General features: G+C 29.8%; 56 protein-coding genes, 1 pseudogene and 1 riboswitch (2 of these 58 only partly in view). Of the genes and pseudogenes, 41 read left to right on the top strand and 16 right to left on the bottom strand.

Features of this window, described 5'->3' with window-relative positions:
- The 5 genes in view from L8X50_RS00875 to sstT are tightly spaced (at most 9 nt apart) and all read right to left on the bottom strand, a layout consistent with a single transcriptional unit that may run on beyond the window.
- On the bottom strand, positions 1 to 1,228 hold the 5' portion of the coding sequence (locus tag L8X50_RS00875; RefSeq protein WP_263659034.1) for an ATP-dependent helicase. It extends 836 nt beyond the left edge of the window; only the first 1,228 of its 2,064 coding nucleotides appear in the window; it begins with the start codon at positions 1,226 to 1,228; the stop codon falls past the left edge of the window.
- The gene (locus L8X50_RS00870) at positions 1,225 to 1,671 is read right to left on the bottom strand and encodes a hypothetical protein (protein ID WP_133318700.1); all 447 of its coding nucleotides are present in this window, start codon (positions 1,669 to 1,671) and stop codon (positions 1,225 to 1,227) included. Before L8X50_RS00870 ends, L8X50_RS00875 begins: the two co-directional genes overlap by 4 nt.
- Positions 1,664 to 3,385, bottom strand: coding sequence for a M3 family oligoendopeptidase (locus L8X50_RS00865; protein ID WP_263660134.1), 1,722 nt, complete (start codon positions 3,383 to 3,385; stop codon positions 1,664 to 1,666). The genes L8X50_RS00870 and L8X50_RS00865 overlap by 8 nt, the downstream gene beginning before the upstream one ends.
- Positions 3,386 to 3,389: 4 nt before the next feature.
- Positions 3,390 to 4,268, bottom strand: a complete 879-nt coding sequence (locus L8X50_RS00860) for an aspartate carbamoyltransferase catalytic subunit (RefSeq protein ID WP_263660133.1) — start codon at positions 4,266 to 4,268, stop codon at positions 3,390 to 3,392.
- Between the two features lie 9 nt (positions 4,269 to 4,277).
- Positions 4,278 to 5,504, bottom strand: coding sequence for a serine/threonine transporter SstT (gene sstT, locus L8X50_RS00855; protein ID WP_263660132.1), 1,227 nt, complete (start codon positions 5,502 to 5,504; stop codon positions 4,278 to 4,280).
- A 147-nt stretch (positions 5,505 to 5,651) separates the two neighbouring features.
- Here sstT and metK point away from each other — a divergent pair, with 147 nt between their 5' ends.
- Entirely contained in the window at positions 5,652 to 6,845 is a 1,194-nt protein-coding gene (gene metK, locus L8X50_RS00850) for a methionine adenosyltransferase (RefSeq protein WP_133318704.1), read from the top strand.
- 10 nt (positions 6,846 to 6,855) lie between these two features.
- Here the strand turns inward: metK and L8X50_RS00845 are convergent, their stop codons facing one another.
- Positions 6,856 to 8,178: an apolipoprotein N-acyltransferase gene (locus L8X50_RS00845; RefSeq protein ID WP_263660131.1), complete on the bottom strand. Its 1,323-nt coding sequence runs from the start codon at positions 8,176 to 8,178 to the stop codon at positions 6,856 to 6,858.
- Between L8X50_RS00845 and yajC the strand changes: the two genes are divergently transcribed.
- From yajC to hpf, 13 genes are all read left to right on the top strand, one after another.
- Entirely contained in the window at positions 8,148 to 8,423 is a 276-nt protein-coding gene (gene yajC / locus L8X50_RS00840; protein WP_039618686.1) for a preprotein translocase subunit YajC, read from the top strand. The genes L8X50_RS00845 and yajC overlap by 31 nt on opposite strands.
- The gene (gene secD / locus L8X50_RS00835; RefSeq protein ID WP_087689307.1) at positions 8,416 to 9,996 is read left to right on the top strand and encodes a protein translocase subunit SecD; all 1,581 of its coding nucleotides are present in this window, start codon (positions 8,416 to 8,418) and stop codon (positions 9,994 to 9,996) included. Before yajC ends, secD begins: the two co-directional genes overlap by 8 nt.
- Positions 9,996 to 10,967 carry a protein translocase subunit SecF gene (secF, locus tag L8X50_RS00830; RefSeq protein WP_220566868.1) on the top strand — a complete coding sequence of 324 codons (972 nt, stop codon included), beginning with the start codon at positions 9,996 to 9,998 and terminating at the stop codon, positions 10,965 to 10,967. Before secD ends, secF begins: the two co-directional genes overlap by 1 nt.
- 2 nt (positions 10,968 to 10,969) lie before the next feature.
- On the top strand, positions 10,970 to 11,311 hold the full coding sequence (locus tag L8X50_RS00825) for a DUF6394 family protein (RefSeq protein WP_133318707.1): 342 nt from the start codon (positions 10,970 to 10,972) through the stop codon (positions 11,309 to 11,311).
- Between the two features lie 8 nt (positions 11,312 to 11,319).
- Positions 11,320 to 13,749 (top strand): leucine--tRNA ligase, encoded by a 2,430-nt coding sequence (leuS, locus tag L8X50_RS00820; RefSeq protein ID WP_263660130.1) that lies wholly within the window; start codon positions 11,320 to 11,322, stop codon positions 13,747 to 13,749.
- Positions 13,746 to 14,243: an LPS assembly lipoprotein LptE gene (gene lptE / locus L8X50_RS00815; RefSeq protein WP_133318709.1), complete on the top strand. Its 498-nt coding sequence runs from the start codon at positions 13,746 to 13,748 to the stop codon at positions 14,241 to 14,243. Before leuS ends, lptE begins: the two co-directional genes overlap by 4 nt.
- A complete protein-coding gene (locus L8X50_RS00810) occupies positions 14,244 to 15,611 on the top strand; it encodes a hypothetical protein (RefSeq protein ID WP_263660129.1) in 1,368 nt (455 codons plus the stop codon).
- Between the two features lies 1 nt (position 15,612).
- On the top strand, positions 15,613 to 16,782 hold the full coding sequence (locus tag L8X50_RS00805) for a Mur ligase family protein (RefSeq protein WP_263660128.1): 1,170 nt from the start codon (positions 15,613 to 15,615) through the stop codon (positions 16,780 to 16,782).
- Positions 16,769 to 17,680: a M23 family metallopeptidase gene (locus tag L8X50_RS00800; protein WP_243705623.1), complete on the top strand. Its 912-nt coding sequence runs from the start codon at positions 16,769 to 16,771 to the stop codon at positions 17,678 to 17,680. The genes L8X50_RS00805 and L8X50_RS00800 overlap by 14 nt, the downstream gene beginning before the upstream one ends.
- Positions 17,608 to 18,012: a bactofilin family protein gene (locus L8X50_RS00795; protein WP_263660127.1), complete on the top strand. Its 405-nt coding sequence runs from the start codon at positions 17,608 to 17,610 to the stop codon at positions 18,010 to 18,012. The genes L8X50_RS00800 and L8X50_RS00795 overlap by 73 nt, the downstream gene beginning before the upstream one ends.
- A complete protein-coding gene (locus L8X50_RS00790; protein ID WP_263660126.1) occupies positions 18,002 to 20,941 on the top strand; it encodes a DEAD/DEAH box helicase in 2,940 nt (979 codons plus the stop codon). The genes L8X50_RS00795 and L8X50_RS00790 overlap by 11 nt, the downstream gene beginning before the upstream one ends.
- Entirely contained in the window at positions 20,938 to 21,618 is a 681-nt protein-coding gene (locus tag L8X50_RS00785; RefSeq protein WP_263660125.1) for an endonuclease III domain-containing protein, read from the top strand. Before L8X50_RS00790 ends, L8X50_RS00785 begins: the two co-directional genes overlap by 4 nt.
- A gap of 79 nt (positions 21,619 to 21,697) precedes the next feature.
- A complete protein-coding gene (hpf, locus tag L8X50_RS00780; protein WP_220566860.1) occupies positions 21,698 to 22,216 on the top strand; it encodes a ribosome hibernation-promoting factor, HPF/YfiA family in 519 nt (172 codons plus the stop codon).
- 35 nt (positions 22,217 to 22,251) lie between these two features.
- Here the strand turns inward: hpf and L8X50_RS00775 are convergent, their stop codons facing one another.
- Positions 22,252 to 24,795 carry a hypothetical protein gene (locus tag L8X50_RS00775; RefSeq protein ID WP_263660124.1) on the bottom strand — a complete coding sequence of 848 codons (2,544 nt, stop codon included), beginning with the start codon at positions 24,793 to 24,795 and terminating at the stop codon, positions 22,252 to 22,254.
- A 162-nt stretch (positions 24,796 to 24,957) separates the two neighbouring features.
- Here L8X50_RS00775 and groES point away from each other — a divergent pair, with 162 nt between their 5' ends.
- The 3 genes from groES to L8X50_RS00760 all read left to right on the top strand — a co-directional run bounded on the left by groES (position 24,958) and on the right by L8X50_RS00760 (position 27,558).
- Positions 24,958 to 25,218 (top strand): co-chaperone GroES, encoded by a 261-nt coding sequence (gene groES, locus L8X50_RS00770; protein ID WP_039626536.1) that lies wholly within the window; start codon positions 24,958 to 24,960, stop codon positions 25,216 to 25,218.
- Between the two features lie 13 nt (positions 25,219 to 25,231).
- Positions 25,232 to 26,869 (top strand): chaperonin GroEL, encoded by a 1,638-nt coding sequence (groL, locus tag L8X50_RS00765; protein ID WP_070256698.1) that lies wholly within the window; start codon positions 25,232 to 25,234, stop codon positions 26,867 to 26,869.
- A gap of 119 nt (positions 26,870 to 26,988) precedes the next feature.
- Positions 26,989 to 27,558, top strand: a complete 570-nt coding sequence (locus tag L8X50_RS00760; RefSeq protein WP_263660123.1) for an NUDIX domain-containing protein — start codon at positions 26,989 to 26,991, stop codon at positions 27,556 to 27,558.
- A gap of 12 nt (positions 27,559 to 27,570) precedes the next feature.
- On the opposite strand, the gene L8X50_RS08295 is transcribed toward L8X50_RS00760, so the two are convergent.
- The 5 genes and pseudogenes from L8X50_RS08295 to rpmB form a co-directional block, all read right to left on the bottom strand.
- Positions 27,571 to 27,918, bottom strand: coding sequence for a CZB domain-containing protein (locus L8X50_RS08295; protein WP_404842196.1), 348 nt, complete (start codon positions 27,916 to 27,918; stop codon positions 27,571 to 27,573).
- Between the two features lie 99 nt (positions 27,919 to 28,017).
- A pseudogene (locus L8X50_RS08290) lies at positions 28,018 to 28,302 on the bottom strand (methyl-accepting chemotaxis protein); the annotation flags it as partial.
- 431 nt (positions 28,303 to 28,733) lie between these two features.
- Entirely contained in the window at positions 28,734 to 28,949 is a 216-nt protein-coding gene (locus tag L8X50_RS00750; RefSeq protein WP_133318720.1) for a YdcH family protein, read from the bottom strand.
- A 51-nt stretch (positions 28,950 to 29,000) separates the two neighbouring features.
- Positions 29,001 to 30,128: a potassium channel family protein gene (locus tag L8X50_RS00745; protein ID WP_220566855.1), complete on the bottom strand. Its 1,128-nt coding sequence runs from the start codon at positions 30,126 to 30,128 to the stop codon at positions 29,001 to 29,003.
- A 25-nt stretch (positions 30,129 to 30,153) separates the two neighbouring features.
- Positions 30,154 to 30,348: a 50S ribosomal protein L28 gene (gene rpmB / locus L8X50_RS00740; protein WP_012661734.1), complete on the bottom strand. Its 195-nt coding sequence runs from the start codon at positions 30,346 to 30,348 to the stop codon at positions 30,154 to 30,156.
- A 142-nt stretch (positions 30,349 to 30,490) separates the two neighbouring features.
- Between rpmB and rpe the strand changes: the two genes are divergently transcribed.
- The 3 genes from rpe (at position 30,491) to thiC (ending at position 33,378) form a co-directional block, all read left to right on the top strand.
- A complete protein-coding gene (gene rpe / locus L8X50_RS00735; RefSeq protein ID WP_220566854.1) occupies positions 30,491 to 31,138 on the top strand; it encodes a ribulose-phosphate 3-epimerase in 648 nt (215 codons plus the stop codon).
- The gene (locus tag L8X50_RS00730; protein WP_263659047.1) at positions 31,135 to 31,899 is read left to right on the top strand and encodes a 3'-5' exonuclease; all 765 of its coding nucleotides are present in this window, start codon (positions 31,135 to 31,137) and stop codon (positions 31,897 to 31,899) included. Before rpe ends, L8X50_RS00730 begins: the two co-directional genes overlap by 4 nt.
- Positions 31,900 to 31,931: 32 nt before the next feature.
- Positions 31,932 to 32,036: riboswitch (TPP riboswitch) on the top strand.
- Positions 32,037 to 32,079: 43 nt separating this feature from the next.
- Positions 32,080 to 33,378: a phosphomethylpyrimidine synthase ThiC gene (gene thiC / locus L8X50_RS00725; RefSeq protein WP_263660121.1), complete on the top strand. Its 1,299-nt coding sequence runs from the start codon at positions 32,080 to 32,082 to the stop codon at positions 33,376 to 33,378.
- A 27-nt stretch (positions 33,379 to 33,405) separates the two neighbouring features.
- Here thiC and L8X50_RS00720 read toward each other — a convergent pair whose 3' ends face one another.
- Together L8X50_RS00720 and nrfH are read right to left on the bottom strand one after the other, a co-directional pair.
- Positions 33,406 to 35,223 carry an ammonia-forming cytochrome c nitrite reductase subunit c552 gene (locus L8X50_RS00720; protein ID WP_263660119.1) on the bottom strand — a complete coding sequence of 606 codons (1,818 nt, stop codon included), beginning with the start codon at positions 35,221 to 35,223 and terminating at the stop codon, positions 33,406 to 33,408.
- 16 nt (positions 35,224 to 35,239) lie between these two features.
- Entirely contained in the window at positions 35,240 to 35,734 is a 495-nt protein-coding gene (gene nrfH, locus L8X50_RS00715; RefSeq protein WP_263660118.1) for a cytochrome c nitrite reductase small subunit, read from the bottom strand.
- Positions 35,735 to 35,961: 227 nt separating this feature from the next.
- Between nrfH and L8X50_RS00710 the strand changes: the two genes are divergently transcribed.
- Entirely contained in the window at positions 35,962 to 38,055 is a 2,094-nt protein-coding gene (locus tag L8X50_RS00710) for an RNA degradosome polyphosphate kinase (RefSeq protein ID WP_220566850.1), read from the top strand.
- 21 nt (positions 38,056 to 38,076) lie between these two features.
- Here the strand turns inward: L8X50_RS00710 and rpoD are convergent, their stop codons facing one another.
- Entirely contained in the window at positions 38,077 to 39,954 is a 1,878-nt protein-coding gene (gene rpoD / locus L8X50_RS00705; protein WP_133318727.1) for an RNA polymerase sigma factor RpoD, read from the bottom strand.
- A gap of 134 nt (positions 39,955 to 40,088) precedes the next feature.
- On the opposite strand from rpoD, the gene L8X50_RS00700 reads away from it, so the two are divergent.
- The 14 genes from L8X50_RS00700 to purU all read left to right on the top strand — a co-directional run bounded on the left by L8X50_RS00700 (position 40,089) and on the right by purU (position 51,947).
- A complete protein-coding gene (locus tag L8X50_RS00700) occupies positions 40,089 to 40,901 on the top strand; it encodes a flagellar hook-basal body protein (protein ID WP_133318728.1) in 813 nt (270 codons plus the stop codon).
- Positions 40,902 to 40,917: 16 nt separating this feature from the next.
- Positions 40,918 to 41,712, top strand: a complete 795-nt coding sequence (gene flgG, locus L8X50_RS00695; protein ID WP_133318729.1) for a flagellar basal-body rod protein FlgG — start codon at positions 40,918 to 40,920, stop codon at positions 41,710 to 41,712.
- Positions 41,713 to 41,880: 168 nt separating this feature from the next.
- Complete coding sequence (gene napA, locus L8X50_RS00690) at positions 41,881 to 44,655, top strand: periplasmic nitrate reductase subunit alpha (protein WP_133318730.1); 2,775 nt, start codon at positions 41,881 to 41,883, stop codon at positions 44,653 to 44,655.
- A gap of 2 nt (positions 44,656 to 44,657) precedes the next feature.
- Positions 44,658 to 45,407: a ferredoxin-type protein NapG gene (napG, locus tag L8X50_RS00685; RefSeq protein ID WP_133318731.1), complete on the top strand. Its 750-nt coding sequence runs from the start codon at positions 44,658 to 44,660 to the stop codon at positions 45,405 to 45,407.
- The gene (gene napH / locus L8X50_RS00680; RefSeq protein WP_133318732.1) at positions 45,404 to 46,195 is read left to right on the top strand and encodes a quinol dehydrogenase ferredoxin subunit NapH; all 792 of its coding nucleotides are present in this window, start codon (positions 45,404 to 45,406) and stop codon (positions 46,193 to 46,195) included. Before napG ends, napH begins: the two co-directional genes overlap by 4 nt.
- Positions 46,185 to 46,703 (top strand): nitrate reductase cytochrome c-type subunit, encoded by a 519-nt coding sequence (locus L8X50_RS00675; protein WP_133318733.1) that lies wholly within the window; start codon positions 46,185 to 46,187, stop codon positions 46,701 to 46,703. Before napH ends, L8X50_RS00675 begins: the two co-directional genes overlap by 11 nt.
- A gap of 4 nt (positions 46,704 to 46,707) precedes the next feature.
- Positions 46,708 to 47,634, top strand: a complete 927-nt coding sequence (locus tag L8X50_RS00670) for a WD40 repeat domain-containing protein (protein WP_263660117.1) — start codon at positions 46,708 to 46,710, stop codon at positions 47,632 to 47,634.
- Positions 47,621 to 47,956, top strand: coding sequence for a chaperone NapD (locus tag L8X50_RS00665; RefSeq protein ID WP_133318735.1), 336 nt, complete (start codon positions 47,621 to 47,623; stop codon positions 47,954 to 47,956). The genes L8X50_RS00670 and L8X50_RS00665 overlap by 14 nt, the downstream gene beginning before the upstream one ends.
- 2 nt (positions 47,957 to 47,958) lie before the next feature.
- Positions 47,959 to 48,126, top strand: coding sequence for a hypothetical protein (locus L8X50_RS00660; RefSeq protein WP_087699327.1), 168 nt, complete (start codon positions 47,959 to 47,961; stop codon positions 48,124 to 48,126).
- Positions 48,127 to 48,128: 2 nt separating this feature from the next.
- Complete coding sequence (locus L8X50_RS00655) at positions 48,129 to 49,301, top strand: MFS transporter (RefSeq protein WP_263659053.1); 1,173 nt, start codon at positions 48,129 to 48,131, stop codon at positions 49,299 to 49,301.
- 61 nt (positions 49,302 to 49,362) lie between these two features.
- Entirely contained in the window at positions 49,363 to 49,611 is a 249-nt protein-coding gene (locus L8X50_RS00650) for a hypothetical protein (protein WP_087691144.1), read from the top strand.
- Complete coding sequence (gene ciaD / locus L8X50_RS00645) at positions 49,608 to 50,045, top strand: effector protein CiaD (protein WP_263660116.1); 438 nt, start codon at positions 49,608 to 49,610, stop codon at positions 50,043 to 50,045. Before L8X50_RS00650 ends, ciaD begins: the two co-directional genes overlap by 4 nt.
- Positions 50,014 to 51,117: a CCA tRNA nucleotidyltransferase gene (locus tag L8X50_RS00640; protein WP_263660115.1), complete on the top strand. Its 1,104-nt coding sequence runs from the start codon at positions 50,014 to 50,016 to the stop codon at positions 51,115 to 51,117. Before ciaD ends, L8X50_RS00640 begins: the two co-directional genes overlap by 32 nt.
- 2 nt (positions 51,118 to 51,119) lie before the next feature.
- A complete protein-coding gene (gene purU / locus L8X50_RS00635; protein WP_133318739.1) occupies positions 51,120 to 51,947 on the top strand; it encodes a formyltetrahydrofolate deformylase in 828 nt (275 codons plus the stop codon).
- Between the two features lie 24 nt (positions 51,948 to 51,971).
- On the opposite strand, the gene glnA is transcribed toward purU, so the two are convergent.
- Complete coding sequence (gene glnA, locus L8X50_RS00630; protein WP_263660114.1) at positions 51,972 to 53,402, bottom strand: type I glutamate--ammonia ligase; 1,431 nt, start codon at positions 53,400 to 53,402, stop codon at positions 51,972 to 51,974.
- Between the two features lie 215 nt (positions 53,403 to 53,617).
- Between glnA and L8X50_RS00625 the strand changes: the two genes are divergently transcribed.
- The 6 genes in view from L8X50_RS00625 to L8X50_RS00600 are tightly spaced (at most 9 nt apart) and all read left to right on the top strand, a layout consistent with a single transcriptional unit that may run on beyond the window.
- On the top strand, positions 53,618 to 54,325 hold the full coding sequence (locus L8X50_RS00625; protein WP_263659057.1) for a protein phosphatase CheZ: 708 nt from the start codon (positions 53,618 to 53,620) through the stop codon (positions 54,323 to 54,325).
- Positions 54,322 to 55,578, top strand: coding sequence for a peptidase U32 family protein (locus L8X50_RS00620; protein WP_263660113.1), 1,257 nt, complete (start codon positions 54,322 to 54,324; stop codon positions 55,576 to 55,578). Before L8X50_RS00625 ends, L8X50_RS00620 begins: the two co-directional genes overlap by 4 nt.
- On the top strand, positions 55,575 to 56,069 hold the full coding sequence (purE, locus tag L8X50_RS00615) for a 5-(carboxyamino)imidazole ribonucleotide mutase (protein WP_133318743.1): 495 nt from the start codon (positions 55,575 to 55,577) through the stop codon (positions 56,067 to 56,069). Before L8X50_RS00620 ends, purE begins: the two co-directional genes overlap by 4 nt.
- 9 nt (positions 56,070 to 56,078) lie before the next feature.
- Complete coding sequence (locus L8X50_RS00610) at positions 56,079 to 56,585, top strand: DUF3972 domain-containing protein (RefSeq protein ID WP_220566839.1); 507 nt, start codon at positions 56,079 to 56,081, stop codon at positions 56,583 to 56,585.
- Positions 56,582 to 57,442: a glycine--tRNA ligase subunit alpha gene (glyQ, locus tag L8X50_RS00605; protein ID WP_258107574.1), complete on the top strand. Its 861-nt coding sequence runs from the start codon at positions 56,582 to 56,584 to the stop codon at positions 57,440 to 57,442. Before L8X50_RS00610 ends, glyQ begins: the two co-directional genes overlap by 4 nt.
- Positions 57,432 to 57,671 carry the 5' portion of a Nif3-like dinuclear metal center hexameric protein gene (locus tag L8X50_RS00600; protein ID WP_263660112.1) on the top strand. It continues 486 nt past the right edge of the window, so only the first 240 of its 726 coding nucleotides appear in the window; its start codon is at positions 57,432 to 57,434; the stop codon falls past the right edge of the window. Before glyQ ends, L8X50_RS00600 begins: the two co-directional genes overlap by 11 nt.

The raw sequence follows: 57,671 nt of genomic DNA, 5'->3' as shown, positions 1-57,671 counted from the left end.
TGCGTTTAAAAGAATAATCATCATTTAAATTTGAAAGCAATCTTAAATAAGAAATAATATCTTTAATTTCAGCTCTTTCATAAAAACGAATTCCACTTAGCAATTTAAAAGGAATTTTTTCTTTGCTAAAAGCTTCTTCAAGAGCACGAGATAGGGCATTTACTCTATAAAGTATGGCTATTTCACTAGGATTAATCCCTGAGTTTAAAAGTTTTGAAACTTCTCTTGCAACCTTAAAACTTTCAATTTTTTCATCATCATTTTGTAAAATTGTAATTTCTTCGCCCTCATCTTTAGTACAAATCAAAGTTTTTCCTAGTCTTTTTCTATTATGCTCTATAAGCTCATTTGCAGCTTGCAAAATAGCGCTAGTTGAGCGATAATTTTGCTCTAGTTTTACTAATTTTACATTGTTAAATTGTTCTTTGAAATTTAAGATATTTTCTATTTTAGCTCCACGCCAACCATAAATACTTTGATCATCATCACCCACCACGCAAATGTTTTCATGAGACACGCAAAGTTTTTTTAGAATTTGATATTGCAAGGCATTAGTATCTTGATACTCATCTACTGTTATATAAGTATATTTTTGACTTTGCTCTTGTGCAAATTGTTCATCTTCTAAAATTTTATTAGTTAGCATGAGTAAATCATCAAAATCCATGAAATTATTTTGGATTAAAAAATGCTCATATTGCTCATATAAATGAATGATTTCTTCGTAATTTTTGTTTTTTTCATCTTTTAAAAATTCTAATTCTTTGCGTATTTCTTGAGCGCTTTTGCTTTGATTTTTAAAATTTGAAATATAAGCACCTATGCTTGCTAAAGAGCTTTGCAAATTTTCGCTAGCTAAATCTTTTAGTATTTTCTTTTTATCATCTGTATCAATAATGACAAAATTATTTGCTCTATTAATTCTTTCGCTATAAAGTCTTAAAAATAACAAACCAAATTTATGAAAAGTACATAAAAGGGGATTATGTAAATTTTGATCTTGTAAAAGTGCTAAGGCTCTTGTTTTCATTACATTAGCAGCTTTGTTTGTAAAGGTTAGTGTGAGGGTATTTTGCGCAGGAATACCTACATGATCGATTAAATAAGCAAGTCTAGTGGTAATGGTTTTAGTCTTTCCACTACCTGCGCCTGCTAGTATCAGCATAGCTCCATCAATATGCATGATAGCTTCTTTCTGGCTATCATTTAAACCTTCAAAAAAACTCATTTTTTAAATAAATCTTTATTGTTAGGATTATTTAAAAAAGCATTCATAGATTTTTCTTTTAACTTTTGATCATTTTGCTTTTTAAAATAGTTTGAAAAATTGACAAAAATGATATTATCTTCAACTTGAATTTGAGTAATTGCACCTAAATCCACTTTTACAAAGGTTGCAAAATCATCAGGTCCAAAACCTGCGTGAAATTCTATATGCTCATTTGTTAAAACTATGGATTTAAAAGTATAACCACCAAGTGCAAAAAGACAATAAGGATTTTTACTTACTACATCTAATTCTGGTGGTAAAGGAGGTTCGAGTGTAACAAATTTAGTATTTACAATGATATTAAACTCAATATCTTCTTGGATTAAAATTTGCAAACATTCATAAATGCTTTTTTGCATTAAAGTTATAAAATTTTTATTATTTAAAATTTTATCAATCATTACTTAGCCTTAAAAATTCATCTACTAGTATTCTAACTTGCTCTAAGCCTATATTCCAAAATTCATCACTTTCTATATCAAAGCCAAACATAGCTACAAGTTCTTTTGGACTTTTACTTCCCCCACTACTTAAAAACTCAATATAAATTGAGGTAAAATTAGAGCATTTACCACTTTTATATAGACCATAGAGTGCTAAAACTAAAAGTTGTGCATAAGCATAAGCATAGCAGTAAAATGGAGAGTGTATAAAATGTGGTATATAAGAATACCAAAGGCCATAGTTTTTGGTTAAAACTACACTATCTTGAAACATTTTTCTTGATTCTTCAAGCCAAATTTCACTTAGTTCTTGAGCGCTTAGTTCTTCTTTTTTAGCATGAAATCTGCGTTCAAAAGTAGTAAAATTAATCTGTCTATAAAGAGTAGCAAAAATATCTTCGATTTTTGCTGCATATAAAGATAAAAGCTCCTCTTTGTCTAAATTTTCTTTAATGTAATCAAAAATCAACATTTCTGCAAACACTGAAGCAGTTTCTGCTGTAGTTAGAGGTGTATCTTGATTTAAAAAACTTACTTTATAAGAAAGTTTTTGATGTATAGTGTGGCCTAGCTCATGAGCTAGGGTAAAAAGATCGCGTCTTTGGTTGGTATAGTTTAAAAGTATGAAAGGATGGCTTAGCGGCGTGCTTGAGTGAGAAAATGCTCCACTTTGTTTAAATTCTTTAGGATAAACATCGATCCAATTATTCTCAAAAGCTTCTTTTGCTATCATATAAAAATCTTTAGAAAATTTTTCAAAGGCTTTTAAAACGATATCCTTTCCTTGATTAAAATCAACTTGCATTTCTTTTCCAATAGGCGCATAACGATCATAATCTTTTAGCTTTTTATACCCTAGAATTTTTTTCTTTGCATTATAAAATTTAGAAACAATATCAAAGCTATTCTCGCTAGCGCTAATAAGTGCATCAACACTTTTTTTAGAAATTTGATTTCTTATGTGTCTTGGAGTTTCAGGACTTTCATAGGCTCTTAACTCACAAATGCTAGCAAGTTCACTTTTAATCATATTAAAAATATATACTAAAAGCTTGTTTTGTTTTTTTAAGGTTTTACTAAAGCATTTTGAAGCTTTTTTTCTAATGCTTCTATCTTTATCATAAAGCTTGCTTAGAATTTCTTCCTCACTTAATTTTTGTCCTTCAAAATTAAATTTTAAAGCACTAAAGGTTTCATCAAATAATCTTGCAAATGCATTTGAACCTGTACTTGATAGAGTTAGGATAACTCTTTCTTCTTTTTTAGAAAGATTGTGTTTTTTGTGTTTGATAAGATTATTTAAATAAAACTCATAATCTTTGCAAAATGTGATGAAAGTTTTGCTTTTTTCTTCTTTTAATTCGCAAAATTCAAGTTCAAAAAATAAAAGATTTTCTTCTATTTTTTTACTTAAATTTTCATATTTTGCATAAAAGGCACCTTTGGTAGTATCTTGAGCAAAATTTAAATACACATAAGTTAGTATGTGAGAAAGTTTTAAGATTAATTCTTCATAGTTTTTTAAAGCTTGCAAGAATTGCTCATTGCTTAAACTATGAAGATTATTTTCATATTGTTTTTTAAATTCACAAGCTTCATCTTGGGTTTTTTGTAAAAAAAGATCTAATTCTTGCTCATCTTTAAATAATATACTTAAGTTCCAATTTTGCATGATTTTAGCTTTCTAAAATGAGTTTTTTTAATACAGCCATTCTAATGGCAACACCATTTTTAACTTGAGTTAAAACCTTACATCTTTTATCAGCCATTACTTCATCACTAATATCGATATTTCTATGTACAGGACCAGGATGTAAGATAATGAGATTTTTATCTTTTATTAAATCTTTGCTAATACAAAAATCATTTGCATAATCTTTAAGCGATGCATAGGTTGGAATATTGTGTCTTTCAGTTTGTGTTCTAAGACTCATGATAATATCTACATCATCAATAACTTCTTTTAGTTTATTTGTTTTTTTAATAGGATAATTTGGCATAAAATGAGGTGGGGCTACTAGGGTAATGTCTATACCAAAACGAGGTAATAATTCTAAATTTGAAGCAGCAACGCGTGAGTTTTTAATATCTCCTACTATGGCTATTTTTTTATCTTTGACATTATAATCAAAATGCTCCATTATAGTAAAAAGATCAAGTAAAGCTTGGGTAGGATGAGCGTGTTTACCATCACCTCCATTAACTATAGGACAATGAGTATAATTTGCTAAAGTATGAGGTACACCTGAGTTTTTGTGTCTAACTACAATAGCACTTGGTGCCATTGCATCTAAATTCGCAGCAGTATCAAAAAGTGTTTCACCTTTGCTTGAACTACTTCTTGAAACATCTAATTTTAAAACTTTAGCACCTAGTCTTCTTGCGGCTGTTTCAAAGCTTGATTGAGTGCGTGTTGAATTTTCAAAGAAAATTGTTGTAACACTTTTTCCTTCTAAAAATGTACGCGGTTTTTCATCCAAAAATTCTTTTGCTTCTTTAAATAAAGCCAAGATTTCATCATTGTTAAAATCTTTTGTAGTAATTAAATGCCTCATAAGTCCTCCTTAAATTTTTAAATTAAGCTCATTATCTGAACAAATAGCACTAAATAAAACATCTGTTGAGCTATTTAATGCAGTTTCAACACTATCTTGGATAACCCCTATGATAAAACCAACCGCAACTACTTGCATAGCTATGTCATAATCAATATTAAACAAAGAGCAAGCAAGTGGTATAAGTAAGAGTGAACCCCCAGCAACCCCGCTAGCTCCACAAGCTGCAAATGCAGCTAAAACACTCAAAAGTATAGCTTGTAAAAAATTTATTTCAATACCTACTGTGTGAGCTGCTGCAAGACTTAATATAGCAATAGTTACAGCTGCTCCTGCCATATTAATCGTAGCACCTAGTGGAATAGAAATGCTATATAGGTTATTATTGATATTTAATTTGGAGCAAAGTGCCATATTTACAGGAATATTTGCTGCAGAACTTCTTGTAAAAAATGCAAAAACAGCACTATGTTTTAAACAAATAAAAATCAAAGGATAAGGATTTTTCTTTGTATAAGCAAAGACAATTAAAGCATTAATCACAAAAGCTACAAAAAACATAGTCAAAACTAAAATTATTAATAATTTAATATAACTAAAAAGTCCTGCTGCTCCTGTTTGAGCAACTGAATTAGCCACAAGTCCAAAAATTCCAAAAGGAGCAAGCTTGACTATAAATTTAACGATTTTTAATACACCCTCGTTTATATCAGTAAAAAGTTGTTTTGCATCATTAGAGCAATGTCTTAGAGCAAAACCTCCACCAATAGCCCAAGCTAATATGCTTAAATAATTTCCTGAAGATAAGGCATGGATCGGATTGTCTACTACTTGAAAAAGTAAGGTTTTAAATACTTCGCCTATATGCGCAGGGCTTGTAGTGGAAGCTTTTTCAATATCGGTTAATACTAATTCTACAGGAAAGATAAAACTTATACTAACTGCGCTTAAAGAAGCTAAAAAGGTTCCAAAAATATACAAGAAAATAATGTGTTTTATTTTCTCACTTCCATGATTAAATTCTTTTGTGCAAATGGTTGTTAAAATTAAAATAAAAACTAAAATTGGCGCTATAGCTTTTAATGCACCTGTAAATAAAGCACCAAAAATATTTGCAAAAATAGCTAAATCTTTAGAAAAAATACCTACTAAAATTCCTAAAACAATACCTATGCAAATTTGTAAAATAAGATTTCCATCTTTATAGCGTTTGATTGCATAAGAAAATAAACTCATTTCTTACCTTTTTTTGTAGTGATAAATTTAAATTTATTCTAGCAAAGTAAAGCTTAAATAAGCTTTTTGATTTTTAAGTTAGCTTATGTTATTATATTTTAGAAAATTTTTAATTTAACGAAAAAGATGATGCAAGGAATATAAAATATGTATTTATTTACTTCTGAAGTTGTTAGTGCAGGACATCCTGATAAATGTGCTGATATTATAGCTGATTCTATAGTTGATGCCTTTTTAACTCATGATAAAGACTCAAGGGTTGCTAGTGAGGTTTTTGTAGCAGGAAATAAAGTAGTAATTGGTGGTGAGATTAAATCAAAATATAAACTAGAAAAACAAGATTATGAAAATATTGTAAAAAAAGCTCTAGCAGATATTGGTTACAATGGAAATCCGCATTTTAGCAAAAAACAATGTTTGCACCCTGATGATTTAGATGTAATGGTATTTTTAAATGAGCAAAGTCCTGATATCAATCAAGGTGTTGATCAAGAAGATGGAGAGATTGGAGCAGGTGATCAAGGTATAATGTTTGGTTTTGCAAGCAATGAAGCAAAAGAATATATGCCAGCAGCTATTTCTTATGCTAGAATGCTTTGTGATAAAGTATATGAGTTTGCAAAAAACAATCCTGATAAACTTGGAGTAGATATTAAAACTCAAGTTACAATTGATTATGCAAATAAAGAAAATTTTGAAAATTGCAAACCTCAAAGTATCCATACTATTGTAGTTTCAGCTCCTTGTGTTGAAAGTATGAAAATAGAAGATTTAAGAGCTTTGGTGATGGATTTGATTTTGGATTCAAATTTACCAAAAGAGCTTTTTTGCCCAGAAAAAACAAGAATTTTAATCAACCCAACGGGAAAATATGTAAATCACAGCTCATTACATGATAGTGGTTTAACAGGAAGAAAGCTTATAGTAGATAGCTTTGGTGGCTATGCTCCAATAGGAGGTGGTGCACAATCTTCTAAAGACTATACTAAGGTTGATAGAAGCGGACTTTATGCTGCAAGATGGCTTGCTAAAAATATTGTAGCAGCAGGGCTTGCTAAAAAATGTATAGTACAACTTTCTTATGCTATAGGTGTGGCTAAACCAACTTCTGTAAGTGTGGATTGCATGGGAACAAATACAAGATTAAATGATGATATTTTAAGTGATTTTGTGATGAAAACTTTCCCATTAACTCCAAATTGGATTAAAAATAAATTCAATCTTGATAAACCAAGTAAAGATACTTTCATGTATGCTGATGTAGCTGCTCGTGGTCAAGTGGGTCAAGCTGATTATCCTTGGGAAAAATTAGACGCACTTGATGAATTTAAGGCATTATAAAATGAAGCTTTTAAGCTTCATTTTGCTTTAAAAGTTTTTCTTTTATCTTTAAAATCAATATCTCTTTTGGCTTAATTACCGCATTTTCTTTTCCATTAACTGCATGATATATGCTTACATTATAATTATTTGCATAAAAACGCATTAGAAAATTTTGTAATTTATACTCACTTGAAAAATTAAACCAAGCATTGTTTGAAATAGCGATGATGATTTTTGAGTGTTTGTAAAGTTTTTCTTTTGTAGCTTCAAAGCAGATAGCATTAGTGATGAGCTGATTATTTAGAGTGTATTGATTTAATTCTTTTCCTTTTGAAAATTCATCAATATTTAAAAGATATTTTTTAAAAAAGTTTTTAAATATAGGAATTTCTTCTCCAAAAGGTACAAGATAATGTTTGTTAAAAACTTGTATGTTGCCATTGTCAAATACATAAGTACTATTGTATAGATGATTAGGTGTAGTGCTTATAGCACCTGTGATGATGATGATTTGTTTTGATAAATCTTTTAAGGCTTGTAAATAACTTGGTGCTTTATTTAATGCAAAAGCAAAAGCAGTTTCAGGAAAAATAATTGCTTCTTTACCTTCTTTTATAGTCTTGTTGATTTGATAAAATATATCTTTAGAATGAGTTTGTAAATTTTCTTGTATGAATTTTTGATCTTGGGAGATATTAGTTTGGATTAATTTATAGTCTAAATTTAGCGTTTGCGATTGTTTTTGATTATATTGAGCACCGATTAGAATAAGGATTAGAATAATTGCTATTTTATAATATCTTGAAATATATTTTTCATAATAAAAATAAGCAATCAAAAACATAGCTATAATACCTTGGTAACTTGCATCAAAGATTCCATATACACTTAAAACACCCCAATTTAGCCAATCAAAGCCAAAAGGATGAATAAAACAAAGTAAAAAAATTCCACAAAGTCTTAAAAAATCATATTTAAGAAAAAAACATATAAAAAACAAAAATCCATAAATTAATCCAATTAAGATAATTTCTAAAGGAATTAAATAAGCTAAATTAAAATAAATTGATGATAAACCTATCCACCAAAACCATAAAATTCCTATAAAAAAACCGGTGTAAAAATATCCTGCTTTACTTTTGTTTCTTAGTAATAAAATTAAACCATATATGCTTAAAAACGGTGAGATAAATTCGAAAAGTAAATTTTCAAAAAAAGAAAAATAAATAAAATTTGACAATAAAAGTGCAGAAAAAAAGGCTTTTATTATTTTAAAAGTGGTAGAATTAGAATTTATGAACTTAAAAAAAAGGGGAAGAAATGGCAGAAAACGGAAATATTTGGACTTCATTGTTGCCTCTCATTGTGCTTTTTGCGATTTTTTATTTTTTGGTTATTAGACCACAACAAAAACAAGCAAAAGACCATAAGTTGATGGTTTCATCTTTAGAAAAAGGAGATAAAATCATCACAAATGGTGGGATAATTTGCGAGGTGGTAAAACCAGAAGAGGATTTTATCAAAGTTAAGCTTAATGATGAAAATGTAGTTGTAAAAATTTCTAGAGATTTTATAGCAAAGAAAATTGATGCGTAGTGGAAAAATTACTTATAGAAGTATTATTTTCTTTGTAGTTTTTCTTATAGGGCTTGTTTTTTCTATACCTTCTTTTATGCAAACCCAAAGTGGTGCTAAGATTAACCTAGGACTTGATTTGCAAGGCGGTTTGCATATGTTATTAGGTGTAGAAGTAGAAGAGGCGGTTAAGTCAAAGGTTAAATCCATAGCCTCTTCTCTTAGCTATTCTATCAATAAAGAAGATATTATTGTTGATAAAATCAAAGTAAATGATACTAGTATTGAATTTAGTTTATTAGATGAAAATGATGTAGCTAAGGTTGATTTGTTATTAAAAGACATTAAAGGCTTGGCTGTCACACATGAAAATTTACACTACACACTTTCTTTAACCCAAGAAGAAATCAAACTAACTCATGAACAAGCTATTTTACAAGCTGTAGAAACTATTAGAAATAGACTTGATCAATTTGGTCTTGCAGAGCCAAATGTAGCAAGATCAGGTGAGGATAAAATTTTAGTCGAACTTCCAGGTATTAAAACTGCTGCAGATGAGGCTAGAGCTAGAGAGCTTATCGCAAAAGCTGCACATTTACAATTAATGGAAGTAGATGATGTTAGAATGGATCAGGTAAATAATCTTACTCCAGCTCAAGCTGCTGAATATGGAGATTTAATTTTTGAAGATGCAAAAAATCCTCAAATTAAATATCTAGTAAAATCTATACCTATTCTTGATGGTTCTATGCTAACAGACGCAAAAGTGGGTTTTGCGCAAAGTAATAATCTTCCTGTGATTAATTTCACCTTAAATTCGGAAGGTGCTAAAAAATTTGGAGACTATACAGGAAATAATGTAGGCAAACGCTTAGCTATAGTTTTAGATAATAAAGTATATTCAGCTCCAAGAATTAATGAAAGAATAGGTGGAGGTAGTGGTCAAATTAGTGGTAGTTTTACCGTTGAAGAAGCTCATGATGTGGCCATTGCTTTAAGAAGTGGGGCACTTTTAGCACCGGTTAAAATGCTTGAAAAAAGAAGTGTTGGACCATCTTTGGGTGCTGATAGTATTAAAATGAGTATGATAGCCCTAGCAGGTGCTTCTATATTAGTTATTGCATTTATGGTGATGTATTATGGTATAGCAGGAATTTTTGCTAATATTGCTTTAGTGGCAAATATTTTAGTGATTATTGCTGTAATGGCTATGTTTGGTGCAACCTTAACTTTACCTGGTATGGCAGGACTTGTGCTTACTGTAGGTATGGCAGTAGATTCTAATGTTATTATTAATGAAAGAATTAGGGAGTTATTGCGAGAAGGTGCTAGCATAAGGCAAAGTGTTGAAAATGGCTATAAGCATGCAATGAGTGCGATTTTAGATTCTAACATTACTTCGCTTATTACTTCAGTGGTACTTTATGCTTATGGAACAGGTGCGGTAAAAGGTTTTGCGGTGACTTTAAGCATTGGAATCTTAGTTTCAATGATTACTTCTATTGTTGGAACTCATGGTATGTTTGAAATGTTTATGAACCGTATGGAAAAAAGCAATAACACAAGATTATGGTTTGGATATAGGAGACCTTAATGCAATTTTTTAGTCAAAAACATATTTATGATTTTATGAGAATGAGATTTGCAGCCATCTCTTTGTCTTTTATTTTATTTTTTGGTTCTATTTTTATCCTTTTTACTAAGGGTTTGAATTTTGGTATTGATTTTACCGGTGGAACTTTGGTACAGCTTCAATATGAGCAAAAAGCACCCTTGGCTGAAATTCGTAAAGCTTTATCTATAAATGAAAATTTAAAAGGAGCTAGTGTTACCGAATTTGGTAGTGCTAATGAAGTTATTATTCGCTTTTCAGGAAGTAGCGATAGCTTGGGAAGTGATATTGGAGTAAGTATTGCAAATTTGTTAAAAGATACAGGTAAATTTGAAGTGCGCCGCGTGGATGTAGTAGGTCCAAAAGTAGGAGATGAACTGCGTAACAAAGGTCTTATGGCGGTTGGAATTTCTTTGATTGCTATTTTGATTTATTTGGCAGTGAGATTTGAATGGCGTTTTGCTATGGCTTCTATTGTGTGTGAAATTCATGATATAGTCATTACTTTAGGCGCTATTGCATTATTTGAAATAGATGTAAATTTAGATATTTTGGCGGCTGTTTTAACTGTGCTTGGATATTCTTTAAATGATACGATTATTATTTTTGATAGGATTAGAGAAGGTGTTAAAACAAGTAAAAATTCAAAACTTGATTTAATTATTAATGAATCAGTTTCTGCAACTTTATCAAGAACTACTTTAACAACAGGTTTAACTTTAATCACTGTTGTAGTGCTTTATTTCTTTGGTGGATCTATGATAGAAGGTTTTGCTCTAACTATGATAGTGGGTATTGTGGCAGGTACTGCAAGTTCTATATTTGTAGCAAGTCCAGCACTTTTATGGTTTAAATTTAGTGTTACGCAGTATCGTCAAAAAGAATTAGAAAAAGTAAAGAAAAAACAAGAAAAAGAGAAATTAAGAGCGATGTATGAAAAAGGAACGGTGTAAAAATGAATTGGGGTAAGGTTATTTATATCTTTTTTGCTCTAATGAGCTTAACTACAACCGCAGGATTTTTATATGATCAAAATGAAGTTGCATTATTTATTGCAGCTTGTGTGAATTTAATTTCTACTTTATTGAAAATCGGAGTTAGAAATTTCTTAGCAGCTGAATTATTTGCTAGTTCTTTAGTGGCTGATTTGCATTTAATTCCAGCTTTTGCTTTAATACAAATTAATCCAGAGGCTAATGTTATGGTTTATACTTTAGCAATTGGTGCTTTGATAGCTAATATCTTTTCAATGATTTTAGTTATAGTTGATTCAGTAAAAAGTCAAGAAGAAAATTAGGAGTTAAAATGGCATATGAGGCAGGTAAAATAGAAAAAAAATGGCAAAAAATTTGGCAAGAAAAAGAATATTTTGAGCCAAAAGATGATTTTTCTTTACCAAAAAAATACATTTTATCTATGTTTCCATATCCAAGTGGTAGAATTCATATGGGACATGTGAGAAACTATAGCATAGGTGATGCTATGGCTAGATATTATAGAAAAAAAGGTTTTAATGTCTTACATCCTATAGGTTTTGATAGTTTTGGTATGCCTGCTGAAAATGCTGCGATAAAACACGGTATTCATCCTAAGAAATGGACTTATGAAAATATTGATTATATGCAAAATGAACTTGCTTCTTTGGGCTTTTCCTTTTCTAAAAAAAGAATGTTTGCTACTTCTGATCCTTTATATACTAAATTTGAGCAAGAATTTTTTATCAAAATGTATGAAAAAGGACTTGTTTATACTAAAGAAGCTGAAGTTAATTGGTGTGAGAATGATAAAACAGTCTTAGCAAATGAGCAAGTTGAAGATGGCAAATGTTGGCGTTGTGGACATGAAGTCATTAGAAAAAAAATGCCAGGATATTATGTAAAAATCACTGCTTATGCAGATGAATTATTGCAAGATCTTAAAAAATTAGAAGGAAAATGGCCAAGTCAAGTTCTAACTATGCAAGAAAATTGGATAGGTAAAAGCACAGGGCTTAGTTTTGATTTTGATATAGAAGAAAATGATAAAATCAGTGCAAAAAAGATCAATGTTTTTACAACAAGAGCTGAGACTATTTATGGAGTGTCTTATATTGCTTTAGCACCTGATCATGAAATAGTAAACGAATTAATTGATAAAAAATTACTAGATCAAGATACTATCATAAAAATTCAAAATATACAAAATCAAACACCCCGCCAAAGACAAGCTGCACCAAAAGAAGGATATTTTTTAAATCTTCATGTAATCCATCCACTAAGTAAAGAAAAAATTCCTTTATGGGTAGCTAATTTTGTTTTAAGTGATTATGGTAGTGGGGCTGTTATGAGTGTGCCTGCTCATGATGAAAGAGATTATGAGTTTGCAAAAACTTATAATTTAGCTATAAAAAAAGTAATTTATAAAGATGAAAATGACGCACAATGCTACACTTTAAAAGAAGGTGTTTTAACTAATAGTGGCGAATTTGATCAATTAGAATGTAATGATGCTAGAGAAAAAATTAGTTTAAAAATTGAATCTTTGGGTATTGGTAAAAAGGTTACCAATTTTAAAATTCGTGATTGGGGTGTTTCTAGACAAAGATATTGGGGTGCTCCTATACCAATGATTAAGTGTAATTCTTGTGGCATAGTTCCTCAAAAAATAGAAAATTTACCTATTACCTTGCCTGAAGATGTGATTATAAATGGAGAGGGAAATCCACTTGATAAGCATGAAATATGGAAAGAGTGCATTTGTCCAAAATGTGGTAAAAAAGCACAAAAAGAAAGCGATACTTTAGATACTTTCTTTGAAAGTTCTTGGTATTTTGCGCGTTTTGCAAGTGATGATAAAACATGGCAAGAAAAAGCGGTAGATGAAAAAAGTGTTAATTATTGGATGAATGTTGATGAATATATTGGCGGGATTGAACATGCGATATTGCATTTACTCTATGCTAGATTTTTCCAAAAAGCACTTAGAGATTTGGGTTATTTAAAAGATGATGAGCCTTTTAATAGACTTTTAACTCAAGGAATGGTCACTAAAGATGGTGCTAAGATGAGTAAATCTAAGGGCAATGTAGTTGATCCTGATTATATTATAGAAAAATATGGAGCAGATAGTGCAAGATTGTTTATATTGTTTGCTGCACCACCTGCTAAGGAACTTGAATGGAACGATAGTGCGCTAGAGGGTGCATTTAAATTTATCAATAGGCTTTATGAAAAGGCTATGAGTTTAGAATGTGGAAAATTACAAGAAATTGATCATCAAGGTTTAAATAAAGAAGAAAAATATGCTAGATTAAAAGTATATGAAGCTTTGAAAAAATCTTTTGAAGTTTATGAAGAAAGTTTTGCCTTTAATACCTTAATAGCTGCATGTATGGAAGCTTTAAATGCCTTAAATGCTATAAATCATAAAGAAGTTTTAAAAGAAGCTTTTTGTATTATTTTAAATATTTTAGAGCCTATTATCCCTCATGTTTGTTTTGAGCTTAGCGAGCATTTGTTTAAATGTGAAAATTTTAAAGTATTAAAAATAAAAGAAGAAGTTTTTGTAAAAGATAGTTTTAATATAGCTATTAGTGTTAATGGTAAAAAAAGAGCACAGATTGAAATAAATTCAGAAGCTAAAGAAGATGAGATTTTAGCTTTGGCTAAAGAAAATGTTGCAAAATGGCTAGAAGGAAAAACCATTGTAAAAGAAATTTATATTGATAAGAAATTGGTAAATTTGGTGGTTAAATGAAAAAATATTTAATATCTTTTTTTGCTTTTTTTATTATATCTTGTGGATATATCCCATCATCTCAAATGGCAAGTAGGGTTTTGGGTGAAAATGTATTTTTGAAAATCAATATTAGTAAACAAGATCCCGAAAATAGTGTTTATATAACAGATATTTTAAGAGAAGCTATGCTTAATAAGCTTGGCAGAAAAGTCACAGATGAACATAATGCAGATAGTTCTATTATAGTTACGATGAAAAAGTTAGAATTTCATCCTATGGTGTATGATAGAAATGGTTATGTAGTTAATTATAAAGCAGAGCTTTACTTGGAATTTCTTATGCGTTATAAAAATGGTAAAGAAGAAGTTGTAAATACCAAGGGAAGTTATAATTTTGATATTAATCCAAATTCTATTATTAGCGATCAAGCTAGATTTGAAGCAATTAAAAATGCATCAAGTGAAGCTTTTGATGAATTTGTTTCTATCATAGCTATTAGGGGTTATAAATAAATGGCAAGTCATATCAATGAGATTGCAAAAGAAACATTGATAAAATTAAAAGAGCGTAAGTTGCATCCAACTCCTGAAAATTATAGTGAGGTATTTGAAGAATGTGCTAAAAAAGCGGGAGTGATGAGTTTTAATAAAGCAAGGATAGAAAAATATACTAATCTTTTAGATGATATTTATAAGCAAGAGCTAAAAGGAAAAAGCATTCGAACTATTGATGAGTTTTTGATGTTTTTAGTTTCTAGGCTTAATAGGCAAGTAAGTAGAAAATATGAAGATGTTTATGCTTTGCTTGATTTGATTGTGCATCAGCTTAGTATTAGCAAAGATAAAAAAATCAAAGAACTAGCAAAAATTACTCAACACAGATTATCTCAAGCTATGGATTTAGAAACCATATATCTTTTAAGGGCTAAATGGAGAGAGCTTGAAAAATCTTATGAGGATTATGAGCTTTTAAAAAAATTAGAAGAATTTAATATTCGAGCGTTTTTGGATTTTCACACTTTAGTTGAAAAACTCATTGTTATGTTAAAGGAGAGATCTTATGAGAAGCAGGCTGAACTTTTACTAGCTTCTTTGGAGTCTTTGTTTGGAGTAAGTAAAGAGCTTGAGCAGTTTAAACAAAATTTAAAAGAAAATCCTAAATTAATTGCCAGGAAAGAATTTGCACATGAGTATTATTTAATGTTGCAAAAAAAAGAAGCAACAGATAAATATTATATACAAAAAAACCTTTCTTTTTTTAATCAGCACTTAGAAAGCTTAAATGAAATGGTATCAAAGCTTTATGATAACAGCCAAGAAGATGTGAAATTTATTAATGCTTTAACTAAAGATGAAAATGGTAATGTTCAAATTAATTTTGATACACTAAAAGATAAACTTTTGTATGCAAACGAGCAAATAGCGCAAATTAAAACTCAAATTCAAGCTACAAGTGACGATGAGCAAAGAGAGCAGTGGAGTCTTGCTCAAGAACTTAAAAAACTTGATGAAAACTATAAGCTTTATGCTGTTAATTATGCATTATGTTTTTTTAAAATTAATAATATAGAGCATGTTATTAATGTTTATGGTGTTGATAGTTTTAAGGCAATTAGTGGAAAGTTTAAAAAGATACTTAAAGATTTATGTAAAGATATGGGTGAAATTTGGATTTTAGATGAAAGTTCTTATTTGGTTATACTTCCAGGTAAAAATTTAGAAAGTGCTCAGATTTTTATAGAAAAAGCCTTAAAGCTTATAGATGATTATAAATTCATTTATAAAGAAGAAGTAGTTAAACTTATTTTATCATCTTCTTGCATAGAAAAAAAAGAATTTCCAGATGGTGATATTTTAAAAGAATTAATCCAAAAAGCTTAGCATGAAATTTCAACAAACACTTTCACAAAAAACTATGTATGTGCAGAAAATTAGTAGATTTTTTATGTTTAGTATGTATGAGAAGTATAAAAAATTTATTCCAAAAACTAAAAATATCCAAATTATTGGCACTAATGGCAAAGGAAGTACGGGTAGATTTTTAGCGCTTTTACTTTTAGAGCAAGGATATAAAGTAGGTCATTATACAAGTCCACATATTTTTGAATTTAATGAAAGATTTTGGTTAAATGGCAAAATTGCAAGCAATGAACTTTTAGAAAAAGCGCATGAAAAACTAGAAAGTGTTTTTTTGGAAGATGTAAAAAAACTTAGTTATTTTGAATACGCTACTTTTTTAGCTTTTTTTATTTTTAAAGATTGTGATTATGTGATTTTAGAAGCCGGAGTAGGTGGGGAGTATGATGCGACAAGTGTTTTTGAAATAAATTTTAGTATTTTTACTAAAATAGGATTTGATCATCAAGATTTATTAGGTAAAAATTTAGAAGAAATAGCAAGAACAAAATTAAAAGCCATAAGTGCCAAAGCTTTAATTAATCATAAGCAAGAAGCAAAAGTATTAAATTTGGCTCAAAAAATAGCAAATTTAAAACGAGCTAGTTTAAGTATCAGTTTGCTAGAAAAAAATAATTTTATTTATCCTTATGTACAAGAATATATTCAAAAATATAATTTTGCAACTTTTTTAAAAGATAATCTTTTTTTAGCTTTAGAAGCTTTTTCTAAAATTTGTGCTAAAAATGAAAAAGAATTAATTCAAAGTATCAAAAATCTACCAAAACTTGATTTAAAAGGAAGGTGTGAGCAAATAAGTCAAAATATTTTTATTGATGTAGGACATAATGAAATGGCGGCTTTAGCTTTAGTTGAAATTTTCAAGGAAAAAAAAGTTCATTTAGTTTATAATTGCTTTTTAGATAAAGATTCTTATAAAATTTTAAAGGTTTTAAAACCTATAATAAAAATAGTTGAAATTTATGATTATGAAAGTAAAGATAGATCTTTGGCGGGTTCTGTTTTGCTAGAAAATTTAGAAAAATTAGATATTGTTTATCAAAAATTTGAACAAATAAAAAAAGATGAGTTATATTTAGTTTTTGGTTCTTTTGTATTGGTAGAAAAATTTTTAAGAGGCTATAATGAAAGATAAATTTACGCTAACTATTACAGATGTAAATGGTTCTAGACATTTTTTATTAAGTCAGATTATAAAAAAAGTAATAATTTATTTTACTACTTTTGTTTTTGTTGTTATAGTTTTAGGTGCTTTATATATTAATTATCTAGCAGATAAGCGTTCAGAGCTTTTAAAAGAACAAGAAATATTATCTTCAAAGAATACTAAATTGTTTTCTCAAAATGAGAGTATGCAAAAAAGTTTAGAAGAAAAAACAGCCTTATATGATGAACTCCAAACCCAACTTGCAGATATTGAGGATAATTTAGGCTTAAAACAAGATGAAAGTTTAGATATACCAGAAAGATTAGAAAAAGTCAAACTTACTAATGATCAAGCTTATTTATTTTTAACACAAATTCCAAATGGTCATGTGATAGAAGATAATGGAGTCACAGGTAATTTCGGATGGCGCCATCATCCTATATTAAATAAAAAAGAATTTCATCCAGGTATTGATTTAAGAGCAGCTTTAAAAACTCCTATTTATGCGCCTGCAAATGGAGTGGTTGAATACGCTGCATATAGCAATAATGGTTATGGTTACTCAGTGATTTTGATCCATAATTTTGGTTTTAAAACGGTTTATGCACATATGACGCGTCAGGATGTTGTCAAAGCAGGGCAATTTGTAAAAAAAGGTGATTTGTTGGGTTATACGGGAAATACAGGTCTTTCTACGGGCCCGCATTTGCATTATGAGGTTAGATTTATTAATAAACTTTTAGATCCTAAGATTTTTATAGATTTAAACCGAAAAAACTATGAACAAATTTTTGAAAAAGAAAGGAGAGTGCCATGGCAATCTTTAATAAAGGCTCTATTGCTGCAGTATCCGAAACTACAGTCATTTCAAACGGAGCAAAAATAGAAGGAAAATTTTATTTTGATTCTATGCTTCATTTAGATGGAGAAATTACAGGAGTAATTAATTCTTCTAATGTGATAGTGATAGGTAAAAGTGGTGTTTTAAAAGGACAAGTTAAGGCAAGTAAAATAGTAATCAATGGAGTTTTTGAGGGAGAAATGCAAGTTGATTCTTTAGAAATTTTATCCGGCGGTGTGCTTAATGGTAATATCATAGTTAAACAATTAAGTATTGAAAATGGTGGGAAATTTAACGGAAGTAGTAAAATAATTGAAAAAGAAGAAGAGCTTGCAACTATTGATGTGAGTATAGAAAATTCAGAAAATGCAAGCTAAATTATATGAATATTTATTAAGTAATAAAACTGAGTTAATAATTTGTGAGAATGATAAAGAAGCAGATGAATTAGCTCAAGTTTGCTTATTTTTAAAATTAAAAACTTTTATTTTACCTGATTTTAGAGCAGAATTTGGTAGCGATTTGCGCTCTTTTTCTAAAGAACTTTTTGAAATTTGTAAAGTATTAAATGCTTATCATAAAGAAAATGAAAATAAAATTTTAATATCTCCCATAAAAACAATTTTGCAAAAATTACCAGGTAAAAAGCATCTAAAAAACATTATTCTTAAAAGAAATTCACTTCTTGCTTTAGAGAAATTTAAAGAAGAAATTTTACATAGTGGATATGAGTTTGTAGATATAGTTCAAGATAAGGGTGAAATTTCAATACGCGGGGATATTATAGATATTTTTGCGATTAATGAAGAACAACCTTTTAGAATTTTACTTTTTTCAGATGAGATAGAAAGTATAAGATATTTTGATATACATACACAAAAATCAATCCCTACTGAACTCTCCAATATAGAAATTTGTCCTTTTTTGAGTGCTTTTAGTCAAGAGCAATATGAAAATTTACAAGAAAAAATTCAAAATTTCCAAAGCCAAAGTATTATAAATGATGTTAATTCTTTAGGTTTTTGGTGTGTTGATGATTTTTGTGATTATTTAGATTTAAATTTTGTAAGCATAAAAAAATTTGATGTAAATGATTTTGAAGAAGATATTAGTAAAATCAATCAAAATATTTTACCTGAACCAAAATTTTATAAAGATTTAGTAAGTTCTTATAATTATGATTTTTTCACTTTTCACAAAGATAAAAAAATTACTATTTTGGCAAAAAATGAAGCTTTGTTTAAAGCTTTAAATTTACAAGAATTTTCAAATATTAAATTAAAAATATCCCAAGAAAGAATTAATTTAAGTACTCAAGATGAGCTTATCATATCTTTAAATAAAAAAGAAAAAAACAAAAGAGTTAGAAAAGCAAGTTTAGTAATAGATGAACTTAGAGTTGGGGATTTTGTTGTGCATGAAGATTATGGTGTAGCTAAATTTTTAGGTCTTGAGATTATTGCAATAGCAGGAGCAAAAAAAGAATTTGTCGCTCTTGGGTATTTAAATAACGATAAGCTTTTATTGCCTGTTGAAAATTTATATATGATTGATAAATATATCGGTGCAAGTGGTGGCGTGCCTTTACTTGATAAGCTTGGAAAAGGAAGTTTTTTAAAAATCAAGGAAAGATTAAAAGAAAAATTATTTGCCATTGCTTCAAATATAGTTTCTTTAGCAGCGGCTAGAGCTTTGATAAAAGCAAAAGAATTAAAAATTTCTCAAGAATTACAAGATGAATTTATCAATAAGGCAGGATTTTTTTACACTAAAGATCAAAGTCAAGTTTGTCAAGAAATCACTCAAGATTTAAAAAGTATGCAGGTGATGGATAGGCTTTTAAGTGGCGATGTGGGTTTTGGTAAAACAGAAGTTGCTATGAACGCTATATTTACTTGTGTAAAAAGTGGTTATACGGCTTTATTTTTTGTGCCAACTACTTTGCTTTCAGCCCAGCATTTTAAAACCTTAAAACGAAGATTTGATTCTTTTGATATAGAGGTTTTTAAGCTAGATCGTTTTACTAGTGCTAAAGAAAAAAAACAAGTTTTAGCATTTTTAAAAGAAAATAAGCCTTGTGTAGTGGTTGGAACGCATTCTCTTTTAGGGGTTGAGTGTGAAAATTTGGGTTTAGTCGTGATAGATGAGGAGCATAAATTTGGTGTAAAACAAAAAGAAAAACTCAAGGAACTAAGTAAAAATTCACATATTCTATCTATGTCGGCAACACCTATACCAAGAAGTTTAAATCAAGCTCTTAGCTCTTTAAAGTCATATAGTGTTTTACAAACTCCACCTGAGGATCGTTTGGATGTGCGTACCTTTGTTAGAGAAAGTAGTGATGCTTTGATTAAAGAAGCTATTTCAAGAGAATTAAGAAGAGCAGGACAGATTTTTTATATACACAATCATATAGCAAGTATTGATGGGTGTAAAAAATATCTTTTAGATTTGTTTCCAAATTTAAAAATTTTAATCTTACATTCTAAAATTGATGCAAAAACTACTGAAGAAGAAATGATTAAATTCGAAAATAAAGAATATGATTTATTGCTTTGTACTTCTATAGTTGAAAGTGGTATTGATTTGGCAAATGCAAACACTATCATAGTAGAAAATTCAGATCGCTTCGGTATGGCTGATTTACACCAACTTAGAGGAAGAGTAGGGCGTAGTGCTAAGCAAGGATATTGTTATTTTTTGATTGAAGATAAGGAAAAAATCACAAAAGATTCTTTAAAAAGACTTACGAGTTTAGAGAGTAATTCTTATTTAGGTTCAGGAAGCGTGCTTGCTTATCATGATTTAGAAATTCGTGGTGGTGGAAATTTATTAGGCGTAGATCAAAGTGGACATATAGAACAAATTGGTTATAGTTTGTATCTTAAAATGTTAGAAGATGAGATTAATAAATTAAGTAAAAAAGAAGAAATTAAAGAGAAAAAAATAGATCTAAAGCTTAATATCAATGCTTTTTTAAATAGTGAGTATATTAGTGAAGATCGTTTGAGATTAGAACTTTATAGAAGACTTAGTAAATGTATGAGTGTTAATGAAGTTTATGAGATAGAAAGTGAGATGAATGATCGTTTTGGAAGACCTGATATCTTCACAAAGCAGTTTTTGGATTTAATCATCATAAAAATTTTAGCTAGCAAACATTATAAATTAGTGAGCAATTATGAACAAAATATTTGTTTTGTAAAAGATGATGAGAGCAAAGAAGTTATTAAAGCAAAAAGTAAAGACGATGATGATGTAATTGAGGCTATTTTGATGCATTTAAGAAAGAGTGAAAAAGCATGAGTGGATATGAAATTTTTAAAGCTTTAGTTAATGCAAATATTGATTATAAAGATTTTGAATGGCTAGAAAATAATACTTTAAGTGAGTTTGAAATTTTAATTTCTGTAGTTTTAACTCAAAATACAAACTGGAAAAATGTATTGAAAGCTTTGATAAATTTAAAACAAGCAAATATTACTAAGATAGAAGATTTATTAAATTTAAATACCCAAGATTTAGCGTTTTTAATAAAGCCAAGTGGATTTTATAATACTAAGGCAAAATATATTAAAAATTTTACTCAAAAATATTTTCAATATTTTAATTCTTTTGAGCTTTTTAAAGAAGAAGTTGATAGAGAATGGCTTTTGGATATTAAGGGTTTTGGTCAAGAAAGTGCTGATGGAATTTTAAATTATATATGCAAAAAAGAAGTTTTAGTAGTTGATGCTTATAGTGCAAAAATAGCTAATTATTTAGGCTATGAGTGTCAAAGTTATGATGAGTTGGCAGATTTTTTAAAAAAAGACATAGCTAAAAATCAACAAGAATTGTGTGTTTTATTAAAAAAAGAATGTAAATTATATGAGCTTTATCAAATTTTTCATGCTTTGATTGTTTCTTTTTGTAAAACACATTTTCAAGGTAAAAAACTTTCAGAGGATGGTGTGCTTATTCTAGATCCTTTAAAATTTTAAATTTATTTTTTATTTAAAAAGTTATTTTTTTTACGATTAAAGTGCTATAATGTATTTAACTTCATAAAAAGGAGAAGTAATGAATACAAGTATAGTTGGAAAGCAATTTGAGCTAACTGAGTCTATAAAAGAGTATGTGGAAAAAAGCTTTGATGCTTTAAGTAAATATGGCTTAGATGTGATTTCTGCGCGTTGTGTTATAAGTGCTGATGAAAGGCATGGAAAGAAAGGATTTTGGGCTGAATTTAGCATTAATCTAGCCGGTATTAATACAGTGGTTGTAAAGCAAAAAGATAAAGACTTATATGCTGCTATAGATTTAGCTACTGATAGAATTTCTAAGGTTTTAAGAAGATTGCATGATAAAAATATTACCCATAAACATCAAGATGAGATAAAAGAAAATTTAGTATTACCGAGCTTGATTGAGGAAGATGAGATAGTTCCAACAGAACTTGAGCTATATAAGCCTTTGGAAATTGAAGAAGCATTGGAAAAATTAAAAGCAAGTAAAGATATATTTTTAGTTTTTAATGACATAGATGCAAAAATGAGGGTGTTATATAAGAAAAAAGATGGTAAATTTGGTTTATTTTAATAAAAATCTAGCCTTTTTTTTAAAGGCTAGATTTATTAGAAGAGTTTGTTAAAAATTTTATCTATTGCTTGATCTACTTTTTTACCTGTATTTTTAGCACCATCACTAGCATTTCCACCTATTGTATTAACAATAGAATTTACAACACTTTTTGTATCAAGACTTACTTTAGGATCTTGCGTTGTTCCTTTTATAACACCTTTGAAGTTTGCTCTATCAATGACGATATTAAAAGGAATGTTTAATTTGGTACTTTTTGTATCAACCTTACCTTTGCTAATATTTATATTGCTTCTATCAGCCACTAGGTTTAAATTTAAATCTATAAGATTTTTGTTGATATTTATTTTGGCTTCACCGTTGCGATATACATCTTGAGTGATATCTTTTTGTAAAAGTAACATTAAAGCACCTGTGATAAGATTTTTCTTAAGTTGCCCATCGGCTAAATTCATTAGCACTACACCACTTTCTTTTAAAAGATTATAATCAATGCTTAAATTTGATTTTGCTTGGTAATAATCAGGCAAATCTAAGCTTTGAGTTAAATTTGAAAGATCGGTATTTTGCATTTTAGCGTTAAAAATATTATTTTTTAAAGTGGCATTTAATGAGCCGTTAAATATATTTTTACTATTAATACTTGCATCTATTAAAGCGTTTTTAAAATCAAATTTTCCTTCAAAATCAGCCTTGCCTTTTAAGTTTCTATCAACTAAAAATCCTAGCTTAGAAAAATCTTGCAATGATATATTATAAGTGCTTACTAGAGCCATTTGATTAAGATCAAATTTACCTTTTAATGAATTAATATTTGCAAATGAACTTAGAGCTTTAGCGTTAAAATCAATGATTGATTTAGAAATTTTTCCATCAAGATTGATTTTTGCTGAAGTATTCTTTGGAAATTTTTTCTCTAAAAGCTTGGATAATTCTACTTCATTAAAAGAAGAATTAATATTTGCTTTAAAATCACCATTAATATTGTTAAAATCAAGTGACTTTAAGTCAATATCTGCATTTACATCACCAAATGCTAAAACTTTTTTTCCTATCAAAGGAAAAAGTTGTTCTAGTTTTATATTATCAATCTTTGCTTGTAAACTTTTTCCATTGGATTTTGCATTGATAAGCCCTTGCATGATTTTAATATTTGCATCAAGATTTTGAATTTGATTTGACTTAAGATCAACTTTGGCATCTAAATTTAAAGGTCCATTGAGATCTTGTTTGGTTAAAGGTTTTAATTTGTTAAGATTATCTATAAAAGCACTAATTTGTACGTTTAAATCTTTGTTTGTAAGGTTATATGAACCTTTTAGTTGAGGTATTTTTGCTATGTTTGAATCAAGTAAAGCTTCATAATCAATCAAAGAATTTTTCGCATTTGCTTTAGCTTGTAAGTTAAAATTTGTTTTTGGAAAATCAAGATTGCTTAGTTTTTTAAATTCCATAACATTTATATTTGCATTGTTTAACCTAGTGTTTAGATTGAAATTTTTAAAATCAAGCCCTTGTGCTTTTAAATCTAAAACTAATTTAGAATTAATAAAAGCAGGTATGGATATGGTTTTTAAAAGTTCTGCTACTTCTATATTAGTTGTATTGATATTAAGATTATTATTTTCTAAAACAGCTTTTAAGCTACCACCAAATCCAAGTAAGTTAGCATCTAATTTTTGCAATTGATTGTTTGCAAAAAGTAAATTACCTTGAATTTGACTTTTACCTTGGAGTTTCATTTTGGCTAGAGATGAAAATTGATTAAAATCATCTATTTTGATATCAAAATCACTAGTTAAGCTTTGTTTTGCTATATCATAAATACTTTTTTGTGTATAAAGTTTGAAGAAGTTACTTAAAATTTCACTTTTAGAAATAACTTCATTGTTTTGGATTAAAGATCTTATTTCACCTTTTATATAGCTTTGTTTTGGTAAGCTTAGATTAAAATCTTTTTCAATTAGAGTATTGTTGATAGAACTTGTGTAAAAATTAATCAAAGCATTACCATTTGGTTTTAAATCTTTAGCTTGTATATCGCTTATAATACTAATTTTTCCTTGAGCATATCTTGGTAGATTAGCAAAATCTAAAATTTGAGCCAAATCTATATTTTTGCCAATAAATTCAAGATTTATAGGAGAAAAATCAACAATTTTTGCATCTAAGCTAAGATTAGAATCAAACAAAAATCCATTACCTTTTACTAAAAAATCACTACTTTTACCTATAGCACTACCTTTAAATGTAAAATCTTTATCGCTTTTTAAGCCAAGATTTTGAATATAGTTTTGTTTAAGTCCTAAAAGATAGTTTAAATCAAATCCTAGTCTTAAAGGTGATATGCCACCTTCTATGTTAGCAAAAAATTTATCATCAATATTTGCTTTAATGTCAAGTTGTGAAAAACTAATTTTAAAATTTTCAAATTTAACATTCATACCACTTTTTTGAGCAATAATCGTTTCGATTCTTGGCTTTAAAAAAGCATTACCCATGCTTGTAAATAATAATGTATATATAGCTAGAAATGCTATACACACTACACCTAAAAGAATGTAAAGAATTTTTTTCATGAGAAACCTTTATAATAATATATCATATAAATTTAGTGATATAGACTAAACTTATATGATATATTTTACTTAATTTATTGACAATTAACTTTCTTTAATGTATAATTCTATCACTCAAAAACAAAGAGTGCTAAAAATGGCACATTTTAGAAAGGATAAAAAATGAATTTTCAACCTCTAGGAAAGCGTATTTTAGTAAAACGCTTAGAAGAAATGAAAACTACTGCTTCTGGGATTATTATACCAGATAATGCTAAAGAAAAACCATTAAATGGTGAAGTTGTTGCAGTAAGCAAAGAAATAGAAGATATTAAGGTAAATGATAAAGTAATGTTTGCAAAATACGGTGGAACTGAAATTAAACTTGATAATGAAGAGTATTTAGTTCTTAATGTTGAAGATGTTTTAGGGATTATTAAATAAAAAAGGATAAAAAATGGCAAAAGAAATATTTTTTTCAGATGAAGCAAGAAATAAACTTTATGAAGGTGTTAAAAAACTTAATGATGCTGTAAAAGTCACTATGGGGCCACGCGGTCGTAATGTATTAATCCAAAAAAGTTTTGGTGCTCCAACTATCACAAAAGATGGTGTGAGTGTAGCTAAAGAAGTGGAATTAAAAGATTCTTTAGAAAATATGGGTGCTTCTTTAGTTAGAGAAGTAGCTAGTAAAACAGCTGATCAAGCAGGCGATGGAACAACAACAGCAACAGTTTTAGCGCATGCTATTTTTAAAGAAGGTTTGAGAAATATTACAGCAGGTGCTAATCCTATCGAAGTTAAAAGAGGTATGGATAAAGCTTGCGAAGCTATAGTAGCTGAACTTAAAAAACTTTCTCGTGAAGTTAAAGATAAAAAAGAAATAGCTCAAGTTGCGACAATTTCTGCGAATTCAGATGAGAAAATCGGAAATTTAATCGCTGATGCTATGGAAAAAGTTGGAAAAGATGGTGTTATCACTGTTGAAGAAGCAAAATCAATCAATGATGAATTAAATGTAGTTGAAGGTATGCAATTTGATAGAGGTTATTTAAGCCCATATTTCATTACAAATACTGAAAAAATGACAGCTGAATTGCAAAATCCTTTTATTTTGTTATTTGATAAAAAAATTGCCAACTTAAAAGATTTATTACCAATTTTAGAGCAAATTCAAAAAACAGGAAAACCACTTTTAATTATAGCTGAAGACATTGAAGGCGAAGCTTTGGCAACTTTAGTTGTAAATAAATTAAGAGGTGTTTTAAATATTTCAGCAGTTAAAGCTCCTGGCTTTGGCGATAGAAGAAAAGCTATGCTTGAAGATATTGCTATTTTAACAGGTGGTGAAGTGATTTCTGAAGAGCTTGGAAGAACTTTAGAAAGTGCTAGTATTCAAGATTTAGGTCAAGCTTCAAGCGTGATTATTGATAAAGACAATACAACTATTGTAAATGGTGCAGGTGAAAAAGCAAATATTGATGCAAGAATTAACCAAATCAAAGCCCAAATTGCTGAAACAAGTTCAGATTATGATAGAGAAAAATTACAAGAAAGATTAGCTAAATTAAGCGGCGGTGTAGCGGTGATTAAAGTTGGTGCGGCTACTGAAACTGAAATGAAAGAGAAAAAAGATAGAGTTGATGATGCATTAAGTGCTACAAAAGCTGCAGTTGAAGAAGGTATAGTAATAGGCGGTGGCGCTGCATTAATCAAAGCAAAATCAAAAATCAGCTTGAATTTGCAAGGTGATGAAGCTATTGGTGCAGCTATTGTAGAAAGAGCATTAAGAGCACCTTTAAGACAAATTGCTGAAAATGCTGGATTTGATGCTGGTGTAGTTGTAAATACAGTAGAAAATAGTAAAGAAGAAAATACTGGTTTTGATGCTGCAAAAGGTGAATATGTAAATATGCTTGAAAGCGGTATTATCGATCCTGTTAAAGTAGAAAGAGTAGCCTTACTTAATGCGGTATCAGTAGCTAGTATGCTTTTAACAACTGAAGCTACAATTAGCGAAATTAAAGAAGATAAACCTGCTATGCCTGATATGAGTGGTATGGGCGGTATGGGAGGCATGGGTGGTATGATGTAATACCATCTTTTTTACTTCTTTTTGGAGTTGCTTTTTATAGCAACTCTTTTAAATTCTTTTATATTTTTTCATACTCGTTTTATTTTGTTATAATAGATGTAAAATTATAAGGATTTTACATGAAAAATTTACAAGAAGAGCAATTTTCTAACTCAAAATATATTAAACCTAAAAGATATACTTATATAGGTAAAGATAACAAAAAATACACTTGGGATTTTATAGAAGCATTAGATAGTGTTTCTGTTTTTTTATATCATACTCAAAAAGATTCTTTTGTTTTTGTAAAGCAATTTAGAATTCCTTTATGGGATTATCAAAAACGCAATAACTTAAATTTAAACGAGATGGGATTTAGCATAGAGCTTTGTTCAGGTCTTGTTGATAAAGATTTGAGTTTAGAGGAAATAGCTAAAGAAGAATGTGTTGAAGAACTAGGTTATGCTCCTAAGGTTGTAGAAAAAATAGGGGAATTTTATGCAGGTTTTGGTTCAGGTGTTAGTAGACAATTTTTATTTTTTGCTGAAATTAATGAAGATGATAAAATTGGTAATGGTGGTGGAATTGAGGGGGAGGATATCCAAGCAGTATGGATAAAAAGAAAAGATTTTGAAAAGTTTTCTAAAGAAAATCCTATAAAAACTCCTTTACTTGAGTATGCGTATTTATGGTTTAAGGGTAAGAATTAATCTTACCTCTTTTTATTTTTCCTCTTTATTTTCAATATTTAGATCTTTTTCATCAAGCATTTCTTTAAAGATTCCAAATAAATCTTCAGAAGCCTTTTCAGCATTAGAGCATTTATCTAAAATTTGATTTTGTACTAGTTTATCACTTGTATCTTCATTATGTGCTAAAGCAACGGCTTGGTTCATATTTTCATGTACTTTTTGATGTGGTAAATTTAACTTACCAAAAGCTCTTCCGCCAGAAAATCTTTCCTTGCCAATACCAGCAATCCATTTTGCAAGTCTGCAACTTAAGTGATCAGATAAAGTTTTTCCTGAAGCATGAATAATTTCATTATATCCATTTAATTTAAATGCAATATGATCTAGTTTTGCTAGTGATATGAATATTTCAGAGGTAATGCTTTTAGCGTGAGAACTAGTTGAATTTGCATTAGAAATTAATTGAGCAAAATTACTAGAGAATTTTACTATATGCTCATTAGATTCTAATGATACTTTTTCTACTTGTTCGCTTTGTCCATACATCTCATCAGCATTTTGTTTTAATAGGTTAATATTTAATTCTACTTCAGAAGTTGCTTTTTGTGTTTTTTCAGCAAGTTTTCTTACTTCATCAGCAACAACAGCAAAGCCTCTGCCGTGTTCTCCTGCTCTAGCAGCTTCGATTGCGGCATTTAGTGCTAAAAGATTGGTTTGATCGGATACATCTTTGATTAAGTTAATAACATTAGTGATCTCATCAACGCTGCGGTGTAAATTTCCCGCTGTATCTCTTGAGCGATTAGCTGATTCTATAATGCTTTGAAGTGAAGATATGATAGAGTGAGTTATTGAATTTAACTCTTGCATATCTTTTAAAGAGGAATCAGAATATTGAGAAATCATTTCCGCTTTATTAACATTTTCCTGCATATCACTTTGAACATTTGCAATACCTTTTAAAACACCATTTAATAGCATTTCCAAAAGATTTGTTTCAAGTTCAGTTTTTCCGCAATTTCCTTGAAGTTGTTTTTCATAATTTTTAATTAATTCTTGTTTTTCTGAAAGAAGTCTTTTGTTTTCTTCTTCTAGTTCTTTGATTTTATTTTGTAAATTTTCAAAGTCTTGTGATAATTGACTTTTTTTCCCAAACATATTTAATCCTTAAAAGTTAAAAAAATCGGTAGAAATTATTTTTTATAATTTGATAAATAAGTATTTAATTCATCCTTTAATTTTAACTTTTCTTTCTTTAGATTTGCTATTTCTAAGCTATCTAGATGAATTCTACCTTCTTCTGCATCTTTGATTTTGTGATCAAGTTTGTTGTGCTCTTCAAACAACTTATCAAAATGCATATCCTTGCCTTTTAACTCGGTGATTAAATCCCTAAATTCATGTAGCATGTAAGCCTCCTTTTTTGAAATTTTATTGTTATTGATTATAGCTTAAATAAGTTAAATGTATTTTAACTCGTCAGGTTTTTGTTTATTTTTAATAATCTTTTTAGCTATTTTTATACTATCTGCTGTACCAACGATTAACAATTTTGCACCAGTGCCTATTAAAGTGTCTCCTCTTGGCATAGGAGTAAATTTTTTATTTTCCAAAATTCCTACTATGCTAACATTTGCCATATCTCTTAAATGGATTTCTTTTAGTCTTTTAAATCTCACCCATGACTCGTCAGGAATTTTAACCTCTTCTAAATCAATAGGGCTATTTTTTTTGTAAAGATAATTTTCTAATAAATTTTCCATATCAGGTCTTGCTGACATAGCACTAAGTCTTTGTGCGACCAATTTTGTAGCAGAAACTATGGAATTTGCTCCAAGTTTTTTTAGTTTTTCAGTTTCGTCTTCATTGCTTGAGCTAGCTAGTATAAAATAAGGATTGATTCTTTGTAATTCTTTTTCAAACAATCTCACTGAAGCAATGATGGCTATATTATCTGCTATGTTATTGCTAAGAGTAATTACACCTTTTGCGCTAGAAAGATTGGTCTTTAAAAAGGCTATATTTGTATGTGGAGCACTTTCTATATAATAAGGATAATTGTATTTTTCAGCTATCTCGCTAAAATTTTCTATTTCATCAACAACAACAAAAGGAATGTGATTTTCTTTGAATTGCTGTGCTAGTTCTATGGTAAAATCATTGTGATAGCATATTACAAAATGATTTTTTAATCTTGCAACTTTATGAAGCATTCTTCTCTCCTTGATTATTTTAGACAAGATTCCTTTTTTTACTATTTCTATCACTAAACCCATGCAAAAAGTAAATATTGTAAAAGTTAATAATACATATATAACGGTAAAAATTCTACCCGCTGTTGGTATGGGATTGACTTCAGTGTAGCCTAAAGTGGTAAATGTCATACCAGCTTGGTAAATAGCATCATTGAGATTATAATTACTTGTAAGCATATAACCAAAAGCTCCAATTAGTGTCATTATTACGACAGCAATAAGAGGGATTCTTAAAAATCTAAGCTGCTCGTAAAGCTCGTCATTGAGGTTGATTGAAGGTTTTGGAGAGGGGGACCAATTGAGGAATTTTTGTAGCTTTTTCAAAAAAGACATAATAATTCCTCGTTTATATTAAGGATTATTTGCTACTCTGTTTTTTAAGTGTTCTTAAAGTTGAAGCAGCAACTCTAACTTTTCTAGTAGTTCCATCTTCTAAAGTAATACGAACTGTTCTTAAATTTGGCAAAAAGCGTCTTTTAGTTTTGTTGTTAGCATGGCTAACATTGTTACCTACCATAGGTCCTTTTCCTGTAATTTGGCAAATTCTTGACATAAATTTTTCCTTATGAAATAAAAATAATTTTTAGCATTATATCTAAAGCAAGCTTAAAAAAATCAAATATTATTAAAAATACATAAAGAAAATTTGATAATAAGTATGATAAAATTATTTTTTATTTTATTGGAGATATATAATGTATGTAGCGCCAAGTTTATTGTCTGCAAATTTTTTAAACTTAGAAAATGAGATTAAAGAAGTATCTCAAGCGGGAGCTGATTTGTTGCACATTGATGTGATGGATGGACATTTTGTGCCAAATCTTACTTTTGGTCCTTGTGTGATTGAAAATATTTCAAAAATTACTTCAGTACCTTTAGATGTGCATTTAATGGTGCATAATGTTAGTAGTTTTGTAGATTTATTTATACCTATAAAACCAAAATTTATTAGTTTTCATTTAGAAGCTGAAAACCATCCTATTAGGGTGTGCGAGTATATAAGAAAAAACGGCATTCATCCTGCTATTGTATTAAATCCACATACTCCAGTTTCAAGCATAGAACATATTTTAGAATTTGTAGATATGGTGCTTTTAATGAGTGTTAATCCAGGCTTTGGCGGGCAAAGTTTTTTACCTTTGGTGTATAATAAAATTCGCCAGTTGAGAGAAATGATAGATAGGAAAAATCTTAAAGTTTTTATAGAGGTTGATGGTGGGGTAAATGGCTTAAATGCACCTGATTTGGATGAAGCAGGAGCTGATATTTTGGTCGCGGGTAGTTATATTTTTTCTTCGCAAGATAAAAAAACAGCAATTAATTCTTTAAAGCTTGAATTTTGAGCCAACAACAAATCGATGATTTAATCATCAAACTAAGCAAAGAAAATAAACCTTTTCCTTGGGTTTTAAGAGAACTTGCAAAAATAGAAGAATTAAACCACTATGATTTTGATTTATATATTTTTGAGCTTTTAGGACTAGGGGTAGAGCTTAATGCACAAAATTGTTTGTGTTTAAAAAGTAAAAATACAAAAATAAAAGATGAGATATTTTGTGTTGTAGATATTGAAAGTACTGGCGGGATAAAAAGTGGTCAAATTTTAGAAATAGGTGCTGTAAAAATTCAAAATTATAAAGAAATTGATAGATTTGAGAGTTTTGTAAAAGTAGATAGCATACCTGAAAATATTACAGAATTAACTGGGATTAGTTTAGATATGGTAGAAAATGCTCCTTCTTTGAAAGCTGTGTTAAATGATTTTAAGTTATTTTTAAAAGATAGCATTTTTGTAGCACACAATGTGCGTTTTGATTATCATTTTATATCTAAAGCTATGTATGAAAATGATTTTGGAGTGCTTTTAAATAGAAGATTATGTACTATTGATTTAGCTAAAAAATGCATTGAAAGTCCCAAATACGGCCTTGATGCTCTAAAAGAGTTTTTGTGTATTGAAAGTAAGCATCATAGAGCTTTAAGTGATGCTTTGGCCGCAAGTGAAATTTTGAAATACTGTCTTAAAAAAATTCCTTTTTACATTAAAACTACTGAAGAATTGTTACATTTTAGCAAGCAAGCTAAAAATCAAACAAAAAAATAAACTTTGTTTTGTATTTATTGCTATACTTCTTTTGCATAAATGACGGGAGCTTGTGATACAGGCTGAGAGTAAGCTAAAAGCTTAGACCGCACCAGAACTAGGTAATACTAGCGTTGGGATAATTTATCAACTACTCACATACCCTTCATTTATCCAAAATTATTTCAAGGATAAATTCAAATGAAAACTCAAATGTCTTATGCAAAAGAAGGAATTTTCACAAAACAAATGCAAATTGTTGCACAAAAAGAACAAGTAAGTGAAGGTTTTTTACTTGAAAATATAGCATGTGGAAAAATCATCATTCCTGCAAATATCAACCATAAAGCATTAGATCCAAATGGTATCGGTTATGGACTTAAAACAAAGGTAAATGTAAATTTAGGTGTTTCAAATGATTGTGTAGATTATAGTGAAGAGATGAAAAAGGTAGAATTGGCTCACAAATTTAATATAGAAGCTATTATGGATCTTAGTAATTATGGTAAAACCAGTCGTTTTAGAGATGAGCTAATTGCTACTTCAAAAGCTATGATAGGAACTGTGCCTGTTTATGATGCGGTAGGTTTTTTGGAAAAAGATTTAAAAGATATTAAAGCAAAAGATTTTTTAGATGTAGTATATCATCATGCTAAAAGTGGAGTGGATTTCATGACAATTCACGCAGGGATAAATTCTCGTGCTGCTAGGGTTTTTAAAGAGTGTGATAGGATTACTAATATAGTTTCAAGAGGAGGTTCAGTTCTTTATGCTTGGATGCAAATGAATGATGCTGAAAATCCATTCTATGAATATTATGATGATTTGCTTGCTATATGTAAGGAATTTGATGTGACACTTTCTTTGGGTGATGCACTAAGACCTGGTTGTACTCATGATGCAAGTGATGGAGCTCAAATTGCTGAACTTATAGAACTTTCATTGCTAACCAAAAGAGCATGGGCTCAAGATGTACAAGTAATGATAGAAGGGCCTGGTCATATGGCTATTAACGAAATAGAAGCTAATATGCAACTTGAAAAAAGAATTTGCAATGGAGCTCCATTTTATGTTTTAGGACCATTAGTTACTGATATAGGTGCAGGATATGATCATATAAGTGGAGCAATTGGTGGAGCAGTTGCAGCAGCAGCTGGCGCTGATATACTTTGTTATGTAACTCCTGCTGAACATTTAAGACTTCCAAATTTAGAAGATGTAAGAGATGGTATAGTAGCAACTAAAATAGCAGCTCATGCAGGAGATATAGCCAAGCTTCCCAAAGAAAGAAAAATAGATGATGAAATGAGTAAAGCAAGACAAGATATTGATTGGGAAAAAATGTTTAAATTAGCAATTGATGGAGAAAAGGCTAAGAAAATGTTTAATGAAAGAAAGCCTGAAGAGCTTAATTCTTGTTCAATGTGTGGAAAAATGTGTGCTATGAACACTATGAATAAAATTTTAAAAGGTGAGGATGTAAGTTTGATAAAAGAATAAACCCTCAATTGCGAGGGTTTATTTTGATTAATCTATTACTTTATAATTATAAGGTTTTAGATTTTTATCATCTTCAAGAAGTTTTGCTGGTGGATTACCATTTACTTCTTGGTGTTTATAGTAGCGATCACCTGCTTTATTGCCATTTAGATCTACTTTATAGTGAATTTCACCTGGATTTAATTTTTGAATATCTTCAAAACCTAAATTTGAAGTTTTGAAATCTTTAATGCCATTTTTGGCTGCAATTTCTGCTAGCTTAGTTTGTCCTTGTCTTGACATATCAACTGATTGTAAAAGCATTCTTGAAGCTTCTCTAGGATTGTGGAAACCTGTTGAGTTTTCAGCACCTACAAAATCCGCTCTAATTTGAGATTTTCTATGTAGTTCTAATACTTCTTTTAATTCAGTCGAAATTTTAGCATCATCTGCTTTGCCATCAGTTTGAAATTTAGGCATTTTTCCAAGTTCTGCACGAATAGTTTCTATATCTTTAATCAAGCTTACTAAAGAATATTCAGCTGTTCTTAAATCATGAGCTACTGAATTTTGAATATCTTTTACTTGTTTAGCTAGATAGCTTTCGCTTTGAGTGTGACAAGTTTTACAAGCTGAGTTAATATCAACTAAAGGTGAAGTAATATTGTGGTTAGTAACTTTTTTTGCACCTTTTCTAATATAAGGCATATGACAATCTGCACAACTTACACCATTTGCAGCATGTACTCCACCACTATAAAGTTCGCTTTCTGGGTGTTGAATTTTAATCATTGGCGCTTTTGTGATTTTATGAACCCAATCACTTGGAAAATTTTCTCTATTTTTTTCATAATAATCATCAATCATTTCTATTCTAAATGGCTCGCCTTTTTTCCACTCACTCCATGGAAATGCTAGCTCTATACCATCAACTTCGATTTCAACTGGCTTGTTACCATCTCTCCAAGAATCAAACTCATCATAAGTTTTTTGAGTGCCATTCCACCATTTTTTAGAACTATCATTAGCAATACTTTCGCCTATAGTTTTCACTTTAGTGCCTGTTGGTTTGAAGTAGTATTCAACATGACATTGAGAGCATACTAAAGTTCTCATTTCGCTTCTTGAAGCTTTAATGCCTTGTTTTTCGTCTGCTTCATAACCTCTTGAAATTAATGCTTTAATTAAAGCTGGTCTTGTAAGTCTTAAACTCATATCTGTTGGGTTGTGGCAATCTGCGCATGTTACACCCATTCTTTTTCCACCATGAGGTCCGCTGTGTTCAGGTGAGTTTTCTTTAGCTCCATTTACAGCTGGGATAGTTTTAACCATAGTCCAATATTTTGCAGAGTTAAATGCTACCCAATCACCTTTCGCAGTGTTGTTTAAAAGCCATGGAGTCCATCCGCTATGGCAGTTCATACAAGCCGTTGGTTGACCGCCAAATCCTGTAAAACCATGTGCATTTAAGAAATCTTTATTATTTCTAGCTGTATCCATTTGATCTACTTGAACCCAAAAGTGTCCTCTTTCTTCATTTGCATCAATGCTAAATGGATAACCTGCCCAAAGAACAGTTAGTTGTGGATAGCGAATAAGCTTTGAATAAGCTAAATTTCCACCAAATTCTGTTGCATTAGGTGTTTGTTTTTCTACTGCTGTGTGCATGTCTAAATAATCAGGAAAGTTCTTTCCCCAGTAATCAAAAGTAGGATTTTCATCACCAAGTTTTACAATTTCTTGTGAAATGATCCCACCTACTGAATCATTTGTTTTAGCTGTAATGTCCTGATTAAGCCATAATACACCTGCAATAGCTACTATAGTAGCACTTATAGCACTATATAAAATGCCTTTGTTATTCATTAAATACTCCTTTCATTTAAAATCCTCTCTTATGACCAACACCTTGGTGGCAAGATACACAACTTAAAGCATTATCTTTATGTGGATCTAGGGTAGGGTTGATAGTGTTACTCGCAATTTCTTTGTGACATTCTATACAGTTATTTTGGACTATTTCTTTACTTTTTGCATTTGCACTCAAATGTGTAGGTAAAGAATCTAGTTTGAAAGTAAATGCATAAGCATGTCCTAAGCCACTTTGAGTTTTAGCAATCCATTTTTCAAAAAAGCTATGTGGCAAATGGCAATCATTACAGGTTGCTCTTGGTTTACCATCAACTTCTTTAGAGTGCGAAGCTTTTAAATAATCATTATAAACCTCGTTCATAATATGGCAATTATTACAGCTTTCACTAGCATCGCTAAAATAAGAAGTGCCCTTAGCATTATGGAAAGTATACATTCCAACTCCTGCTAAAATTACAAGTAAGAAGAGGAAAACAGCAAAAAGTTTTGAGTTTGCTTTTTTCAAAGTCTCTCCTTTGAATGAAGTTTAAGTTACAAGAACTTGTGTATAATTATATAACACCATAAAGGTAAAAAAGTAAATATATATTTATTAATCATTTATTATTTTTTTAATAAGATAAAAAAAGTGTTATTTTTTTATATAATTATATTTACTATTATACAAATAAAATAAATTTTAATAAAAGAAATATTAAAATATAAATATCTAGAAATAAAGGTAGGTATATCATGCAAATTCAACCATCAATGTATATTAACAGAGAACTTTCTTGGCTTGCGTTTAATTCTCGTGTTTTAGATCAATGCTCTAAAGATCTTCCTTTGCTTGAAAAACTTAAATTTATTGCTATATACTGTACAAATTTAGATGAGTTTTATATGATAAGAGTGGCTGGATTAAAACAACTTTTTGTGGCAGGAATAAGCACAACAAGTAATGATGAAATGACTCCTCTTGCGCAACTTAAAGCTATTAGAAATTATCTACATGAAGAAAAATATGTAGTAGAGCAGTATTTTACTAAAATTACCCAAGATTTAGAAAAAGAAAATTTATTTATTCGCTCATACGAAGAACTTGATGAGGATTTAAAACAGCAATGTAATGAGCATTTTTTTTCTAATATTTTTCCTGTGATAGTTCCAATTGCAGTTGATGCAACTCATCCTTTTCCGCATTTAAATAACCTTTCATTTTCTTTAGCGGTAAAACTTTGTGATCCTATGCACCCTGAACTTTTAAAATTTGGCATGATACGCATACCTAGGGTTTTACCAAGATTTTATCAAGTAAGTTCTAATATTTATGTGCCTATAGAAAGTATAGTACGCTATCATACTGAGCATATTTTTCCTGGCTATAAGCTCTTATCTTCTGCTGCTTTTAGAGTAACTAGAAATGCAGATATGGAAATAGAAGAAGAAGAAGCTGATGATTTTATGTTGATTTTAGAGCAGGGTTTAAAACTTCGTAGAAAAGGTGCTTTTATACGCTTGCAAATAGAAAAAGGCGCAGATGAGCAGTTGATTGAATTTTTAAGTTCTCATATGAATATTTTTCATAAAGATATTTATGAGTATAATATACTTTTAAATTTAGCTTCATTATGGCAAATCATTTCCAACAAAGAATTTACACATTTGCTAAATCCTATGTATACACCAAAAATTTTACCACCTTTTGGGGATAATGTATCTATATTTAGTGCAATAGATAAACAAGATATTTTGGCTATACAGCCTTATGAGAGTTTTGAGCCTGTATATCAATTTATCAAAGAGGCAAGTAAAGATCCTAAGGTTGTTTCTATAAGAATGACGCTTTATAGAGTAGAAAAAAATTCAAACATAGTTCAAGCTTTAATTGATGCAGCAAGCGATGGCAAACAAGTTACTGTAATGGTAGAATTAAAAGCGCGTTTTGATGAGGAAAATAACTTGCATTGGGCAAAATCATTAGAAAATGCAGGGGCTCATGTGGTATATGGAATCACTGGTTTTAAAGTGCATGCAAAAGTAGCTCAAGTGATTAGAAAAGAAGGGGATAAATTAAAAATTTATAATCATTTAAGTACGGGTAATTACAATGCAAGTTCAGCTAAAATTTATACTGATGTGAGTTATTTTACTTCAAAAGAAGAATATTCTCAAGATACTACAACTTTTTTTCACATACTTTCAGGATATAGTAAAAGTCGTCGTTTAAAGACTTTGTCGATGAGTCCAAAGCAAATCAAAGAAAGAATTTTAGATATGATAGCTACTGAAGCAAGCTATGGAAAAGATGGAGTAATCATAGCCAAAATGAATGCTTTGGTAGATGGTGATGTGATTAAAGCTTTATATGAAGCTTCAAATAAAGGTGTTAAAATAGATCTTATTGTGCGTGGAATTTGTTGTTTAAGACCTGGAGTAAAAGGATATAGTGAAAATATAAGAGTTAGAAGTATAGTGGGAAAATATTTAGAGCATGCTAGAATTTTATATTTTAAACATACAACACCAAATTATTTTATTTCAAGCGCTGATTGGATGCCAAGGAATTTAGAAAGAAGACTAGAATTAATGACTCCTATTTTTGATGAGCATTCTCGTGCAAAATTGGCTCAAATTTTAAAACTACAATTAAGCGACAATGATTTAGCTTATGAGTTAGACAGCGAGGGAAGATATCGTAAGGTTGTTTTAAATGAGACAGAAAAAATCAACAATTCTCAACAAACTTTAGAAGAGTATATTAGTAGAATTTTTAATACCTTGAAAAAAGATACTGATCACAGTAGGGCGACGCACTTAGCAACGAAGCTTTTTAGAGATAGCTAATCCTTGCTTTTTTAGCAAGGATTATTTCCAACCTTCTATGTAGTTTTTAAGTTTTCTACCAACTTTTGGGTGTTTAAGTTTTTTTATAGCTGAGCTTTCTATTTGTCTTACTCTTTCTCTTGTGACATTTAATTCTTTACCGATTTCTTCTAAAGTTCTATCACTTTCATCATCCATTAAGCCAAAACGCATTCTAATAACAGCCTTTTCTCTATCATTAAGCTGATCTAAAACTTCATCAATTTGTTCTTTTAAATCATCTTTTAAGATGTGATCCATAGGTGAAATTGAGGTTCTATCTTCTACAAAATCTCCAAATTTACCATCATCCTCGTTGCTAATAGGTGCTTCTAGGGAAATTGGTTCTTTAGTAATTTTAATAACTTGTTTTACTTTATCTATACTAAGTCCTACTTCTTTTGCAATAATACTTACATCCGGTTCTTTACCTTCTTTTTGCAAATACTCGCGAATGATTTTATTGATTTGATTGATAGTTTCTATCATATGAATAGGAATTCTTATAGTTCTTGCTTGATCAGCAATTGCTCTTGAAATAGCTTGTCTAATCCACCAAGTTGCATAGGTTGAAAACTTATAACCGCGTTTGTATTCAAATTTATCTACCGCTTTCATTAAGCCTATGTTGCCTTCTTGGATTAAATCTAAAAATGGTAATCCGCGGTTAGTATATCTTTTGGCAATGCTTACAACTAAGCGTAAATTTGATTTTGCCATTCTAGTTTTAGCCTCATCAGATATTTTTTTACCGCGTTTGATTTGCTCTAGAATTTCTTTTAATTGATCTTTTTCTAAATCAAAAGAATTTTGGCTGGCCTCTTTAGTTTGAATAAGTTTTTTAATCTCCATATAAGTGCTTACCATGGTAGTTTCTAAAGCACGCTCGGCTATTTCTTCTTTGCTAAGTTTGGTAATATCTTTTAAAATATCTTGGTGTCTTTGTTTTAATTCTTCTGAAAACATCGGTAAGCGATACTCTAAGCGTTTTAATTCTTTATCAAATTCCTCATCACTTTTTAATGCTGTTTCCATAGATTTTACTATTTCAGAAATAAGTTTTGATGTTGGACCTAGATCCATTAGTTTTTCTTTTAGTATATTTTTCTTAAAAGCAATTATGAGTTTATCTAATAGTTCATCATCATTTTTTTCTGCATTAATAGTAGATATAGTTTTTAACCATTCTTTTTTTGCTTTTTCTAATGCTTTAAAGCTTTCTATGACTTTTAAAGTTCTTTCATCTTCTTTTTTATTTGTTTTTTTAGGTTTTTTTTCATTAGAATTTTCATTTTCCTCATTTTCGTTTTCTTCTTCAGAATCTATTTCTTCATCGCTTTTATCATCATCGCTTTTATCATCATCCTCAAAGCTTTTAAAAAGCTCTTTCACTCTTCTTTCTCTATTAATTAAAGGTTCTTTATAATCAAGTATAAAATCAATCAAATAAGGCACAGAACAAAAAGCATCGATGATAATGTCTTCGCCTAGCTCAATCTTTTTAGAAATTTCAATTTCTTCATCTTTGTTTAAAAGAGCAATTTGTCCCATTTCTCTTAAATACATTCTTACAGGAGAGTCTGATCTGCTCCACTCAAGTAAATCATTTTCATTGGCTAAATCAAATTCATTTTCCAAACTTGTATCTTGTAATTTTTGTTTTTCCTCTTGTAGCTTTTTTGCTTCTTCTAAATTTCTTTTTTTGGCAATTTCAGCTGAAGAGATTAATTCTACTTTATATTTATCCATTAGATCACGGATTTTTTTTGCACTTGTTGCGTTTGGAAGCTTTGCAAAATACTTGACAAGTTTTTCATATGTGATATAATCTTTAGAATTTTCTTTGAAAAGTTCTTCTAAAACATTAGTTTCATTAGCCATGGATACCCCTTGTATTTAAGTAATGAGTGTAAAACTAAATATTATGCCTAAAAATTAATTAAAAACAAATAAAAATATTTTGGAACGACTTTTGCTTTATTAGTGAAAAATTAAGATTTTAGTTAGGAAAAATAATGCAAAATGGGTATTATCAAGCCACCGGTGCTATGGTTACGCAATTTAATCGTTTAGATGTTGTAACTAACAATCTAGCAAATGTAAATACAAGTGGCTATAAAAGAGATAATGTTGTTATTGCAGATTTTAAAAGGATTTTTAAAGAAACTCAAGATGAGTTACCTATACAAAATCACACAAGAGATGCTGCAAGATTTGTTAATACAACTATAGATAGAGTTCCGCAGGTTAATCATGTCTATACAAATTTTAGCGTAGGTTCTATGAAAATGACGCATAATCCTTTGGATTTAGCTCTTACTCGCGAAGATACTTTTTACTTGATTAAAACAAATAATGGTGAAATAAGATTAAGTCAAGATGGAAATTTCCAACTTGATGATGAGGGTTATTTGGTAAACCGTCAAGGATACAGAGTTTTAAGCAGTGATTATTTTAATAATCCCGAAAATGATGGCATCCGCATAGGAGATTCTACTTCTTTTATTAATGTGGATAAAAATGGAATTATCAGTGCAGCTAATCAAAATATTGCAAGATTATTTGTAGCACAAGTTGATGATTTAAGAGATTTGCAAAAAGATGGCGATAATATGTATAAAATTGATAATTTAAACAAGATTAGAGATTTACCAAATTCAAATGCCATTAAGCAAGGTTTTACTCAAGGATCAAATGTTAATCCAGTTACAGAAATGGTAGGGTTAATTGAGGCAAATAGAATGGTTGAGATGTATCAAAAAGTTATGACATCTCATATGGATGATTTAAATCAAGAAGCTATTAATAAATTAGCAAGTACTAAATAAACTAAGGATAGATAAAATGTTAAGATCATTATACACAGCAGCATCAGGGATGGTATCGCAACAAACACAAATTGATGTGACTTCAAATAATATTTCAAATGTTAATACAGTAGGTTATAAAAAATCGCGTGCAGAATTTGCAGATTTGATGTATCAAACGATGAAATACGCAGGAACTTCAACCTCAAGTACCACAAAACATCCAAGTGGCATTGAAGTAGGGCTTGGAGCAAGAGTAACAGCTGTAAGTAAAATTTTTAGTGAAGGTAGTTTAAAACAAACATCAACTTCAGGTCTTGATATGGCAATTGCTGGTAATAATGGCTTTTTTCAAATTCAAATGCCTGATGGAACTATAGCTTATACTAGAAATGGTCAATTTACTAAAGATGCTGAAGGAAACATAGTAAATTCAGATGGTTATAGACTTTTACCGGAAATGACTATACCTGAAGATGCTATTGCTATAAATGTGGCAAGTGATGGAACAGTTTCAGTAATGCAGCCAGGAAATACAGCTGAAACTCAAATAGGACAAATTGAACTTGTAAATTTTATCAATCCTGCAGGTTTACATGCTTTAGGGGATAACCTTTTAGTAGAAACTGATGCAAGTGGAGCGCCTATTGCAGGTATAGCGGGCGAGAACGGTTTTTCTGTCATCAAACACGGCTTTGTGGAGCTTAGTAATGTTCAGCTTGTAGAAGAAATGACAGATCTTATCACAGGGCAAAGGGCTTATGAGGCAGGCTCAAAGGCAATCACTACAAGTGATGATATGCTTGGAATTGTAAATCAATTAAAACGCTAGAATTAACTAGCGTTTATAATATGTAAAAATATTTAAAAATATACTAAAAAACTCCTATTTATAAATACTTATAAAATATTCTTTTTTATAATTTAAATTTTATCATTAATGTAGTAATATTTTTTAGATGTATTAAAATACATTGAATAAACAATAACGAGGGATATAATGAACAGAAGAGACTTCATTAAAAACACCGCTATTGCTAGTGCTTGTGGTGTTGCAGGTCTTAGTGTTCCAAGTAGTGTACTTGCTAATACTGAGAATAAATGGCGTTGGGATAAGGCTGTTTGTAGATTTTGTGGTACAGGCTGTGGAATTTTAGTTGCAAGTTTAGATGGTAAAATTGTTGCTGTAAAAGGAGATCCAGCAGCTCCTGTAAATCGTGGATTAAATTGTATTAAAGGTTATTTTAATGCAAAAATTATGTATGGAGAAGATCGCTTAGTAACACCTTTACTTCGCGTAAATGCAAAAGGTGAGTTTGATAAAAATGGAAAATTTCAACAAGTTTCTTGGCAAAGAGCCTTTGATGAAATGGAAAAACAATTTAAAAAAGCTTACAAAGAAAAAGGTGTTGAAGGAATTGGAATTTTTGCAAGCGGTCAATACACTATACAAGAAGGATATGCTGCTGCAAAATTAGTAAAAGCTGGTTTTAGATCAAACAATATAGACCCAAATGCACGCCATTGTATGGCTAGTGCGGTTGTTGGTTTTATGCAAACTTTTGGAGTTGATGAGCCTTCTGGCTGTTATGATGATATAGAGCTTACTGATACTATTATTACTTGGGGTGCAAATATGGCAGAAATGCATCCGATTTTATGGTCAAGGGTAAGTGATAGAAAATTAAGTAATTTAGATAAAGTCAAAATTGTAAATTTATCTACTTTTTCTAATAGAACTTCTCATATAGCAGATACTGAAATCATCTTCAAGCCAAATACTGATTTAGCTATTTGGAATTATATCGCTAGAGAGATTGTTTATAATCATCCTGAAGCTATGGATAAAGAATTTATTGAAAAACATTGTATCTTTACAACAGGCTATGCTGATATTGGTTATGGAATGAGAAATAATCCAAACCATCCTAAATTTAAAGCAAGTGAGAAAGATACAGTAGCAAAACAAAATGCTATTATTGTAGATGAAGAAGAAGCGGTATCTTTGGCTTATTTAGGAGTAAAAGCAGGTGATAAATTTGAAATGAAACACCAAAGTGCTCCTGATGCGCATTGGGAAATTTCATTTGAAGATTTCAAAAAAGCATTAGAGCCTTATACGCTTGATTATGTTGCTAAAGTTGCTAAAGGTAATGAAGATGAAAGCATTGAAGAATTTAAGAAAAAACTTCAAGAATTAGCAAATTTATATATAGAAAAAAATAGAAAAGTTGTAAGTTTTTGGACTATGGGCTTTAATCAACACACAAGAGGTACTTGGGTGAATGAACAAGCTTATATGGTGCATTTCTTACTTGGTAAACAAGCTAAGCCAGGTAGCGGTGCGTTTTCATTGACAGGGCAACCAAGTGCTTGTGGAACTGCAAGAGAAGTAGGGACTTTTTCGCATCGTTTACCTGCTGATATGGTCGTTGCAAATCCTAAGCACAGAGAAATTAGCGAAAAAATTTGGAAAGTTCCGGCAAAAACAATCAATCCTAAACCAGGTGCTCCATACTTAAAAATCATGAGAGATTTAGAAGATGGAAATATCAAATTTGCTTGGGTGCAAGTAAATAATCCTTGGCAAAACACTGCTAATGCAAATCACTGGATAGCAGCGGCTAGAGAAATGGATAATTTTATTGTTGTGAGTGATTGCTACCCAGGAATTAGTGCTAAGGTGGCAGATTTAATTTTACCAAGTGCTATGATTTATGAAAAATGGGGTGCTTATGGTAATGCTGAAAGAAGAACTCAACACTGGAAACAGCAAGTGCTGCCTGTAGGTGAGGCTATGAGTGATACTTGGCAAATTATGGAATTTGCAAAACGCTTTAAATTAAAAGAAGTTTGGGGTGAAACTAAGGTAAATGATAAACTTACTCTGCCAAGTGTTTTAGAAGAAGCTAAAGCTATGGGTTATAGTGAAGATGATACTTTATATGATGTATTATTTGCAAACAAAGAAGCAAAATCTTTCAAAGCAAACGATTCTATTGCAAAAGGATTTGATAATAGTGATGTTAATGGCGATGAAAGAAAAATTATAGGTAGCGATGGTAAAGAATTTGAAGGTTATGGCTTTTTTGTGCAAAAATACCTTTGGGAAGAATACCGCAAATTTGGTTTAGGTCATGGGCATGATTTAGCTGATTTTGATACTTATCATAAAGTAAGAGGTTTAAGATGGCCTGTGGTAAATGGTAAAGAAACACAATGGAGATTTAATACTAAATTTGATTATTATGCTAAAAAAGCAGCTCCAAATTCAGATTTTGCATTTTATGGTGAATTCGCTAAAGAACTGCCAAAAGGAGATTTACTGGCTCCGCAGACTAAAGAAAAATATAGCTTGAAAAACAAAGTGAAAATTTTCTTTAGACCATTTATGAAAGCTCCTGAAAGACCGAGTGAAGAGTATCCATTTTGGTTATGTACTGGTAGGGTTTTAGAGCATTGGCATAGTGGAACTATGACTATGAGAGTTCCTGAGCTTTTCCGTGCAGTACCTGAAGCACTTTGTTATATGAATGAAGATGATGCTAGGGCAATGAAAATTAATCAAGGCGATATTGTATGGGTACAATCACGCCGTGGTAAAGTAAAAGCTAGAGTAGATTTTCGTGGTAGAAATAAACCATCTAAAGGGCTTGTGTATGTGCCTTGGTTTGATGAAAATGTATATATAAACAAAGTTACATTAGATGCAACTTGCCCATTGTCTAATCAAACAGATTTCAAAAAATGTGCCGTAAAAATTACTAAAGCATAAAAATGAAAAATAGAAGAGAATTTTTAGCCTTTACTTTTAAGCTTTTATGTATAGGAAGCGGAAGTGCATTTTTAGCAAGTTTAGCATTTAGCTCAAATCAGGAGTATTTTTTAAGACCTCCTGGGGCAGATGATGAAAAAGAATTTTTATCAAAATGTATACGATGTGGACTTTGTGTAAAAGCTTGTCCTTATGATGTTTTAAAACTAGCAAATTTAGAAAATAGTGCTAAAAATGGCACACCCTTTTTTATAGCAAGAGAAAATCCTTGTAGATTGTGCGAGGATATACCTTGTATAAGAGATTGCCCTACAAATGCGCTAGATCATAAATATTTAGAGCAAAATGATGGAATTTATAAAACAAAAATGGGTATAGCTATAATTGATAGTGCAAGTTGTGTTGCTTATTGGGGAATTCAATGTGATGCTTGTTATAGAGCCTGTCCATTGATAGATAAGGCATTAAAGCTTGAAATAAAACGCAATGAAAGAACTGCAAAGCACGCATTTTTATTACCTGTAGTAGATCATGAAGTATGCGTGGGATGTGGGATTTGTGAGAAAGCCTGTATAACGCAAAAAGCTGCTATTAGAGTTTTACCTAGAGAATTTGTCTTGGGAAAAGCTGGGGATAATTACATCAAAGGTTGGGATGAAAAAGATGAAAAACGCTTGCAAGATGTAAACACAGATAAAAATTTCAATAAAAACAAGGCTAAAGATTATCTTAATGATGGAGAATTGTTATGAAATATCTTATTTTAAGAAGAATAGTGCAATTGTCTATCTTAACTTTTTTTTCTTTTGGTGTATTTAATTTTATATTAAAAGGAAATTTAAGCTCTTCAGTTTTATTTTCTTCGGTGCCGCTAAGCGATCCTTTTGCGTTTATTCAACTTGCTTTAGCAAGTTTGCAAGTAGATTTAATGGCTTTAAGTGGTGCTTTGATAGTATTTTTATTTTATGCTATTTTTGCTGGAAGAGCGTTTTGTGCTTGGGTTTGTCCTGTAAATATCATTACTGATTTTGCTTATTTTATTAGAAGTAAATTAGGTTTTAATCAAGCAAGGATTTTTAATGTAAATAAAAATTTGCGTTATTATGTTTTGGCTTTTGTTTTGATTTTTTCTTTTCTTTTTTCCTTTCCTGTTTTTGAGGAATTTTCTTATATAGGAATAATCCAAAGAGGAATTATTTTCGGCGGTATTTCTTGGCTTTTTGTAGCTTTGATTGTTTTTTGTATAGATACATTTTTTAGTCCAAGATTTACTTGCTCGCATTTTTGTCCTTTAGGAGCTTTTTGGGCTTTAAGTTCGCATTTTTCATTACTAAAAGTAAGATATAACTTACAAAAATGTACTAAGTGTTATAAATGCCTTGGGATATGTCCTGAAAAGCAAGTGCTTTGGATGATAGGTAAAGAAAATCAAGATGTAAAATCAGGTGAGTGTATAAGATGTGGAAAATGTGTTGATGTTTGCGGTGATGATGCTTTAGGTTTTAGTATAATAAATTTAAGGAGAGAAAATGAAAAATAAAATCTTTTTATCCTTAGCAGCAGCTGTTTTAATAAGTGCTTGCGGACTTGCTGTTAAAAGTGTTGATTCAAAAGATATAGGTTTAAGAAAAACAAGTTTAGAAAGTGAAAATGTAGAGTTATTGGATGCAAAGTATTCTCAAGCAATGGCTGGAGAATCTGTTTTAATTGAGAGATCATTTGAAAATGCTCCGCCATTAATTCCACATACTTTAGAGGATATGCTTCCAATTACTAAGGATAATAATATTTGTTTAAGCTGTCATGATAAAGCTATAGCTAAAGATGTTGGGGCCACTCCGCTTCCAAGTAGCCATTATTTTGACTTAAGAAAAAACAAATCTACTAAAGATATGATAAGTGATGCAAGGTTTAATTGTACACAATGCCATGTGCCACAAAGCGATGCAAAACCTTTAGTAGGAAATAGTTTTGAAGCTAAATTTAAAAATGAGGAACTAAAGAAAAAATCTAATCTTTTAGATGTTTTAAATGAAGGCGTAAAATAAAACTATGAAAAAAATATTTTTAATCTTACTAATGAGTGTATATGTATTTAGTTATGAGCTTAAACTTGATTCAAATTTAAATGCCTTAAAACTTGTTGATAGTAGTTTGCTTATAGGACTTGATAATGGAGAATTAAATCAGTACTTTATTAAAGACAAAAAAATGCAAAAAATCACTCAACTTGATAAGATTAAAAATTTTTACGAAGAAAATCTTAGCCCTAGAATTTATAGTATTGATTACTTAAATGGGGCTATTTTGATTTTAAGTGAAGGTGATTTTGGTAGTAAAAGGCTTAGTATTTATAAAAATAAACAACTTTACAACTATAAGCTTTTAAGTGATGGAGTAAAAAAAGCTTTGTTTTTAGATGATGATACTATTTTATTAGCCTTGCTAGGTTCTAATATAGAGCTTTTTGATTTAAAAACAAAAAATATTATAAAAAATTTTACTTTCTCTAACTCAAGTTTAAGTGATGTGGTTTTAAATGAGGCAAAAACTCAATTAGTAGCAGGTTTTGAAAGTGGTGAAATAGTACTTTTTGATGTGAAAAAGTGGCAAAAAATAAAAAGTTATAAAAATCTTCATAAAGATAATATTTATCAACTTGATTTTAAAAATGCAATTATTACAAGTTGTAGCACTGATAGAAAATTAGGCATAGTGCGAAATGATCAAGAAAAAAGCATAGAAAGAGACTTTTTAATATATGCTTGTAGTCTAAATAAAAGTGGTTCTATAGCGGTTTTTGGAGATAATGAAAAAAATATTATAGAGCTTATAGATACTAAAAATTTAAAAACAATAAAAAAATTCCAAAATAAAGATTTTTTGCTAGAATATCTTATATTTTTAAACGAGCATGAAATTATTAGTGCTGGTTATGAAGATAAAATTATATTTTGGAGTATAGATGAATCTTTCTAGTGTATTGATTTTAACTAAAGAGGAAAAATTAGAAAAACTTAAAGAACAAATTCAACAAACACCATGTTGTAGTGTGGAATTAGCTCAAGAAGAAAAAATTATAGTGGTAATAGAAAGTGAAAATTTAGATGATGAGTTAAAAGCATATAAACAATTAGAACAGCTTGATGGGGTGATAAGTATTAATATGGTATTTTCGTATCAGGATTTGGATGAAGAAAGAGAAAAAATTTTAAAAGCAAATTTTGAGGCAAATACTTTTGATGAAAATTTAAAAAAAGATAATTTAGAATACTATGGTAATGTTTTTAGAAAGTATTGATTATGATTTTTTTAATTCCTTTAATTGTGATTATTTCTTCTATTTTTATCATTGATCACTTTTATTTTTCCAAAGAGAATGAAGTTGTAAAAGAAAAAAAACAAGTAGTGCAAAAAAACACCGATTCTGATAAACAAAGATATCTTGAAAATATATTAAATCAAAAATAATCATGTACACACAAATTTCATATAAAAAATTCTTTTGGATTAATATTTTAGTTGTGATTACTCTTGCTTTAAATTTAAGAGCACCTATAACTTCCATAGGTCCTATGATAGAACATATTCAAGAATATTACAATATTAATTCTACTTTAGCAGGTATGCTAACAACCTTACCTTTAATAGCTTTTGGTCTTATATCGTTTTTTGTAGCGTATTTTTCACAAATTAAAGCTTTGTTTTTTGCTTTAATTTTGATTGTCTTTGGAGAAGTTATTAGAAGTTATGGAGGAACTATAGGTTTATTTTCTGGGGTTTTTTTGATAGGAGCAGGCATTGCAATAGCTAATGTTTTATTACCTTCTTTTGTAAAAGAAAAATTTTCTAAAAATACTTATAAGATAATGGGTTTATATGGATCAATTATAGGCTTATCTTCAATTGCTGGCGTGGCCTTATCACTTCCTTTGCTTAAATTTTTTGATGTACCTCAAGCTATGTTTTTTTGGGCTATATTGGCTTTAATTGCTTTGATTTTTTATTTTCCGCATTTGAAAAATAAAAGATTATTACGCCCTAAAAAGAAAAATATTAATAAAGTGAATATCTTTTTAAACTTAACAGCCTGGAAAGTTACTATTGTAATGGGATTGCAAAGTTTTTTATCTTATAGTCTTTTTGCATGGCTTAGTGTGATGATTAGTGAAAAGGGCTTTGGAATTGACTTTGGTTCTAATGTTTTATTATTATCTCAAATCATAGGGATGCCCGTGGCATTTTTACTACCTATCATTTTAGGAAAGCTTAGATCTCGTGCTAAAAGTTTTGCTATAGTGATGTTAGGGTTTTTGTATTTTTTAAGTTTTATGATGATTTTTCTTTTTAAAGTAAAAGCGATTTTGTTTTTAGCGGCTATTTTTTTAGGTTTTGCTTCTAGTGGAGTTTTTACAATTTCGTTATTATTTATTGCTATCAAAAGCTCAAATTCTATCATAGCGGCTAAACTTTCTGCTATGTCGCAAGGTATAGGGTATTTAATAGCTGCTCAATCACCTTGGATTATAGGCATGCTTCATGATAATTTTAGAAATTTCACTTCAGGCTTTATTATGCTTATTGTGGTAGCTATAATACTTAACATTTTTGTATTTTTAGCATATAAGGCTCCTGTGATTAAGTGAAAATTAAAAATAAATTAAAGCCTTTTTTGTTAGAATTTTAGGATTTTATTTTTGTGAGTTAATAATGCGATATACAGTAACAGAGGCTTCTATTTATGAAGCACAAGGCTTAAAAGATGAGGCTTTGGAGATTTATAAAAATATATTAAAACAAGATCCGCAAAATAAAAATGCCATTGATGCTATAAGGCGTTTGAGTGGCTTGCGTTCTAATCATGAAGATTTAAATTATGATATGCTTGATTTTTTTGTCAATATGAAAAGTGAAGAAGAAATTAATGAATTTAAAAGGTGGTTGATAAAACTATGAATATAGAAGATTTAGCAAAAATGGCTATTAGTGAAGTTAATTCAGAGTTAGATAATAAAAAAAATAAAAACGATGAATTTGCCCCTATGGTAGAAGAAATTACTCAAGAAAAAAATGCTAATGCTCAAGAGAAAAAAATCAAAGAAGAAATTAGTAAGGTTACACAAGAGCTAATCCAAGAACTAGATGATTTAGAAGTAAAAGTAAAAGATGATAAACAAAATGTCGCTATTAAGGTTGAAGCTTTAGAAGAAAAAGAAGAAAGCATTATAAATAATGAAGAATTTTTCTTGAAAAATCTTAGAGAGCGTATTTTGGTTTTATTTGAAGGATTAAAAAATACCAAAGATGAGCATATGGAAAAAAGACTAGATATGACCATTACTTTTTTAGAGTTTTTACTTGCAAAGATTGAAGATAGACTTAAAAAATGACCAAGATTTTTTAAGAATTAAAAATATACTTAAGCCTTACACACAAAGGGTTTATTTAGTAGGTGGTTGTGTAAGGAATTCTTTTTTAGATTTATCTAGTGATGATTATGATATAGAAATTTATGATATTGAGCCTATGCTTTTTGATGAGCTTATGCAAAAACTTGGTGCAAATGGAGTAGGAAAAAGTTTTTTTATGTATAAATATAAAAAATTTGATTTAGCTCTAGCACGCTATGAAAATAAAATTTCTACAGGCCATAGAGGTTTTGAAGTTAAAGTTTGTAATAATGAGCAAGAAGGAGCAAGAAGAAGAGATTTTACCATTAATGCATTGATGGTAAATATTTTTGATTTTGAATTTTTGGATTTTTTTAATGGTTTGCAAGATTTGCAAGCAAAGATTATAAGACATATTGATGATAAAAGTTTTATTGAAGATAGTTTAAGAGTACTTCGTGGAATTTCTTTTGCATGTAGGTTTGATTTAACAATTGCAAAAGAAAGTTTAAAATTAATGCAAACTATGGATATAAGCGATTTATCTAAAGAGCGTATTAATAATGAACTTTATAAAATTTTTAAAACTTCAAGACTAAATAAAGCTTATGAGTATTTTAAAATTTTAAATTTAGAAGAAAAAATCTTTTTTTATCAAAGTTGTAATAAAGAATTTGAGAGACTTTTAGAGTATAGCCAAAAGTTAATTTGTGATGAGGCTTTGTTTTTGTATTTGTATTTGAATTTTTTTCATATAAGTAAAGAGGAATTTTTTAAAAAAACAAAATTAAAAAAAGAGCTTTTAAAAAAATGCGAACAAGAATTTATTTTAGGTAAAATTGATGATTTTGATTTAGCTAAAATTGCTTTAAAAATACCACTTTGCAAATGGCTTGGACTTTGGAATAATGAGCGTATAACACAAGCAAAAAAAATAAATTTATACCATCATGCTTTTGAAAGTAAAATTAGCGCCAATGACTTACTAAAGGAAGGATTTAGTGGGAAAGAACTTGGAATTGAACTTGAAAAAAGAAAATTACAAGAATTAAAAAACTATATAAAGGAGTAAAAATGAATGAGTATATTTTAAAAATTTCATGCAGCGATGAAAAAGGATTGATTTATAGAATTTCAGATGTTATTTTTAAATATAGAATCAATATTATAAAAAATGATGAATTTGTTGGAGAAAATCGTTTTTTCTTTAGGGCACATTTAGAAGGTGAGCTTGATATAAAAGCTTTTAAAGGAACGCTTGAAGCTATGCTTCCTGATAATGCACAAATTGAAATTACTTCAAAGAGAAAAAAAGATATTATTGTTTTAGCTACTAAAGAAACTCATTGTTTAGGTGAGTTACTTATCCGTCAATTTAGTGGAGAATTTAATGCAAATATTAAGGCAGTTATTGCAAATTATGATGTATTAAAACCTTTAGTGGATAAATTTAACATACCTTTTCATACTATTTTAGCACAGGATTTAAGCAGACAAGAGCATGAAAAAAAACTACTAGAGTGTTTAAAACAATATGAGTTTGATTATATTGTTTTAGCAAAATATATGAGAATATTATCTCCATCTTTTGTAGAGAATTTTGAGGGAAAGATTATTAATATCCACCATTCTTTTTTACCTGCATTTATAGGAGCTAATCCTTATAAGCAAGCTTATGAAAGAGGGGTAAAGATTATAGGCGCAACAGCACATTTTGTAAATAATAACTTAGATGAGGGGCCAATTATTACCCAAGATGTTATACCAGTTACTCATGAATATTCTTGGCAAGCTATGCAACAAGCAGGGCGCAATGTAGAAAAAAATGTTTTTTCTAAGGCCTTGGATTTAGTGTTTGATGATAGGATTTTTATATATGATAATAAAACAATAGTATTTTAATCTTGATGCTAAAAAGCATCAAGATTAGCATGAATAGCAAGTTTTAAACTCATATGCAGTTGGTCTAGCTTCTACAGGCCATACTTGGGTTTCAAATTTTATATGTTGATAATCATCAATAAATACATCACTCATAACAGGCTTTAAGAAGGCATTTTTTCTAATGAGTGCTTCCAAAGATCCTCTTAAAGTGTGAGGTAATTGCTCTATACCTTTTTCTCTAATCTCATCTAGGGTTAGTGCAAATAAATTTTCATCCATAGGGCCTACCGGTATGGTTTTATTTTTAATACCATCAAGTCCTGCCATAAGCAAGCTTGTAAAAGCTAGGTAAGGATTGGAAGTGCTATCAGGAAATCTTATTTCAACTCTTGCGCTTTTTTCATTAATACCATAAGGCACGCGACAACTTGCAGAGCGATTTTGGCAAGAATAAGTTAGTATACAAGGTGCTTCAAAACCTGGAACTATTCTTTTATAAGAATTTGAACTAGGATTGGTAAATGCAGCAACACTTCTTGCATTAGCTAAAATTCCACCGATGTAATTAATCGCATATTCACTTAATTTTCCATATCCTTCTTTATCATAAAATAAATTTACTCCATCTTTCCAAAGGCTCATATGCACATGCATACCACTTCCATTATCTCCATAGAGTGGTTTTGGCATAAAGGTCGCTGTTTTTCCATTTAAATGTGCTACCATTTTAACTACATATTTATAAATTTGTACATTATCAGCAGCTTCAACTAAATTTCCAAATTCTACACCAATTTCAGCTTGTCCTTGTGCTACTTCATGATGATGTACGAAAGTTTTTAAACCAACTCTTTCTAAAACTTGTACCATTTCAGCTCTAATATCCACACTAGAATCAATAGGACTTACAGGAAAATATCCACCTTTATTTCTTGGGCGATGTCCACTATTGTAACTATCTGTAAAATCTTTATTATCATTCCATTCACCTTCTTCAGTATCTACTTCATATTTTGCACAGTGAGAAGAATCAACTATTTTTACATTATCAAAAATAAAAAATTCATTTTCAGGACCAAAATAAGCAGTATCAGCGATATTGCTTGTGTTTAAGTGTTGCATTGCTTTTTTAGCAATACTTCTTGGACATTTTTCATACATTTGATCTTTGTAAATATCATATACATCGCAAATTACTATGATAGTAGGATCAGCTGTAAAAGGATCTAAAAACGCACTTTCCACATCAGGTTTTAAAATCATATCTGATTTTTCTATAGGCTGCCAACCATGCAAAGAGCTTGCGTCAAAAGGAATTCCGTTTTCAAAGGTTTTATCATCAATTGCTTTTATATTATAAGTGATGTGATGCCAAGTGCCTATCATATCAGTAAATCTAAAATCAACAAATAAAACTTCATGTTCTTGACAATAACTAAAAAACTCATCAATGTTATTTACAAATTTACCCATTTTTTTCTCCTTTTTATTTTTTGGGTTTTTTAATTTATTTTATAGATTGTAGTATATTTTTTTTAAATTAAGTTTAAATTAATATTTTTTTTATAATCAAATTAAAAAAAAGATTATTTTGCGTAAAAAAATAATTAATTGGTAAAATTAATGTTGATTTATATTTTTTTGTAATATAATCTCGCATTAGTTTTTTTATTAAAAAAGGTGTAACAATGACTCAAGAAGAATTAGATGCTTTAATGAATGGCACTGAAGACTTAGATCTTGATTCTGTAGAAGAAACAGAAGAAAAACCAGATACAGATTATGAAGATGAGGAAAAAAATAAGCAAATTGTTAATGATATGATTAATGGTGATTATAAAGCAAGAGCGGATATGGCTTGGCCACCACCGCCACCTAGTAAAGAACATAAAGTTGTACATCAACTTGATGATGTTACAAGAGATAGTGAAATAAAAGCCACAGAGATGATGGAAAAATTAGAAGCTATTAACGACTTTTTTGCAAATTCTGAGAGTGATCTTTGTGTAATCAGTGATGCTTTAAATAAAAATATAGAAATTTTTGAAAAATTAAATGCAAAATTTCCTAATGTGGTAAGCTTTAAAGAAGCTATTGAAATAAATAACAATGCTAAAAATATCATAGATGAGATTACAGGTTGTTTGCAAACTGGACAAGATGAAGTTATGATGGCAATGGATGCTATGCAATATCAAGATATTCATCGTCAAAAAATTGAGCGTGTTATTAATGTTATGAGAGCTTTAAGTAGATATATGAGTAGTTTGTTTGAAGGTAAAATTGATGATGAAAAACGCGTGGGATCTGCTGTGCATATCGAAGGAGATACAACTGCAGATGTTGTAAGTAATGATGATATTGAGGCATTAATCGCAAGTTTAGGAAAAAAATGATTATTCCTGAAATAGTAGCTCCTGCAGGTAATTTTACAAAATTAAAAATAGCTTTAGCTTATGGAGCTGATGCTGTTTATGCAGGAGTGAGTAATTTTTCATTAAGAGCAAGAACTGCTAGAGATTTTAATTATGAAACTTTTAAAGAAGCTATTGAGTACACGCATGCAAAAGGAAAAAAAATTTATGTAACGATTAATGGATTTCATTTTAGCTCACAAATTGAAGGTTTGAAAAGGCATATTTTAAAACTAAAAGAAATGAAACCTGATGCTTTTATAGTAGCTTCTGTGGGTGCTATGCGTTTGGTTAAAGAGCTTGCACCTGAAATCAATCTTCATGTATCAACTCAAGCTAATATTTTAAATTACTTAGACGCTCAAGTTTATAAAGATATGGGAGCTAAGCGTGTTGTTATAGCAAGGGAACTTGGTTTAAAAGATGCAAAAGATTTGAAAAATAATTGTGACATAGAACTTGAAAGTTTTGTCCATGGTTCTATGTGTTTTGCGTATTCTGGCAGATGTTTGATAAGCTCAGTGCAAAGTGGACGCATGAGTAATCGTGGATCATGCGCAAATGATTGTAGATTTAACTATGAACTTTATGCAAAGAACCCAGAAACTAATACACTTTTTAGACTTGAAGAAGATGAGAATGGCACGCATGTGTTTAATTCTAAAGATTTAAATTTAAGCTCGTATATTCAAAAAATTATGCAAGAAGATTGCATTCATGCTTTTAAAATAGAAGGAAGAACGAAAAGTGAGTATTATGTAGCTTTGACTACAAGAACTTATAAAATGGCAGTGCAAGATGTATTGCAAAATACTTTTGATGCGGCTAAGTATGAAAAAGAAATTCATACTTTAAAACACAGAGGTTTTACAGATGGATATTTAGTTTCAAGAGCTTATGAAAAAACCGATTCAATAAATCATAATACAAGTATAGAAGAAGGAACCCATCAAGTGCATGCTATTAGCGAAGATGGTGAATTTTTTAAATGTAAGGGTAGGATAGAATTAAACAAAGAATATGAAATTCTAGCTCCGGTTGATTCTAATATAGAATTAGGGGAAAATAAACTAGGTTTAGTATATGAAAATGAAGGAAAAAAATTCATAGTGTTTAAACAATTATTAGCAAAAAACAATAAAGAATTTAGTGAAATTCATAGTGGTAATGAAAATGAAATTACTTTGCCATTTAAACTTCCAGAATTTAGCTTTTTAAGAAGGAGTGTTGAATGAAATTTGTTTCCATATTGATGGGAAGTAAGAGTGATTATGATATAGTAAAAGAAGCTTTAGGAATTTTGGAAAAATTTGATGTAAAATATGAAGTCTTGATCACTTCAGCTCATAGAAGTCCTCAAAGAACCCAAGAATACATCAAAAATGCTGAAGAAAAAGGTGCAAAAGTATTTATTGCTGCAGCGGGTATGGCAGCTCATTTAGCAGGAGCTGTTGCAGCACATACAACAAAACCTGTTTTAGGTATACCTATGCCAGGAAGTAATTTAGCTAGCATGGATTCTTTATTTTCTACTGTGCAAATGCCAAGTGGAATTCCTGTAGCAACTGTGGCTATAGGTAAAGCAGGGGCTATTAATGCAGCTTATTTGGCAGTGCAAATTTTAGCAATAGAAGATGAGTCTTTAGCGCAAAAATTATTAGAAGATAGACAAAAACAACAAGAAAAATTAATCCAAGATTCTAATACAATTGAAGTTTTTCTTTAAGGAGCGTATATGCAAACTTACTTGGAATTAAAAGAATTTTGTCAGTTAGTTCATTTATCCGAAGATGTTGTAAAAGGAATGATGGCAAATGGTGCTTTAAATTTCAAAGAAGAAGAAGGTAAAATTTATATAGAAGCTAATCAAGGTACTTTTAGCGTAGTTCCTTCAAGTTCAAAGCAACCTGCTATGGTAAATTCTATGACCTTGGCAGGAGAAAGTTTTGTAGAAAAAACTATAGGGACTATTTTAAATTTACATGAAAAAGTTCTTGATGCTAAGGATGAAACCTTAGAAGCTTTAAAGGGTGAAAACAAATTTTTAAAAGATGCTCTTTATTCTATGCAAGAGCTTTATGATGAGGATAGAAAAACTATAGAAAATCTTAACGAGCAACTTAAATATGCGCGTAATGAAGTTGAATTTCTAAAAAGAAAATATAAAATGATGTGGAATAAAACAGTGGAATTATATGCAAATTCGCCTGAGAAGTCTGAAGAATTAAAGGAAGAAAAATGACTTTTTCTCAAATGATTTTAAATTTACAAGAATTTTGGCAAAAGCAAGGTTGTGCTATTATGCAACCTTATGATTTTCCAGCAGGTGCAGGGACATTTCACCCGGCAACTTTTTTAAGAAGTTTAGGTAAAAAACCTTGGGCGGCTGCTTATGTAGCACCAAGTAGAAGACCAACTGATGGAAGATATGGTGAAAATCCTAATAGGTTGGGTGCTTATTATCAATTTCAAGTTTTAATTAAACCAAGTCCTGATAATATCCAAGAATTATATTTAAAAAGTTTAGAAAATTTAGGCTTTGATTTGAAATCACATGATATTCGTTTTGTTGAAGATAATTGGGAAAGTCCAAGTTTAGGTGCTTGGGGTTTGGGCTGGGAAGTTTGGCTTGATGGTATGGAAGTTACACAATTTACTTATTTTCAACAAGTTGGTGGTATAAGCGTAGATTTAGTTAGTGCTGAAATTACTTATGGCTTGGAAAGACTTGCAATGTATTTACAAGATGTAGATAATGTATATGACATAGTTTGGAATGAATTTAACGGCGAAAAAATTACCTATAAAGATGTTCATAAGCAAGGCGAGTTTGAATTTAGTAAATATAATTTTGAAGTAAGTGATGTAAAAACTTTAAATGTACAATTTGAAAATGCTTACAATGAGTGTAAAAATGCATTAGATGCAAAACTTGCTTTACCAGCATATGATTATTGTATGTTAGCAGCACATACTTTTAACTTGCTTGATGCAAGAGGAGCTATTTCAGTAACTCAAAGACAAGATTTTATGCTTAAAATTAGAGAATTATCTAAAAATTGTGCTTTAGTATATAAAGAAAGTTTAGATGAAAATTAAAGAAATTTATGATTATTTAGATGCTATTAGTCCATTTAATACGCAAAGTTCATGGGATAATAGTGGTTTATTGCTTGGAAATTTCGATCAAGACATAAATAAGATTTATCTTGCGCTTGATGTAGATATGCATTTAATTGAAAATGCAAGCGAAAATTCACTTTTTATAGTCCATCATCCTTTAATTTTTAAAGGTTTGAAGAATTTAAGTGGAGTGCTTTATCCGCAA

Origin of the sequence: Campylobacter sp. CNRCH_2013_0898h, assembly GCF_025772965.1 — a bacterium.
In the GTDB taxonomy this organism is placed as follows: domain Bacteria; phylum Campylobacterota; class Campylobacteria; order Campylobacterales; family Campylobacteraceae; genus Campylobacter_D; species Campylobacter_D lari_D.
Note: the sequence above shows the minus strand (reverse complement) of the source record. Positions and strands in the feature narration are given on the sequence as shown.

What these genes read in the sequence shown, in the direction of transcription:
- L8X50_RS00870 (WP_133318700.1), bottom strand. Translation starts at nt 1,671, where the DNA reads ATGATTGATAAAATTTTAAATAATAAAAATTTTATAACTTTAATGCAA.
- L8X50_RS00865 (WP_263660134.1), bottom strand. Translation starts at nt 3,385, where the DNA reads ATGCAAAATTGGAACTTAAGTATATTATTTAAAGATGAGCAAGAATTA.
- L8X50_RS00860 (WP_263660133.1), bottom strand. Translation starts at nt 4,268, where the DNA reads ATGAGGCATTTAATTACTACAAAAGATTTTAACAATGATGAAATCTTG.
- sstT (WP_263660132.1), bottom strand. Translation starts at nt 5,504, where the DNA reads ATGAGTTTATTTTCTTATGCAATCAAACGCTATAAAGATGGAAATCTT.
- metK (WP_133318704.1), top strand. Translation starts at nt 5,652, where the DNA reads ATGTATTTATTTACTTCTGAAGTTGTTAGTGCAGGACATCCTGATAAA.
- yajC (WP_039618686.1), top strand. Translation starts at nt 8,148, where the DNA reads ATGGCAGAAAACGGAAATATTTGGACTTCATTGTTGCCTCTCATTGTG.
- L8X50_RS00845 (WP_263660131.1), bottom strand. Translation starts at nt 8,178, where the DNA reads ATGAAGTCCAAATATTTCCGTTTTCTGCCATTTCTTCCCCTTTTTTTT.
- secD (WP_087689307.1), top strand. Translation starts at nt 8,416, where the DNA reads ATGCGTAGTGGAAAAATTACTTATAGAAGTATTATTTTCTTTGTAGTT.
- secF (WP_220566868.1), top strand. Translation starts at nt 9,996, where the DNA reads ATGCAATTTTTTAGTCAAAAACATATTTATGATTTTATGAGAATGAGA.
- L8X50_RS00825 (WP_133318707.1), top strand. Translation starts at nt 10,970, where the DNA reads ATGAATTGGGGTAAGGTTATTTATATCTTTTTTGCTCTAATGAGCTTA.
- leuS (WP_263660130.1), top strand. Translation starts at nt 11,320, where the DNA reads ATGGCATATGAGGCAGGTAAAATAGAAAAAAAATGGCAAAAAATTTGG.
- lptE (WP_133318709.1), top strand. Translation starts at nt 13,746, where the DNA reads ATGAAAAAATATTTAATATCTTTTTTTGCTTTTTTTATTATATCTTGT.
- L8X50_RS00810 (WP_263660129.1), top strand. Translation starts at nt 14,244, where the DNA reads ATGGCAAGTCATATCAATGAGATTGCAAAAGAAACATTGATAAAATTA.
- L8X50_RS00805 (WP_263660128.1), top strand. Translation starts at nt 15,613, where the DNA reads ATGAAATTTCAACAAACACTTTCACAAAAAACTATGTATGTGCAGAAA.
- L8X50_RS00795 (WP_263660127.1), top strand. Translation starts at nt 17,608, where the DNA reads ATGGCAATCTTTAATAAAGGCTCTATTGCTGCAGTATCCGAAACTACA.
- L8X50_RS00790 (WP_263660126.1), top strand. Translation starts at nt 18,002, where the DNA reads ATGCAAGCTAAATTATATGAATATTTATTAAGTAATAAAACTGAGTTA.
- L8X50_RS00785 (WP_263660125.1), top strand. Translation starts at nt 20,938, where the DNA reads ATGAGTGGATATGAAATTTTTAAAGCTTTAGTTAATGCAAATATTGAT.
- hpf (WP_220566860.1), top strand. Translation starts at nt 21,698, where the DNA reads ATGAATACAAGTATAGTTGGAAAGCAATTTGAGCTAACTGAGTCTATA.
- L8X50_RS00775 (WP_263660124.1), bottom strand. Translation starts at nt 24,795, where the DNA reads ATGAAAAAAATTCTTTACATTCTTTTAGGTGTAGTGTGTATAGCATTT.
- groES (WP_039626536.1), top strand. Translation starts at nt 24,958, where the DNA reads ATGAATTTTCAACCTCTAGGAAAGCGTATTTTAGTAAAACGCTTAGAA.
- groL (WP_070256698.1), top strand. Translation starts at nt 25,232, where the DNA reads ATGGCAAAAGAAATATTTTTTTCAGATGAAGCAAGAAATAAACTTTAT.
- L8X50_RS00760 (WP_263660123.1), top strand. Translation starts at nt 26,989, where the DNA reads ATGAAAAATTTACAAGAAGAGCAATTTTCTAACTCAAAATATATTAAA.
- L8X50_RS00750 (WP_133318720.1), bottom strand. Translation starts at nt 28,949, where the DNA reads ATGCTACATGAATTTAGGGATTTAATCACCGAGTTAAAAGGCAAGGAT.
- L8X50_RS00745 (WP_220566855.1), bottom strand. Translation starts at nt 30,128, where the DNA reads ATGTCTTTTTTGAAAAAGCTACAAAAATTCCTCAATTGGTCCCCCTCT.
- rpmB (WP_012661734.1), bottom strand. Translation starts at nt 30,348, where the DNA reads ATGTCAAGAATTTGCCAAATTACAGGAAAAGGACCTATGGTAGGTAAC.
- rpe (WP_220566854.1), top strand. Translation starts at nt 30,491, where the DNA reads ATGTATGTAGCGCCAAGTTTATTGTCTGCAAATTTTTTAAACTTAGAA.
- thiC (WP_263660121.1), top strand. Translation starts at nt 32,080, where the DNA reads ATGAAAACTCAAATGTCTTATGCAAAAGAAGGAATTTTCACAAAACAA.
- L8X50_RS00720 (WP_263660119.1), bottom strand. Translation starts at nt 35,223, where the DNA reads ATGAATAACAAAGGCATTTTATATAGTGCTATAAGTGCTACTATAGTA.
- L8X50_RS00710 (WP_220566850.1), top strand. Translation starts at nt 35,962, where the DNA reads ATGCAAATTCAACCATCAATGTATATTAACAGAGAACTTTCTTGGCTT.
- rpoD (WP_133318727.1), bottom strand. Translation starts at nt 39,954, where the DNA reads ATGGCTAATGAAACTAATGTTTTAGAAGAACTTTTCAAAGAAAATTCT.
- L8X50_RS00700 (WP_133318728.1), top strand. Translation starts at nt 40,089, where the DNA reads ATGCAAAATGGGTATTATCAAGCCACCGGTGCTATGGTTACGCAATTT.
- flgG (WP_133318729.1), top strand. Translation starts at nt 40,918, where the DNA reads ATGTTAAGATCATTATACACAGCAGCATCAGGGATGGTATCGCAACAA.
- napA (WP_133318730.1), top strand. Translation starts at nt 41,881, where the DNA reads ATGAACAGAAGAGACTTCATTAAAAACACCGCTATTGCTAGTGCTTGT.
- napG (WP_133318731.1), top strand. Translation starts at nt 44,658, where the DNA reads ATGAAAAATAGAAGAGAATTTTTAGCCTTTACTTTTAAGCTTTTATGT.
- napH (WP_133318732.1), top strand. Translation starts at nt 45,404, where the DNA reads ATGAAATATCTTATTTTAAGAAGAATAGTGCAATTGTCTATCTTAACT.
- L8X50_RS00675 (WP_133318733.1), top strand. Translation starts at nt 46,185, where the DNA reads ATGAAAAATAAAATCTTTTTATCCTTAGCAGCAGCTGTTTTAATAAGT.
- L8X50_RS00670 (WP_263660117.1), top strand. Translation starts at nt 46,708, where the DNA reads ATGAAAAAAATATTTTTAATCTTACTAATGAGTGTATATGTATTTAGT.
- L8X50_RS00665 (WP_133318735.1), top strand. Translation starts at nt 47,621, where the DNA reads ATGAATCTTTCTAGTGTATTGATTTTAACTAAAGAGGAAAAATTAGAA.
- L8X50_RS00660 (WP_087699327.1), top strand. Translation starts at nt 47,959, where the DNA reads ATGATTTTTTTAATTCCTTTAATTGTGATTATTTCTTCTATTTTTATC.
- L8X50_RS00655 (WP_263659053.1), top strand. Translation starts at nt 48,129, where the DNA reads ATGTACACACAAATTTCATATAAAAAATTCTTTTGGATTAATATTTTA.
- ciaD (WP_263660116.1), top strand. Translation starts at nt 49,608, where the DNA reads ATGAATATAGAAGATTTAGCAAAAATGGCTATTAGTGAAGTTAATTCA.
- purU (WP_133318739.1), top strand. Translation starts at nt 51,120, where the DNA reads ATGAATGAGTATATTTTAAAAATTTCATGCAGCGATGAAAAAGGATTG.
- glnA (WP_263660114.1), bottom strand. Translation starts at nt 53,402, where the DNA reads ATGGGTAAATTTGTAAATAACATTGATGAGTTTTTTAGTTATTGTCAA.
- L8X50_RS00625 (WP_263659057.1), top strand. Translation starts at nt 53,618, where the DNA reads ATGACTCAAGAAGAATTAGATGCTTTAATGAATGGCACTGAAGACTTA.
- L8X50_RS00620 (WP_263660113.1), top strand. Translation starts at nt 54,322, where the DNA reads ATGATTATTCCTGAAATAGTAGCTCCTGCAGGTAATTTTACAAAATTA.
- purE (WP_133318743.1), top strand. Translation starts at nt 55,575, where the DNA reads ATGAAATTTGTTTCCATATTGATGGGAAGTAAGAGTGATTATGATATA.
- L8X50_RS00610 (WP_220566839.1), top strand. Translation starts at nt 56,079, where the DNA reads ATGCAAACTTACTTGGAATTAAAAGAATTTTGTCAGTTAGTTCATTTA.
- glyQ (WP_258107574.1), top strand. Translation starts at nt 56,582, where the DNA reads ATGACTTTTTCTCAAATGATTTTAAATTTACAAGAATTTTGGCAAAAG.